The organism is Azospirillum palustre (genome assembly GCF_002573965.1).
Taxonomy (GTDB): domain Bacteria; phylum Pseudomonadota; class Alphaproteobacteria; order Azospirillales; family Azospirillaceae; genus Azospirillum; species Azospirillum palustre.
In genome coordinates this window covers 178,844-235,926 of record NZ_PDKW01000038.1, presented here as the reverse complement: position 1 = coordinate 235,926, position 57,083 = coordinate 178,844, and the positions used below count along the sequence as shown (strand labels likewise).

General features: G+C 67.9%; 47 protein-coding genes, 1 tRNA gene and 1 pseudogene. 29 read left to right on the top strand and 20 right to left on the bottom strand.

Translation table 11 applies throughout. The features are described 5' to 3' along the window. Positions 1-36 precede the first annotated feature (36 nt). The 4 genes from CRT60_RS04850 to CRT60_RS04835 form a co-directional block, all read right to left on the bottom strand. Entirely contained in the window at positions 37-2,667 is a 2,631-nt protein-coding gene (locus tag CRT60_RS04850) for a TIGR02302 family protein (protein ID WP_244592275.1), read from the bottom strand. Between the two features lie 284 nt (positions 2,668-2,951). Beyond that, positions 2,952-3,890, bottom strand: coding sequence for a DMT family transporter (locus CRT60_RS04845; RefSeq protein ID WP_098735318.1), 939 nt, complete (start codon positions 3,888-3,890; stop codon positions 2,952-2,954). 107 nt (positions 3,891-3,997) lie between these two features. Continuing rightward, positions 3,998-4,555 carry a DUF2934 domain-containing protein gene (locus tag CRT60_RS04840; RefSeq protein ID WP_098735317.1) on the bottom strand — a complete coding sequence of 186 codons (558 nt, stop codon included), beginning with the start codon at positions 4,553-4,555 and terminating at the stop codon, positions 3,998-4,000. Between the two features lie 136 nt (positions 4,556-4,691). After that, on the bottom strand, positions 4,692-5,303 hold the full coding sequence (locus CRT60_RS04835) for a hypothetical protein (RefSeq protein WP_244592274.1): 612 nt from the start codon (positions 5,301-5,303) through the stop codon (positions 4,692-4,694). Between the two features lie 169 nt (positions 5,304-5,472). Here CRT60_RS04835 and CRT60_RS04830 point away from each other — a divergent pair, with 169 nt between their 5' ends. From CRT60_RS04830 to CRT60_RS04810, 5 genes are all read left to right on the top strand, one after another. After that, positions 5,473-7,062 (top strand): bifunctional aminoglycoside phosphotransferase/ATP-binding protein, encoded by a 1,590-nt coding sequence (locus tag CRT60_RS04830; RefSeq protein WP_098735316.1) that lies wholly within the window; start codon positions 5,473-5,475, stop codon positions 7,060-7,062. A gap of 177 nt (positions 7,063-7,239) precedes the next feature. Continuing rightward, a complete protein-coding gene (locus tag CRT60_RS04825) occupies positions 7,240-8,106 on the top strand; it encodes a universal stress protein (RefSeq protein WP_098735315.1) in 867 nt (288 codons plus the stop codon). A gap of 152 nt (positions 8,107-8,258) precedes the next feature. Beyond that, positions 8,259-8,519, top strand: a complete 261-nt coding sequence (locus CRT60_RS04820) for a hypothetical protein (protein WP_098735314.1) — start codon at positions 8,259-8,261, stop codon at positions 8,517-8,519. 120 nt (positions 8,520-8,639) lie between these two features. After that, the gene (locus tag CRT60_RS04815) at positions 8,640-9,110 is read left to right on the top strand and encodes a hemerythrin domain-containing protein (RefSeq protein ID WP_098735313.1); all 471 of its coding nucleotides are present in this window, start codon (positions 8,640-8,642) and stop codon (positions 9,108-9,110) included. Positions 9,111-9,334: 224 nt separating this feature from the next. Continuing rightward, a complete protein-coding gene (locus CRT60_RS04810; protein WP_244592273.1) occupies positions 9,335-10,534 on the top strand; it encodes a hypothetical protein in 1,200 nt (399 codons plus the stop codon). A 4-nt stretch (positions 10,535-10,538) separates the two neighbouring features. On the opposite strand, the gene uvrC is transcribed toward CRT60_RS04810, so the two are convergent. The 3 genes from uvrC to CRT60_RS04795 all read right to left on the bottom strand — a co-directional run bounded on the left by uvrC (position 10,539) and on the right by CRT60_RS04795 (position 14,587). Further along, a complete protein-coding gene (gene uvrC / locus CRT60_RS04805; RefSeq protein ID WP_098735311.1) occupies positions 10,539-12,425 on the bottom strand; it encodes an excinuclease ABC subunit UvrC in 1,887 nt (628 codons plus the stop codon). A gap of 136 nt (positions 12,426-12,561) precedes the next feature. Next, a complete protein-coding gene (locus CRT60_RS04800) occupies positions 12,562-13,617 on the bottom strand; it encodes a GMP reductase (protein ID WP_098735310.1) in 1,056 nt (351 codons plus the stop codon). A gap of 154 nt (positions 13,618-13,771) precedes the next feature. Further along, the gene (locus CRT60_RS04795) at positions 13,772-14,587 is read right to left on the bottom strand and encodes a DeoR family transcriptional regulator (protein WP_098735309.1); all 816 of its coding nucleotides are present in this window, start codon (positions 14,585-14,587) and stop codon (positions 13,772-13,774) included. 389 nt (positions 14,588-14,976) lie between these two features. Between CRT60_RS04795 and CRT60_RS04790 the strand changes: the two genes are divergently transcribed. The 9 genes from CRT60_RS04790 (at position 14,977) to glpK (ending at position 26,878) form a co-directional block, all read left to right on the top strand. Further along, positions 14,977-17,154 (top strand): methyl-accepting chemotaxis protein, encoded by a 2,178-nt coding sequence (locus tag CRT60_RS04790; RefSeq protein ID WP_098735308.1) that lies wholly within the window; start codon positions 14,977-14,979, stop codon positions 17,152-17,154. Positions 17,155-17,341: 187 nt separating this feature from the next. Next, positions 17,342-18,928: a glycerol-3-phosphate dehydrogenase gene (glpD, locus tag CRT60_RS04785; protein ID WP_098735307.1), complete on the top strand. Its 1,587-nt coding sequence runs from the start codon at positions 17,342-17,344 to the stop codon at positions 18,926-18,928. After that, positions 18,925-20,028: an ABC transporter ATP-binding protein gene (locus CRT60_RS04780; protein WP_098735306.1), complete on the top strand. Its 1,104-nt coding sequence runs from the start codon at positions 18,925-18,927 to the stop codon at positions 20,026-20,028. Before glpD ends, CRT60_RS04780 begins: the two co-directional genes overlap by 4 nt. A 13-nt stretch (positions 20,029-20,041) precedes the next feature. Then, entirely contained in the window at positions 20,042-21,130 is a 1,089-nt protein-coding gene (locus CRT60_RS04775; RefSeq protein ID WP_098735305.1) for an ABC transporter ATP-binding protein, read from the top strand. Between the two features lie 14 nt (positions 21,131-21,144). Continuing rightward, entirely contained in the window at positions 21,145-22,020 is an 876-nt protein-coding gene (locus CRT60_RS04770) for a carbohydrate ABC transporter permease (RefSeq protein WP_098735304.1), read from the top strand. Continuing rightward, complete coding sequence (locus CRT60_RS04765) at positions 22,017-22,886, top strand: carbohydrate ABC transporter permease (RefSeq protein WP_425290393.1); 870 nt, start codon at positions 22,017-22,019, stop codon at positions 22,884-22,886. The genes CRT60_RS04770 and CRT60_RS04765 overlap by 4 nt, the downstream gene beginning before the upstream one ends. Before the next feature lie 15 nt (positions 22,887-22,901). Further along, positions 22,902-23,180, top strand: coding sequence for a DUF2160 domain-containing protein (locus CRT60_RS04760; RefSeq protein ID WP_244592272.1), 279 nt, complete (start codon positions 22,902-22,904; stop codon positions 23,178-23,180). 145 nt (positions 23,181-23,325) lie between these two features. Then, positions 23,326-25,101, top strand: coding sequence for an ABC transporter substrate-binding protein (locus CRT60_RS04755; protein ID WP_098735303.1), 1,776 nt, complete (start codon positions 23,326-23,328; stop codon positions 25,099-25,101). A gap of 283 nt (positions 25,102-25,384) precedes the next feature. Then, complete coding sequence (gene glpK / locus CRT60_RS04750; RefSeq protein WP_098735302.1) at positions 25,385-26,878, top strand: glycerol kinase GlpK; 1,494 nt, start codon at positions 25,385-25,387, stop codon at positions 26,876-26,878. 192 nt (positions 26,879-27,070) lie between these two features. Here the strand turns inward: glpK and CRT60_RS04745 are convergent, their stop codons facing one another. Beyond that, entirely contained in the window at positions 27,071-28,696 is a 1,626-nt protein-coding gene (locus CRT60_RS04745; RefSeq protein ID WP_098735301.1) for a 3-(methylthio)propionyl-CoA ligase, read from the bottom strand. 4 nt (positions 28,697-28,700) lie between these two features. Next, positions 28,701-29,186 (bottom strand): MerR family transcriptional regulator, encoded by a 486-nt coding sequence (locus CRT60_RS04740; protein ID WP_244592271.1) that lies wholly within the window; start codon positions 29,184-29,186, stop codon positions 28,701-28,703. Between the two features lie 250 nt (positions 29,187-29,436). Between CRT60_RS04740 and CRT60_RS04735 the strand changes: the two genes are divergently transcribed. Next, positions 29,437-31,116, top strand: coding sequence for a glycosyltransferase family 39 protein (locus tag CRT60_RS04735; protein ID WP_098735300.1), 1,680 nt, complete (start codon positions 29,437-29,439; stop codon positions 31,114-31,116). A 7-nt stretch (positions 31,117-31,123) separates the two neighbouring features. Here CRT60_RS04735 and CRT60_RS04730 read toward each other — a convergent pair whose 3' ends face one another. Continuing rightward, positions 31,124-32,518, bottom strand: a complete 1,395-nt coding sequence (locus CRT60_RS04730) for a sigma-54-dependent transcriptional regulator (protein ID WP_098735299.1) — start codon at positions 32,516-32,518, stop codon at positions 31,124-31,126. A 10-nt stretch (positions 32,519-32,528) separates the two neighbouring features. Further along, on the bottom strand, positions 32,529-34,319 hold the full coding sequence (locus CRT60_RS04725) for a sensor histidine kinase (RefSeq protein ID WP_098735298.1): 1,791 nt from the start codon (positions 34,317-34,319) through the stop codon (positions 32,529-32,531). A gap of 302 nt (positions 34,320-34,621) precedes the next feature. On the opposite strand from CRT60_RS04725, the gene CRT60_RS04720 reads away from it, so the two are divergent. Continuing rightward, on the top strand, positions 34,622-35,242 hold the full coding sequence (locus CRT60_RS04720) for a class I SAM-dependent methyltransferase (protein WP_098735297.1): 621 nt from the start codon (positions 34,622-34,624) through the stop codon (positions 35,240-35,242). A gap of 20 nt (positions 35,243-35,262) precedes the next feature. Here CRT60_RS04720 and CRT60_RS04715 read toward each other — a convergent pair whose 3' ends face one another. Then, entirely contained in the window at positions 35,263-36,480 is a 1,218-nt protein-coding gene (locus tag CRT60_RS04715) for an acyltransferase family protein (RefSeq protein ID WP_244592270.1), read from the bottom strand. Positions 36,481-36,659: 179 nt separating this feature from the next. Here CRT60_RS04715 and CRT60_RS04710 point away from each other — a divergent pair, with 179 nt between their 5' ends. Further along, positions 36,660-37,505, top strand: coding sequence for a uroporphyrinogen-III synthase (locus CRT60_RS04710; protein WP_098735295.1), 846 nt, complete (start codon positions 36,660-36,662; stop codon positions 37,503-37,505). 141 nt (positions 37,506-37,646) lie between these two features. Beyond that, entirely contained in the window at positions 37,647-38,807 is a 1,161-nt protein-coding gene (locus tag CRT60_RS04705) for a cytochrome-c peroxidase (RefSeq protein ID WP_098735294.1), read from the top strand. Positions 38,808-38,851: 44 nt separating this feature from the next. Here CRT60_RS04705 and CRT60_RS36395 read toward each other — a convergent pair whose 3' ends face one another. The 4 genes from CRT60_RS36395 to CRT60_RS04690 form a co-directional block, all read right to left on the bottom strand. Then, entirely contained in the window at positions 38,852-39,022 is a 171-nt protein-coding gene (locus tag CRT60_RS36395; protein ID WP_167421620.1) for a hypothetical protein, read from the bottom strand. A gap of 185 nt (positions 39,023-39,207) precedes the next feature. Next, positions 39,208-39,765 carry a hypothetical protein gene (locus CRT60_RS04700; protein WP_098735293.1) on the bottom strand — a complete coding sequence of 186 codons (558 nt, stop codon included), beginning with the start codon at positions 39,763-39,765 and terminating at the stop codon, positions 39,208-39,210. 212 nt (positions 39,766-39,977) lie between these two features. After that, positions 39,978-41,453, bottom strand: a complete 1,476-nt coding sequence (ccoG, locus tag CRT60_RS04695) for a cytochrome c oxidase accessory protein CcoG (protein WP_244592269.1) — start codon at positions 41,451-41,453, stop codon at positions 39,978-39,980. Positions 41,454-41,694: 241 nt separating this feature from the next. Beyond that, positions 41,695-42,123 (bottom strand): YqaA family protein, encoded by a 429-nt coding sequence (locus CRT60_RS04690; protein ID WP_423319551.1) that lies wholly within the window; start codon positions 42,121-42,123, stop codon positions 41,695-41,697. 279 nt (positions 42,124-42,402) lie between these two features. On the opposite strand from CRT60_RS04690, the gene CRT60_RS04685 reads away from it, so the two are divergent. Continuing rightward, a complete protein-coding gene (locus CRT60_RS04685; protein WP_098735291.1) occupies positions 42,403-44,274 on the top strand; it encodes a PAS-domain containing protein in 1,872 nt (623 codons plus the stop codon). 8 nt (positions 44,275-44,282) lie between these two features. Here CRT60_RS04685 and CRT60_RS04680 read toward each other — a convergent pair whose 3' ends face one another. Further along, entirely contained in the window at positions 44,283-45,197 is a 915-nt protein-coding gene (locus CRT60_RS04680) for a LysR substrate-binding domain-containing protein (protein WP_098735290.1), read from the bottom strand. Between the two features lie 109 nt (positions 45,198-45,306). On the opposite strand from CRT60_RS04680, the gene CRT60_RS04675 reads away from it, so the two are divergent. The 3 genes from CRT60_RS04675 to CRT60_RS04665 are packed head-to-tail and all read left to right on the top strand — an operon-like array spanning position 45,307 to position 46,702. Beyond that, positions 45,307-45,708: a tautomerase family protein gene (locus tag CRT60_RS04675; protein ID WP_098735289.1), complete on the top strand. Its 402-nt coding sequence runs from the start codon at positions 45,307-45,309 to the stop codon at positions 45,706-45,708. Then, positions 45,705-46,139: a cupin domain-containing protein gene (locus tag CRT60_RS04670; RefSeq protein WP_098735288.1), complete on the top strand. Its 435-nt coding sequence runs from the start codon at positions 45,705-45,707 to the stop codon at positions 46,137-46,139. The genes CRT60_RS04675 and CRT60_RS04670 overlap by 4 nt, the downstream gene beginning before the upstream one ends. After that, positions 46,136-46,702 (top strand): DUF4865 family protein, encoded by a 567-nt coding sequence (locus CRT60_RS04665; RefSeq protein WP_098735287.1) that lies wholly within the window; start codon positions 46,136-46,138, stop codon positions 46,700-46,702. Before CRT60_RS04670 ends, CRT60_RS04665 begins: the two co-directional genes overlap by 4 nt. Before the next feature lie 101 nt (positions 46,703-46,803). Here CRT60_RS04665 and CRT60_RS04660 read toward each other — a convergent pair. Together CRT60_RS04660 and CRT60_RS04655 are read right to left on the bottom strand one after the other, a co-directional pair. After that, positions 46,804-46,889 (bottom strand) — tRNA-Tyr (locus CRT60_RS04660). A gap of 170 nt (positions 46,890-47,059) precedes the next feature. Next, positions 47,060-47,920, bottom strand: a complete 861-nt coding sequence (locus CRT60_RS04655) for a hypothetical protein (RefSeq protein ID WP_098735286.1) — start codon at positions 47,918-47,920, stop codon at positions 47,060-47,062. A 495-nt stretch (positions 47,921-48,415) separates the two neighbouring features. On the opposite strand from CRT60_RS04655, the gene CRT60_RS04650 reads away from it, so the two are divergent. From CRT60_RS04650 to CRT60_RS04630, 5 genes are all read left to right on the top strand, one after another. Then, positions 48,416-50,032, top strand: coding sequence for a DegQ family serine endoprotease (locus CRT60_RS04650; protein WP_098735285.1), 1,617 nt, complete (start codon positions 48,416-48,418; stop codon positions 50,030-50,032). A gap of 114 nt (positions 50,033-50,146) precedes the next feature. Continuing rightward, positions 50,147-50,908 carry a glycosyltransferase family 2 protein gene (locus tag CRT60_RS04645; RefSeq protein ID WP_098735284.1) on the top strand — a complete coding sequence of 254 codons (762 nt, stop codon included), beginning with the start codon at positions 50,147-50,149 and terminating at the stop codon, positions 50,906-50,908. Between the two features lie 55 nt (positions 50,909-50,963). After that, a complete protein-coding gene (locus CRT60_RS04640) occupies positions 50,964-51,299 on the top strand; it encodes a lipid-A-disaccharide synthase N-terminal domain-containing protein (protein ID WP_098735283.1) in 336 nt (111 codons plus the stop codon). Beyond that, on the top strand, positions 51,296-53,017 hold the full coding sequence (locus CRT60_RS04635; RefSeq protein WP_098735282.1) for an ArnT family glycosyltransferase: 1,722 nt from the start codon (positions 51,296-51,298) through the stop codon (positions 53,015-53,017). The genes CRT60_RS04640 and CRT60_RS04635 overlap by 4 nt, the downstream gene beginning before the upstream one ends. 158 nt (positions 53,018-53,175) lie before the next feature. Beyond that, entirely contained in the window at positions 53,176-53,574 is a 399-nt protein-coding gene (locus tag CRT60_RS04630) for a hypothetical protein (RefSeq protein ID WP_098735281.1), read from the top strand. 10 nt (positions 53,575-53,584) lie between these two features. On the opposite strand, the gene CRT60_RS04625 is transcribed toward CRT60_RS04630, so the two are convergent. Beyond that, the gene (locus tag CRT60_RS04625; RefSeq protein WP_098735280.1) at positions 53,585-54,586 is read right to left on the bottom strand and encodes an ROK family protein; all 1,002 of its coding nucleotides are present in this window, start codon (positions 54,584-54,586) and stop codon (positions 53,585-53,587) included. A 265-nt stretch (positions 54,587-54,851) separates the two neighbouring features. Here CRT60_RS04625 and CRT60_RS04620 point away from each other — a divergent pair, with 265 nt between their 5' ends. Both CRT60_RS04620 and CRT60_RS04615 read left to right on the top strand, forming a co-directional pair. Then, positions 54,852-55,616, top strand: a complete 765-nt coding sequence (locus tag CRT60_RS04620) for a hypothetical protein (RefSeq protein ID WP_244592268.1) — start codon at positions 54,852-54,854, stop codon at positions 55,614-55,616. A 396-nt stretch (positions 55,617-56,012) separates the two neighbouring features. Continuing rightward, positions 56,013-56,995 (top strand): annotated as a pseudogene (locus tag CRT60_RS04615) (ABC transporter permease subunit). Positions 56,996-57,083: the final 88 nt, after the last annotated feature.

The window sequence follows — 57,083 nt, the reverse complement described above, 5'->3', positions numbered from 1 at the left end:
CGAATGGCTGAAAGCTGAACCGCTGAAAGCGGCCCGTCAGAACTGCTTCAGCAGCCGGTCGATGTAGTTGCGTTCCTCCTGCGGGCGGCCGTACTGGCCTGAGCGGCGGCGCAGTTCGTCGAGGATTTCACGGGCGCGCTGGAGTTCCGACTGCTCCGGGATCTTCACGTCGTTGGAATCCTGCATGCCGTAGCCCGACGGGCGGCGTCCGAGCGGGTCGCGGCCCCGGCCCTGGCGGGGCATCTGGCCCTGCTGGCCCATCATCGCCGCCCCGCCCTGGCCCATCATCTGCTGGGCCATCTGTTCCGCCATGCCCTGCATGCCCTGCTGAAGCTGTTCCATCGCCTCCGTCTGCGACGGAACCGCAGCACCGGGGGCGCCCTGCTGCAAGGCCTGGGCGGCGTCGCGCATGGCGCGCTCGGCGCGGCCCAGCGGTTGCGGGATCTCGCCGCCCTGCTGTTCGCCCATGCGCCGCATCAGCTCGCCCAGCTGGCGCCGCAGCGCTTCCTGCTGCTCGGCCTGCTTCTGCATGGTCGGGCTTCCCGAATTTTGCTGCTGCTGGCCCTGCTGGTTCCGGCGCTGGTTGGGCTGGCGGCCGCGGGGCTGGTCGCCCTGCTGGTCCATCGACTCCTGCGACTGGCGGAAGCTCTGGTCGAGGAGCTGCTGCTGCTGTTGGGCCAGCTTCTGCAACTGCTGCATCATTTCCCAGCTCTGGTTCTGCTGCTGCTGGCCGTTCTGCTGGTTCATCTGGGCCATGGCGCCGGAGCGCATGTTTTCCAGCATCTGTTGAAGCTGGGACAGCATCTGCCGGGCGGCGTCGCGCGACCCCGTCTGCGCCATCTCGCGCATGCGGTCGAGCATCTGCTGGAGGTCGCTGCGGTCGGTCATCCTGTCCGCCATCTCCGGCGGGACCATCGGAATCTGCTCGCCGCGCTGCATGGCTTCCAGCATCCGCTGTTCCATGGCGTCCATGAACTTGTCGAGCGCCGCCTGCAACTCGTCCATCAGGCGGTTCAGCTCCTCGTCGGAGGCGTTCTTGTCGAGAGCCTCGGACAGCCGCTTTTCGGCGTCGCGCAGGTCCTTCTCGGCCAGCGACAGGCCGCCGTCCTCGATGCGCAGCGCGGTTTCCCACAGAAGCTGCTGGAGGGCGGGGACGGCCTCCGCGCTCTGGTCCAGCATCAGCCGGGCCAGTGCGGTGCGCAGGGACAGGAAGGCGACGATGTCGTTGCCGTAGCTGTCGGGCTGGGCGGAGATCTCCGCCAGCGCGCGGGCGACCTGGACGCGCGACTCCTGCGGGCTGCGGGTCAGGATCTTGCGCTGGTTGACGATGGCGCGGGCGACGGGGTGGTTGAAGGTGCGTTCCGGCAGGATGATCGCCGCATCCTCCGAACGGCCGGTCTGGCCGGCGCCGTCGGTCGCGGTCAGCCGCACCGTCACCGGCATGCCGGCCCAGGGATGGGCGGTCAGATCCTGGAAGGCGGTGCCGCGCGCGTCCTTCGGGCGCACGCCGGGGAGCGACAGCGGGAATTCGAGCACCTGCTCGGTTCCGGCCTTGTCCGGCCTGGGCGCGGCATCCGGCTTCGCCGCGCCGGGGGCCGGGGCGGGCGGCGTCTCCGGGGCGAGACGGATTTGCGCCTTCACCTCGGTCAGGCCGTAATCGTCGCGGGCGGCATAGTCCAGCTTCAACGCGCCGCGTTCGCCGGCGGCGGGCGGGCTGGCGTGGGCGATGATCGGCGCGCGGTCGGGGACCACCTGGATCGGCCAGGAGCCCAGCGTCCGCCCGCCCTGGGTGACGGCGATGCGGGTGCCGCCGGTCACCGGCTTCTGCACCTGGAAATTGCTGGAGTCCACCGCCTCGAACGGGCCGGTCTGGTCGCCGGCCTCCAGGCTGGGGGTGCCGCTGCCGCCGGTGACGCGGGCCAGCACCAGGCTGCCCTGCGGGATATGGACCGGCTGGTCCGCGGCAGGGGTGCCGGCAGGATGATTGGCGGCGGTCTGCTGGGCTGCCAGCTGGCCTCCTGGCTGGCCGGCGGGCTTCGCGGCGGAGCCGGATTTCAGGAAGACCGGCGGCAGGCCGGTATAGTCGGGCGGGTTGATCCAGAGGTCCAGCGTCGCCGTCGCGGTGGCGGTGCCGCCGGAGAATTGCGGGGTCAGCGCGGCGACGATCCGCGGGCGCCAGTCGCCCCAGGCGGCGGCTCCGGCAACCACCAGCGTCAGGATCACCAGGGCGCGCAGGGCATAGCGGTCGTGCGACGGCACCTCGGTTCCCGGCCACGCCACGCGCAGGCCGCGCATGGCGGCGCGCGTGCGCTCCTGATGCAGGCGCCACAGCGCCTGTGCGGTCGGGTCGTTGCCGGCGGGGCGGTCGCGCAGGGTGTGCAGGGGACGATGCGAAAGGCCGCTGTCCCGCTCCAGCCGGCGGCGGGCCTCATCCTCGACCGGGGCGCGGAAACGCCGGATTCCGACGGTGAGCGACCATAGGAAGGCGGCGGCCAGCACCAGCAGGGCCAGACCATGCAGCCAGCCCGGCAGCAGGATCGGCAGGTTGAGCAGGGCAAGCGCCAGGAAGGCGCCCAGCACCGACAGCGGCGCCCACAAGGCCGGCCCCAGCCGTTCCCACAGCAGCGCCGCGCGCGCCTGGGCAAGGCGGAACCGGGGTTCTGTCACGCCGTCCGCCGGGTCCGCGGTCCGCTCGGATCCGGACCGCTCAACCCCGGGCTCGCCGCGCCGCTCGTTCTGCTTCATGCCGCCCCCTTCGCGCCGTAAGGCAGCCGGTCCGGCGGGTCGACTGCCGCGGACCGGTGATGCTTCTCGCGAACCAATCATATAGGCGCCGCCGACGGCTTTTGCCCGCCGGTTCGCTCACCTCAAATCGATGGTACAGCCCATCATCGCGGGATGGCGAAACTATGACGCGCGGCGGTCGGCCGAAATTTCGGGGGACCGAAAGCTCAGTCGCCGTCGCCGGCCGGCAGCGGCTTGGTCACGGTGGTCTGGCGCCGGGTTTCGCGGTGCAGGATGTAGAGGCCGCTCGCCATCACCACGGCAGCCCCGGCGGCCATGGTCGCGGTCGGCACCTCGCCCCACATGAACCAGCCGAAGATGACCGCCAGCAGCAGCGAGGTGTAGTTCAGCGGCGCCACCACGGCCGCCGGGGCCAGCGAATAGGCGCGGGTCAGCATCAGCTGGCCGCAGCCGCCGAACAGGCCGGTCACCAGCAGCAGAAGCCAGTCCATCGGGTCCGGCGTGACCCAGGAGAAGGGCAGCGACAGCCCGAGCAGGACGGTGGTCAGCAGAGTGAAGTAGAAGACGATGGTGTCCGGCCGCTCCGTCCGGCTCAGCTGGCGGATGGCGATCATCGCCAGCGCGTTGGTCAGCGCGCCGCACAGCGCGATGATGGCGCCCAGGTTCAGCACGTCGCCGCTCGGCCGCACGATGATCAGCACGCCGGCGAAGCCGACCAGAACCGCGCTCCAGCGATGGATGCCGACCTTCTCGCTCAGCAGCGGCACCGACAGGGCGGTGAGGAACAGCGGGGCTGCGAAGTTCAGCGCGATGGCGTCGCCCAGCGGCAGCAGGTGGAAGGACCAGAACATGGCGACCATGGTGGTCAGCCCGATCAGCGACCGCCCCATATGGCCCCAGGGATAGCGGGTGCGCAGCGTGGTGGCGAATCCGATGCCGAGATGGATCGACAGGCAGACCGGGATCAGCGCGAACAGGCTGCGGAAGAACATGACTTCTGTCACCGGGAAGCGGTCCATCAGGAGCTTCGCCAGGACATTCATCAGCGAGAAGAACAGCACCGACATCAGCATCGCGGCGATGCCGCGGGGTGTGTTGTCGACGCGCTTGTGTGTGGGTGGGGTGGATTGAGGCGGGGCTGTCACGATGCGCCGAGCCTACCAAGCGCTGCCGCCCGCGTCACGGTGTCGCGACGCGGGCGGTCATGCCGGTGGGGAATGGCGGTGTTGCGTAAACCCGCTTCAGTTGTCCGTCAGGACTGGGCCTTGAACAGGCCGGAGACTTCCGCCTCGGCGCGCAGCCAGTGCTCCTGCTCGCGGCCTTCGGGACGGCCGTCCTCTTCCCAGATCTGATAGGCGCGTTCCTGGATCATGCGGTTGCGGTGGCCGCTCAGCAGCCCCTCGGCGATGTTCATGTTCAGGCGGGCGAGCGAGACCAGCTTGGCCGTCTCGATGGCGCCCTGGGTCGCCAGCATGGTGGTGGACACGACATACTGCGCCAGATTGCGCAGGTTGGCCTTCACCTCCGGCTCCACCGGGCAGTCGCTGTTCAGCAGGACCGTCTTGATGGCGATCCACAGCTTCAGGTTCTGGTCCAGCGTGACGCTCACCTTGTCCGGCGAGTCCGACTCCAGGAGGGCGCCGGCCGCCTGCAGCAGGACGATGCTGTCCTGTTCCACCGACGCGAAGTTGGTGCGCAGGATGGTGTCGGCCCAGCTTTCCACCGGAGCCTCGAACACCGGCGCCGCGGCGGCAGCGGCAGGAGCGGTTGCGGGAGCGGCGGAAGAGGCGGTCTTGCGCTTGGTGGCCATGGTGGGTTCCCCAGGGAGCGTTCGGTCCGCGTCCACTTGAGCCAACCATGTTTAAAATGCGGTTAAGACGCTACCGTTGCGCGCGTTTTCATCGCACCGGACGCCGCGGCACGATGTCCCGGCCTTTTTCGGGCGGTCACGGGCCGCCGAAAGGCAGGCGGTAGTAAAAGCCGAAGACGTTGTTGGTGCCGGCCGCCGGATCGCCCGCCGCGGCGTCATTGACGATGCGGCTGTAGCCCAGGCTGAAGCGCGACTTGTTGTCGAACTCATAGCCCAATTCCAGCTGCGAGCGGAATTCGGTGGTGGGCGCGCCTTCGCGCCGGGCGGTGGGCAGGGTGCCGGCGCCGACGCTGGGGGTGAAGACGAAGGAGCCGAGTGGTACATCGACCAGCACGCCGCCGCTCAGGCCCCCTGAAAGGCCGCCGGAAAGATTGGTCACTGCGCTGCGCGGGGTCAGGCTGCTGCCGGAGGCCGGTCCGATCCAGGGCTGGATGTTGACATAGGGTTCGATCTGCGGGAGCAGCGAAGATCCGATCCTCACCTTGCTGTTCAGGACGGTGAGGTTGCTTTCCGGCGGTGGTTGCAGGCTGTAGGCGAGGCCGCCCAGCGCCCAGTTGCCGAACCGGCCGTCGGCGTCGATCGACTCCGCCCGCGCAACTCCGCCGCCTGTCAGGGCGAACCCGAGCAGACTGGCGGCCAGGACGGCCGGCAGGCGGTTCCTCTGGTGGCTGCTGCGCAGGCGTTTCACGGGCACCCCCTCCCCATGGCCAACTTCACGGCAAATCGGGTCGGACCATGAGGTCCGGCCACTATAACGAAGGGGCGTGGCAACTGACCCATGGTGTATCGGCACTACCCCTAGGATGTCGTCATCGCCATCTGCGTTTCAACCATGAAAGCAGGAGCGGGGCAGGATCATGGTCTGTTATTCTATCGTCATGACCGCGCATCCTGCCGAACCGTCTGCCGGCCGGTGTTCCGCCGCCGGGCAGCAAGAGGAGGCGATCGCCTTTCTCGGCGATCCGCACACCCATGGCGGGCTGGCGGTCGAGCGGATCGACACCCATGCGGCATCGGTGTTCCTGGCGGGGGACCGGGCGCTGAAGCTGAAGCGCGCGGTGCGCTATCCTTATCTCGATTACTCGACGGTCGGGAAGCGCCACGCCGCCTGCGTCGAGGAACTGGCGATCAACCGCCGCACCGCGCCGACGCTCTACCGCGGCGTGATCGCCATCCGCCGCGGGGAGGATGGCCGGCTGCGGCTGGACGAGAGCGGGGGGGCAGGCGAAGCCGTCGACTGGCTGGTGGCGATGGCGCGCTTCCCGGACGAGGCGCTGTTCGACCGCATGGCGGAGCGGCAGGCGCTGACCCCCGCCCTGATGCGCCGTCTGGCCGAGCGGATCGCCGCCTTCCACCGCGAGGCCGCTCCCCGGCCGGATGGCGGCGGGGTGGAGGCGATGCGGGAGGTGGCCGACGGCAATGCCGCGGATCTGCGGGCCGCTCCGGAGCTGTTCCCCGCAGCGGTGGTGGAGCGGCTGGCGGAGCGCACCGGCGATGCGCTCGACCGGCTGGCACCGGTGCTGGAGGGGCGGCGGCGGGCAGGATTCGTCCGCCATGGGCATGGCGACCTGCATCTGCGCAACATCGTCCTGCTGGACGGCGAGCCGACCCTGTTCGACGCCATCGAGTTCGACGAGGCGCTGGCGGTGGCCGACGTCTTCTACGATCTCGCCTTCCTGTTGATGGACCTGGATCACCGCGGACTGCGGCCGTTGGGCAATGCCGTGCTGAACCGCTATCTGGAAGAGACGGGCGATTACGCCGGGCTGGCGGCGCTGCCGCTGTTCCTGTCGCTGCGGGCGGCGGTGCGGGCCAAGGTGTCGGCCGCGGCATTGCGGCTGGAGGGGGCGGCGGACGAGGCTTTGGCCGGGGAGGCGCGGCGCTATCTGGAGCAGGCGCTTGCCGTGCTCGACCCGGTGCCGGCGCGGCTGGTCGCGGTCGGCGGGCTGTCCGGCAGCGGCAAGACGCGGCTGGCCCAGGAGATCGCGCCGGAGCTGGGACCGCCGCCCGGTGCGGTGGTCCTGCGCAGCGACGTGCTGCGCAAGCGGCTGTGCGGGGTAGCCGATGCGGACCGGCTGCCGGCCGAGGGGTATGGACCGGCGATGACGGAGCGGGTCTATGGCGAGCTTTACCGGCGGGCCGCGGCGGTGCTGGCCGCCGGTCAGGCCGTGGTGGTCGATGCGGTCAGCGCCCGGCCCGACGAGCGCAACCGGATCGCGGCGGTCGCGGCCGGGGCCGGGGTCCGCTTCGACGGCATCTGGCTGGAGGCACCGCTGTCGGAGCGGGTGGAGCGTGTGACCAATCGTCGCAACGATGCCTCCGACGCCACCGCCGAGGTGGTGGAACGGCAGGAATCCTACGATCTGGGGACCATCGGTTGGGCGCGCCTGGATTCTGGCAGGGTTGCGTCGGATGTGCTGGACGACGCCCGTGCAAGCTTGGCCTAATTCCAGGTGAGACAACGCGTTAAGGGCCATATCCTAAAGGTCGGCGGCCTCCGCCCCGGGCCGCGGACCGCAGCGACGACGGGGCAAATGACGGCAAGGGTAAGAATCGCCCGCCACACCGGCGGGTGGGCTGCCGCCGTCCGGGAAGGGCCGCTCGAACCGGTCCGGGAGGAGTCCATGACCTACAAGACCATCCTTGTGCCGCTGTGCGGCAGTGACAACGATCCGGTCGCCCTGAAGGGCGCGGTGGCGGTGGCGCGGGACTTCGACGCCCACCTCGTCGGCCTGTTCGTCCGCCTCGACCCGCGCGATGCGGTGCCGATGCTGGGCGAAGGCATGTCCGGCGCCATGGTGGACGAGATCATGCGCGCGGCGGAGACGGAGTCGAACAACCATCGCGCCGCCGCCCGCCGCCATTTCGACACCGCGGTCGCCGAGGCCGGGTTCGAGATCCGCGACGTCCCCGGCGGGGTCGAGGCGCCGTCCGCCTCCTGGCGCGAGGTGATCGGCCGGATCGAGGACGTCGTGCCGGCGGAAGGCCGCCTGTCCGACCTGATCGTCTGCGCCCACACCTCCATCGAAGCCGACACGCAGGGCTACACCACCATGGAAACGGCGCTGCTGGGCTCCGCCCGGCCGGTGCTGCTGGTGCCGAAAAACCTGCCGGCGGAGATCGGCCACACCGTCGCCGTCGCCTGGAACGGCAAGACGGAGGCGACGCGCGCCGTCGCCGCGGCTCTGCCCTTCCTGCGCAGCGCCGACCGCACCCATGTGCTGACCGCCGAAACTTCGGTTACCGAGGGCGCGACAGGACGTCGCATTGCCCAATATCTCGCTTGGCAAGGGGTTAACCCGGAGTTAACTGTATTGCATCCGGGATCGGAACCCGTTGGGGAGACGGTCACCAAGAAAGCCGTGGAGCTGGGCGCCGACCTGCTTGTGATGGGCGGCTATGGCCACAGCCGGATGCGGGAAATGATCCTGGGCGGTGTCACGCGCTACGTGCTGAACCACGCCGGGCTGCCGGTTCTGATGGCTCACTGATTTTTGCCGGTCTTCGGCCGCGCGGTTTCCCCGCCGCCTTCAGTTGGCGGGGGTCCGTGCGGCTCCGGCATTTGCAGGGATGCCGTTTCAAGCAGGACCGTTTTCCGACCCTGCCAGCAGGGCAGTCCGGCCGTTCCTGGGAGGAACGCGCCATGTTGACGATCAAGGACTGCATCGCGCTGAGCGATCTCACCGAAGCCGAGATCGACGCGATTGCCGAACACGAACATGTTCCGGAAATGGTCGCCGTGGAGATGGGGCATTGCCTTGCCCATTGCCCCGGCGGGGCCGACCGCATCGCCCACATCATCGCCGATGACATCGCGGAGGCCTGCGCCCACGGACAGGTTACCCATGCGGTGGATCTGATGAACACCCTGCGTGAATTCGTGGAAACGCACCCGCGCGGGTAAAGGTGTAAGGCCATGCCGAAAGGGACGCGGCCGGGAACAGTCCGGCCGCGACGGGGTTCTATTGGAAACCGTTCACCATGCTTTCAGAACGATTGCCCTCAATTGCCAAGGACCCCGACGATGGCCAGCAAGACCACCGGTACCCAGGCCGACATCTTCGCCCGCATCAAGACCGACCACGACACCATCCGCAGCCTTCTGGACAAGGCCGAGAAGGCCAATGGCAGCGGCCGCGCCGTGTTCGAGGACCTGCAGCGCGAGCTGTGGGCCCATTCGAAGGTGGAGGAGGGCGTCTTCTACGCCTCTCTGAAGAAGGTGAAGGAAGCGAAGTCGGAAACCGTCGAGGGGCTGAACGAGCATCACCTCATCAACGGCCTGCTTGACGAGCTGAACGCGATGAAGACCACCGACAGCGGCTGGAAGGAGAAGCTCCAGGTGCTGGGCGAACTGGTCCGCCACCACCTGGACGAGGAGGAGGAGGAACTGTTCGAGGAGGCCAAGGAGGCTCTCGACGACGGCCGCGCCGCCGAACTGGGCAGCGCCTATGCCGAGCGCAAGACGCACATCATGGCCGGTCTGGCGCCGCTGTAAGAGGATCTCCCTCTCCCGGAGCGGGAGAGGGCCTGCATAGTCCCGTTCGGTTGCCGTCGGCCTGCAAAGGGGCCATATCAGGGGCCTCTTTGAATTGGCCGGCGGTATCGATGTCCAGGCGTGCAAGCTCCAACTGTGCAAGCATCGGGCGGGTGTTTTCCCGGCGAGGGATGCGGTTCGGCCATGCCGCGCTGGCGGCGCTCGCCCTTGGACTATCCGCCCTGATGACTCCCGCAGCCGCAGCACCGGCTCAGCCGGCGAAGGAACTGGCGCAGAAGACCTGCGGCACGCTGGCCGCGCGCGTCGACGAGGTGTCTGGGCGCGGGCCGCTGTTCCTGCGCAGCTACGACAATTCCTATGCGCCCGGTCCGACCTCGGAGCCGGCGCTGTCCAATGCCGCCTTCACCTACGACAATGCGCTGGCGATCATGGCGCTGACCGCCTGCGGCCAGCGCGACAAGGCGTTGCGCATCGGCGAGGCGCTGCTCGACGCCGTGTCGCTCGACCGTGCCGGCTGGAAGGGGCGGCTGCGCAACACCTATCGGGCGGGCGCGCAGAAACAGCGGCCGATCCCGCCCAACGGCTGGTGGGATGCCGTCGGCAACCATTGGGGCGAGGACACCTATCAGGTCGGCACCGCCACCGGGAATGTTGCCTGGGCCGGGTTGGCCCTGCTGACGTTGGCCGACGCCACCGGCGAAAAGCGCTTCCGCGACGGTGCCGCCGAACTGGCGCGCTGGGTTGTGGAGCATACCCGCGACCCGCGGGGGCCCGGCGGCTTCAACGGCGGCGTCCAGGGCTTCGACGACGCGCCGCAGCCGCTGACCTGGAAATCGACGGAGCACAACACCGATCTGGTCGCGCTGTTCGCCTGGCTCGGCAAGAATCCGGGCGACGATTTCGCCGGACCGGAGCGTGAGGCGCGCGCCTTCCTCGACACGCTGTGGACGGCGGGCGGCGACCATTTCCCCATCGGCACGGCGCCGGACGGGGTGACGATCAGCACCTCGACCTCCGGCCTCGATGCGCAGCTCTGGCCGCTGCTGCTGCCGAAGGCGCCGGAAGCGTGGCGGGCGGCACTCGCCTATGCGGAGCGCGCCCATGGCGCCGATGGCGGGTTCGACTTCAACGACGACCGCGACGGCATGTGGGTTGAGGGCACGGCGCAGGCGGCGCTCGCCTACCGCAGCGTCGGCCGCCGCGGCGATGCCGACCGGCTGTTTGCTGAGATTTTGAAGGAAGTCAGCCCCGGCGGCTATCTCTACGCCACCCGGCCGCAGGTGCTGTCCACCGGGCTCGCCATCGGGCCGGACAGCAAGACCGACGACTTCCTCTATTACCGCCGGCCCCATCTGGGCGCCACCGCCTGGGCGGCGCTGGCGGCGCTGGGCTGGAACCCCTTCACGGGGAAGAGCGTGCCGTAACCGCCTATCCGTGGAAATGCTCGTAGAGCTTCCGCGCAATCGCCTCGCTGATGCCGGGGGCGGCCTCCAGATCCTTCAGTCCGGCGGATGCGACGGCGGTGGCGCTGCCGAAATGATGCAGCAGCGCCTTCTTGCGGGCCGGGCCGATGCCGGGGATGCCGTCGATGCGGCTGTGCGAGATCGCCTTCATGCGGCGGGCGCGGTGGCTGTCGATGGCGGTGCGGTGGGCTTCGTCGCGCAGCCTTTGCAGGAAATGCAGCACCGGATCGTTGGGCTCCAGCGTCAGCGGCGGCTGGCCGGGGCGGAAGAAGCGCTCGCGCCCGGCGTTGCGGTCCGGCCCCTTGGCGATGGCGACCAGCGGGATGTCGGTGATCTGGAGCATCGCCAGCTCGTCCTTCACCGCGTTCAACTGGCCGAGCCCGCCGTCGATCAGGACGAGGTCGGGCCACTGGGCAGAATCGGGCCCGGAATCGCGGCCAGCATCGCTGCTGCGGTGGAAGCGGCGGGTGAAGGTCTCGCGCAGCATGGCGTAATCGTTGCCGGCGGCGTCGGGATCGCGGATGTAGAAACGGCGGTAGGCATTGCGCTGGAACCCCTCCGGCCCGGCCACCACCATGGCGCCGACCGGGAAGGAACCCTGGATGTGCGAGGTGTCGTAGATCTCGACCCGGCGCGGCGCGTCGGGCAGGCCGAAGACGCGCGCCACCCCCTCCAGCAGCGTCGCCTGGGTGGAGCGCTCGGCCAGCCGGCGGCCCAGCGCGTCGCGGGCGTTGGTCTGCGCGTGTTCGACCGCGCGGCGCTTCGGTCCGCGTTTCGGGCATTCGACGGCGACGTGGTGCCCGGCGGACAGGCTCAGCGCTTCCTCCAGCAGCTCCGCTGACTCGACCGGGTCGCTCAGCAGCAGCAGGCCCGGCGGCGGGGTGTCGGCATAGAGCTGGGCGGCGAAGGCGGCCAGGATGTCGCCGGCCTCCTCCTCGGCATCCACGCGCGGGAAGAAGGCGCGGGTGCCCTGGTTGCGCCCGCCGCGGAAGAAGAAGGCCTGGACGCAGGCCGCACCGCCGTCCCGGTGCAGGGCCAGCACGTCGGCATCGCCCAGCGTGTCCTCCAGATTGATGTCCTGGCGGCTTTGCAGCGCGGTCAGGGCGCGGATGCGGTCGCGCCAGCGGGCGGCGTCCTCGTATTCCAGCCGGTCGGAACTGTCGAGCATGTGGCGGGCGAATTCCGCCTGCACCTCCGCACTGCGGCCGGACAGCACGTCGCGCACGCCCTGGACCTGGGCGGCATAGTCCTCTTCATCGACGCGGCCGACGCAGGGAGCGGAGCAGCGCTTGATCTGGTGTTGCAGGCAGGGCCGGGTGCGCGAGGCGAACACCCCGTCGTCGCAGGTGCGCAGCAGGAAGGCGCGTTGCAGGGCGGCGATGGTCATGCCGACCAGATGCGGCGAGGCATAGGGGCCGAACAGGTCGGACTCGCGGCGGTTGCCCTTTCCCGATGTGCCGCGCCGCTCGGCGCTGCCGCGGTGATGCATCAGGCGGGGGAAATCATGCCCTTTACCGATGACGATGTAGGAGAAGGAGCGGTCGTCCTTCACCAGGATGTTGAAGGGCGGCAGCAGGCTGCGGATCAGGTTCGCTTCCAGCAGGAGCGCCTCTGCCTCGGTGTGGGTGGTGACGAACTCCATGGAGCGGGTCAGCGACACCATCCGCCGGGTGCGGTTGGGCAGCCCGTCGGTCCGGGTGTAGCTGGCCACCCGCCGCTTCAGGTTCTTCGCCTTGCCGACATAAAGGACCGACCCGTCGGCCGCCAGCATCCGATAGACGCCGGGCGTGTCCGGAAGGGTCGGCAACTGGGCGCGGATCACGTCCGCTCCGCTGCCGGGCACCCCGTCCATAAGCTCTCTCGTTCCCGCAAAGATCCGATTCGCCGCTTACCCAAGCAGTAGAACGGAACGGGACCAAGAGACAAGAATCGGATGACGCAATTCCGACGGGGTGCCGCAGGACCCTGCCATGCGGTCGGGAGGCCGGTCAGCCGCCGAAGACGGTGTTCAGCTGGGCGCCGACGCGGACGAAGGTGGTGCGTTTCGGCACTTCCTTCAGCCGGGTGGCGCCGATGTAGGTCATCATGCTGCGCACGCCGCCCATGATCTCCTGCATCGTGTTCTCCACCGGGCCGCGATAGGGGACATCCACCGTCTTGCCTTCCGACGCACGGTAGGAGGCGACGCCGCCGGAATATTTGTGCATCGCGGTGTCGGACGACATGCCGTAGAAGGTCATGGCGACCGGCACCCGGTTGCCATCGCGGTCCTCGTAGCGGATTTCGCCCTCGCACTCGTCATGGCCGGCCAGCATGCCGCCCAGCATGACGAAATCGGCCCCGGCGCCGTAAGCCTTGGAGATGTCGCCCGGAACGGTGCAGCCGCCGTCGCCGCAGACCTGCCCCTTCAGCCCGTGGGCGGCGTCGGCGCATTCGATGATGGCCGACAGCTGGGGATAGCCGACGCCGGTCATCTTGCGGGTGGTGCAGACCGAACCCGGCCCGATGCCGACCTTGACGATGTCGGCGCCGGCCAGCAGCAACGCCTCGGTCATGTCGCCGGTGACGACGTTGCCGGCCATGATGACGGCGTCCGGATTCTCCTGGCGCAGGCGGGCGATCACCTCGACGAAGCGCTCGGTGTAGCCGTTGGCGACGTCCAGGCAGATCTTCCCCACCGGCGCCTTGGTCTTCACCGCCAGGAACTTGTCGTGGTCGGCCTCGGCGATGCCCATCGAATAGAAGACGTTGGACAGGGTGGCCGATTCAGCCTCGGCCCGGAAGAAGTCGGCCAGCTCGTCCGCCTTGTAGTGCTTGTGCAGGGCGGTCATCGCGCCGAAGCGAGACAGCGCGCGGGCCATGCCCATGCTGCCGGTGACGTCCATGTTGGCGGCGATCAGCGGGAAGCCTGTCCAGTCGCGCTGGGTGTGCAGGAAGGTGAAGGTCCGGTTGACATCCACGTCGTTGCGGCTCTGCAGCGTGCTGCGTTTCGGCCGGATCAGCACATCCTTGAAGTCGAGCTTGAGGTCGCTTTCGATGATCACCGCACACCTACTCATCTCTGTTGGGTGGGCCAACCGCTTTTCATCGGGCCCAACATCACAGAGTGGAGGCGATGACGCGGTTCGGCAAGCGGCGTCGGGGCCGCGGCAGGGGTGCCGCGTTTGAAGCTGTTTCGCTGGAACGAGGGGTATCCGCCTACTCCTCCGCCTCCTCCCCGTCGCCGTTGGCCGCGTCGCTGCCGTCGGCGACATGCACCTGGCAGTCGGCGTTGCCCAGCACCTCCATCAGCTCGGCCGGCGGCAGGCGGTCGGTGAACAGCGCGTCGAGCACGCTGACGTCGGCCATGCGGATCATGGCGTTGCGGCCGAACTTGGTGTGGTCGGTAACCAGGAAGACCCGGCGCGAGCTTTCGATGATGGCGCGGGCGACGCGGACTTCCTGCTCGTCGTAGTCCAGCAGGTCGCCTTCGCTGTCGATGCCGCTGATGCCGATGATGCCGATGTCCACCTTGTAGCGGCGGATGAACTCCACCGTCGCCTCGCCGATGATGCCGCCGTCGCGCTCGCGCACGAGGCCGCCGGCGATGGACAGGGCGAAGTTCGTGTTCTTGTGCAGGATGGTGGCGACGTTCAGGTTGTTGGTCAGCACCCGCAGCCGCTTGTGGCCGAGCAGGGCCTGGGCCACCGCCTCGGTCGTCGTGCCGATGTTGAGGAACAGCGAGGCGTCCTCCGGCACATGGCGGGCGACCAGTTCGGCGATGCGGCGCTTTTCCTCCGCCATCAGGGTCTGGCGGGTGGAATAGGCGATGTTCTCCACGCTGGACGGCACGGTGACGCCGCCGCGGAAGCGCCGGACGGCCGACTGGCCGGCCAGATGCTCGATGTCGCGGCGGATGGTCTGCGGTGTGACGTCGAAATGTTCGGCCAACCACTGGATCTGCACCATGCCCTTGGCATGGACCAGGGCCACGATTTCCTGCTGGCGGCGTTCGGCGTCCAGGCGCGCATCCATCGGTGGGCTGTCTCCGGTCTCGAAAGGGTCGTGAGTGAATCAGATGCGCGCGATGGGTCAAAGCGAAAAGCGCCGGCCCCGTCGGCGTTCATTCCGGCTTGGTTCCCAACCTCATTCCAGGCGGGCCGGGCCTGGTCCGGCACCCGGCAAGACCTACGTCCCCGTACGGTTGATATGTACGCCCGATATTGTTCGTAGCACAAGCATGTTTCTTTACGAAAATGAACGCGCATGCTATGAGAGGATCCACGCGGTTCCGATGTCTGCCCGATGGCGTCAGCCCGATCAGGGTTTGCCGCGACTGACGGCTGTCGCCGCCATCCTTCAAACTTGTCGCGACGCTCAACGGTCCGGCCTGCCGACATAAAGATAACGTATAGGAGAGGGATATGACGCAACTGACGCCAGCCGGGGGGCGGCGAAGTGTTCGGCTCGGCATTCAGGGGCGGCTGTTTCTGGCCTTCGGCGGGGTGGCGATGCTCGCCGCCTTCGCCAGCGTGATGGCATGGTGGTCGCTGACCGAGACCGGGCGCTCGATGGGCGAGATCGGCCGCAGCAGCGTGCCGGCCATCGTCCGCTCGCTCACTCTGGCGAAGGACAGCACCGCGATCGCCGCCGACGCGCCTGCGGTGGCGGCCTCGCGCGATGCGGCGGAACTGACGGAGCGGATGGACGGCCTGACCAAACGGCTGGCGGGCCTGCGCGACCGCATCGGGGCGATGCGGAGCCAAGCCGGCGGAGGAGCCGGCGGCATGGCCGCGGATGCGGACGCGGTCGCCAGGCTGCTGGAGCGCATGGGGGCTGCACTCGACACGCTGGGCAAGCGCACCGCCGAACGGCTGGCGCTGGAGGAGAAGCTCAACACGCTGGTCGCCGACGCGGTGATGGCGCACGAGGATTTCACCGATCTGGTGGCACCGCTGCTGGAGGTGTCGACCCTGTCGGTCAACAATGTGGTGGGCGATCTGGCCGCCGCGCAGGCGGTCGAAACCGCAACCGGGCTGGGCCGCCGGCTGGCGCAGGAGGAACTGCCGGTCATCACCCAGCTGATGAGCGTGCAGGCCAACGGCAACCTCGCCTTCGGCATGATCGCCGCCGCCTCCAGCGTGCCGCATGGGGCGACGCTGAACAACATCCGGTCGAAGTACAATTGGGCGCTGCTGCGCGTCGACAACGCCATCGCCGCCTTGCCGAAGGACAGCCCGGACCGGCCGTCGCTGGTGAAGGCGCGCGACGGGCTCGCCGCTTTCGGCGGCGGTGCCGGCAGCGTCTTCCGCCTGCGCGACGAGCAGGCGCGTATCACCGCCGACATCGAAAGCGCACTGACCGAGACGGTGCGGCTGACCACCGACCTGAACGGCACCATCGATGCCGTGGTCGCGCACCAGCAGGAGCGCACCGATGCCGATGTGACGCGGACCGAAACGGCGATTTCCGGTGCGGTCGCGGTCCAGGGCGGCGCTGCGGCGGTCGTGGTGCTGTCGAGCCTGCTGATCGCCTGGTTCTATGTCCGCAACCGGCTGACGCGGCGGCTGATGCGGGTGATCGACGCCATGCGCGCCGTGGCCGGCGGCGATCTGGCCGCCGACGCCGCGGTGGGTGGGCGCGACGAGATCGCCGAGATGGCGGGGATCGTCGGCGTCTTCCGCGACAAGAGCGCCGAGATCGCCCGCTTGCAGGAGGAGCAGGATGCGATGAAGCAGGCGGCCGACGCCGAGCGGTCGCGCACCATCCAGTCCATCGCCGCGAGCATCGAGGCCAGCGTGAAGGAGGCGTCACGCCACATCGGCACCGCATCGGCCGACATGCGCGAGGCGTCGGAGGGGATGTCCGCCACCGCCGAGCAGACCTGCCGCCGCATGACCGACGTGCGGTCGGCGGTCGCCGACACCGCGACCAACGTGCAGACGGTGGCCGCCACCGCCAGCCAGCTTTCCGCCTCCATCGGCGAGATCACGCGGCGGGTCGGCGATTCCAGCCAGATCGCCCGCAGTGCGGTGGCGGAGGCGCGCAGCACCAACGACCTGATGGTGGAACTCGCTGCCGCCGCGCAGAAGATCGGCGACGTGGTCGGCATGATCAACGCCATCGCCGGGCAGACCAACCTGCTGGCCCTGAACGCCACCATCGAGGCGGCGCGCGCTGGCGATGCGGGCAAGGGCTTCGCCGTGGTGGCGGAGGAGGTGCGCAGCCTCGCCGGCCAGACCGCCAAGGCGACGGAGGAGATCGCCCAGCAGGTTCAGGCGGTGCGCACGACGGCACAGGGAGCGGTGTCGGCCATCGACGACATCGGCCGCACCATCAGCCGCATCGACGAGATCACCGCCATGGTCGCCGCCGCGGTGGAGGAGCAGTCCGCCGCCACCGACGAGATCGCGCGCAGCATCAACCACGCCTCCGACGCGGTGCAGAGCATCGCCGACACGGTGGTGTCGGTGGACGATGCGGTGAACCGCACCGGCAGCGCCGCCGCCCAGGTGGTGGACGCCACCCGCGCGCTTTCGCAACGGTCCGAAAGCCTGAGCGAGGATATCGACCGCCTGCTGGGCCGCATCCGCGCGGCGTGAGCCGGTGGCGGGGAGGGGAGCCGGATCAGCCTTATTTCCGATAGGAAAGAAGCTCGATCCGGCGTAGCCTCAAAAACATGATCCGTTGAACAAACATTTTCCTTTTCAAACGCGAACGAACATTCTATGTTCCGAAACGAAAGCGGCTGGGTTCCATAAGGGACCGCCGCGGTACGGAGAGGAACCCATGGCAAACGAGTCCGCGGTTACCGACCTTCTGATCGTCGGCGGCGGCGTGAACGGGGCGGGCATCGCCCGCGACGCGGTCGGGCGCGGGATGTCGGTGGTGCTGTGCGAACAGGGCGACCTTGCGGGCGCCACCTCGTCGGCCAGCACCAAGCTGATTCACGGCGGCCTGCGCTATCTCGAATATTACGAATTCCGTCTGGTGCGCGAAGCGCTGCAGGAGCGCGAGGTGCTGCTGCGCGCCGCCCCGCACATCATCTGGCCGCTGCGCTTCGTCCTGCCGCACGACAGCAGCATGCGCCCGGCCTGGATGGTCCGCATCGGCCTGTTCCTTTACGATCATCTGGGCAAGCGCAAGCTGCTGCCGGGCTCGCACGGCGTCGACCTGACCAGTGCGCCGGCCGGCAAGCCGCTGGCGGGCGGCTTCACCAAGGCGTTCGAATATTCGGACTGCTGGGTCGAGGACAGCCGGCTGGTCGTGCTGAACGCGATGGACGCGCGGGCCCGCGGTGCCGAAATCCTGACCCGCACCCGCTGCGAGAAGGCCGAACGCAAGGGTGGCCTGTGGGAAGCGACGCTGGTCGACACCCACACCGGCGCCACCCGCACCGTCCGCGCCCGCGCGCTGGTCAATGCCGCCGGCCCCTGGGTGCGCGAGATGATCGCCAAGCGCACCGGCGTCACCGTCGACAAGTCGGTCCGTCTGGTCAAGGGCAGCCACATCGTCGTTCCGAAGATGTACGAGGGCGACCATGCCTACATCTTCCAGAATGACGACCGCCGCATCGTCTTCGCCATCCCCTACGAGCGCGACTTCACCCTGATCGGCACCACCGACCTCGATTATTCGGGCGATCCCGGCGCGGTGGCGATCTCCCCTGAGGAAATCGCCTACATGTGCCGGGCGGTGTCGCGCTACTTCGCCAAGCCGGTGCGCGAAAGCGACGTGGTGTGGACCTACAGCGGCGTCCGGCCGCTGTTCGACGACGCCAGCGGCAACGCCTCGGCCGTCACCCGCGACTATGTGCTGGAGATGGACGAGCCGGCCGGCGACGCGCCGATGCTGTCGATCTTCGGCGGCAAGATCACCACCTTCCGCCGGCTGGCGGAGGAGGCGACGGAAAAGCTGGGCAAGGCGCTGGGCAAGGGCGGCATCACCTGGACCGCCGACGTGGCGCTTCCCGGCGGCGACATCGCCAACGCCGATTTCGCCGGCTTCCTGGCGGGCCTGAAGCGCAGCCGGCCCTGGCTGCCCGATGCGCTGGCCCTGCGGCTGGCGCGCGCCTACGGCACGCGGGTGGAACGGCTGCTGGGCGACGCCAAGGGGCTGGACGATCTGGGCATCGATTTCGGGGGCGGCGTCCATGAGGCCGAACTCGACTATGCCGCGCGGGAGGAGTTCGCCATGACCGGCGACGACTTCCTGTGGCGGCGCTCCAAACTTGGGCTGCACCTGGACGCAAATGTCCGGGAGGCCATCGGCGGCTGGTTCGACAGGCGCCGCGAAGCAACGGCCAACAGGGGTACGGGCGGCGATACCGCCGGTCTGTTGGTTGAAAAGGGGCGGTCGATGGGAGGAATGCGGTGACACTCACACTGGAAGGCGTGGCGAAGCGTGTCGGCGCCGAGCAGCATCTCCATCCCCTGTCGCTGGAGCTGCAACCCGGCAGCTTCAATGTCCTGCTGGGGCGGACGTTGGCCGGCAAGACGACGCTGATGCGGCTGATGGCCGGGCTGGATGCGCCCAGCGCCGGGCGGGTGCTGGAAAACGGCAAGGACGTGACCGGCACGTCGGTGCGCCATCGCGACGTGGCGATGGTCTATCAGCAGTTCATCAATTATCCGGCGATGACGGTCTTCGAGAACATCGCCTCGCCGCTGCGCCGCCAGGGCAAGGACAAGGGGGAGATCGACGCCAAGGTGCGGCGCACCGCCGCCATGCTGCGGATCACCCCCTATCTCGACCGTCTGCCGGCCGAGCTGTCGGGCGGCCAGCAGCAGCGCTGCGCCATTGCGCGGGCCCTGGTGAAGGGCGCCGGCCTGCTTCTGCTCGACGAGCCGCTGGTCAACCTCGACTACAAGCTGCGCGAGGAGCTGCGCGCCGAACTGCGCGAGATTTTTGCCGACGGCAAGACCACCGTTGTCTACGCCACCACCGAACCGCAGGAGGCGCTGATCCTCGGCGGCAACGTGACGGTGCTGCATGAGGGGCGGATGTTGCAGGCCGGGGCGACCGGTGACGTGTTCCACACGCCGGCCTCGCTGGAATGCGCGCAGGTGTTCAGCGACCCGCCGATGAATGTGGTGGACGCGATCCTGACCAACGACCGCGTGGCCCTGTCGGACGGCACCAGCCTGCCGTTGTCGGCCCACGACCGCAACCTGCCGGCCGGTCCCTGCAAGGTCGGCATCCGCGCCAACCACCTGACGGTGCTGCGGCGGAGCGAGCGGCTGGTGCCGGTCAAGGGCAAGGTCGCCCTGTCGGAGATCAGCGGGTCGGAGACCTTCGTCCATCTGCGCCACGGCGACACCACGCTGATCGCGCGCGAGGAGGGGGTGCACAGCCACCCGATCGGCAGCGACATCCAGGTCTATGCCGATCCCGACCGCATCTTCGTCTTCTCCTCCGTGGGCAAGCTGGTGGCGGCACCCAACTGGCGGCGCGGCGCGCTGCGCAACATCGCTTAAGGGGGCGGGAGCGATGGCGACCATCCAATTCGACAATCTCGGCCACTCCTATCACCCGCACCCCAGCAAGCCTGAGGACTACGCGCTCCGTCGCCTGTCGCAGGAGTGGGAGGACGGCAAGGCCTATGCGCTGCTGGGGCCGTCCGGCTGCGGCAAGTCCACGCTGCTGAACATCATCTCCGGCCTGCTGGTGCCCAGCGAGGGGCGGGTGCTGTTCGACGGGCTGGACGTGACCCGCTGCACGCCGGAAGAGCGCAACATCGCCCAGGTGTTCCAGTTCCCGGTCATCTACGACACCATGACGGTGTACGAGAACCTCGCCTTCCCGCTCCGCAACCGCAAGGTTCCGGCGGCGGACGTTGACCGCCGCGTGCGGCAGGTGGCCGAGGCGCTGGACCTGACCGCCGACCTGAAGAAGCGCGCCCAGCGGCTGACGCCGGACGCCAAGCAGAAGATCTCGATGGGCCGCGGTCTGGTGCGGTCGGACGTGGCGGCCATCCTGTTCGACGAGCCGCTGACCGTCATCGACCCGCACACCAAGTGGATCCTGCGCCGCAAGCTGCGCCAGATCCATGAGGAATACCGCCTGACCATGATCTACGTGACCCACGACCAGGTGGAGGCGCTGACCTTCGCCGACAAGGTCGCGGTGATGTACGAGGGCGCCATGGTCCAGCTCGGCACCCCGCAGGAGCTGTTCGAGAACCCCGAGCACACCTTCGTTGGCTATTTCATCGGCAGCCCCGGCATCAACCTGATGCCCTGCACGCTCGGCAACGACCATGCGCTGGTCGACGGCATCGCCATCCCGCTGCCCGACCGCGCCGTGTCGTCGGCCGGTGGCCGGGTGGGCGGCAAGTTCGAGCTGGGCATCCGGCCGGAATTCCTGGAGCTGACCCGCAGCGGCACTGCCGGCGCGATCCCGGTGCAGGTCACCGGCGTCGACGATCTCGGCACCTCCAAGCTGGCGACGGTGCGGTTGAACAATCACACCTTGAAGGTTCGGCTGAGCGAGGAACAGGAGATCCCGGCCCTCGATGCCGCCATCCGTTTCCCCACCCGGTGGACCAAGCTCTACCGCGACAGCCATCTGATCGGTTGAGGAGGCACGAAGCCATGGATAAGGTCCAGGACAACCGGGCTTGGTTCCTGATCATCCCGGTCTTTCTGATCGTCGCCTTCAGTGCGGTGATCCCGCTGATGACGGTGGTCAACTACTCGGTGCAGGAGATCTTCGGCCCCGGCCAGACCTTCTTCGTCGGCACCGAATGGTTCGAGGCGGTGCTGAAGGACGAGCGGCTGCACGATGCGCTGGTCCGCCAGATCGTCTATTCGCTGGCGGTGCTGGCCATCGAGATCCCCTTGGGCATCCTGATCGCTCTCGGCATGCCCGGCGGTCGCAGCGCTAAGACGTCGTTGACGCTGGTGCTGCTGGCCCTGCCTCTGCTGATCCCGTTCAATGTGGTCGGCACCATCTGGCAGATCTTCGGCCGCGGCGACATCGGTCTGCTGGGCGCGACCTTCCGCGCCATCGGCATCGACTACAACTACACCAACAATTCGGCCCATGCCTGGGTGACGGTGCTGGTGATGGACGTCTGGCACTGGACCAGCCTGGTGGCGCTGCTGTGCTACGCCGGCCTCCAGTCGATCCCGCCGGCCTTCTATCAGGCGGCCAAGATCGACGGCGCGTCGAAATGGGCGGTGTTCCGCTACATCCAGCTGCCGAAGATGCGCGGCGTCCTGATCATCGCGGTGCTGCTGCGCTTCATGGACAGCTTCATGATCTACACCGAGCCGTTCGTGCTGACCGGCGGCGGTCCCGGCAACTCCACCACCTTCCTCAGCCAGTATCTGACGCAGATGGCGGTGGGTCAGTTCGACATCGGCAAGGCCGCGGCCTTCTCCATCGTCTATTTCCTGATCGTGCTGCTGTTCAGCTTCATCTTCTACACCATCATCACCCGCACCGGCGAGGGAGAGAAGAAATGAGCAAGGCTGCGGTTCTCGCTCCCGGTTCGCTGGCGATGCCGGCCAACATCCGCCGCTCCTCCGCGCGGGTGTCCAAAAGGACGATCATTCTCGTCTGCTACATCGTCTTCCTCATGCTGCCCATCTACTGGATGGTCAACATGTCCTTCAAGACGAACGAGGAGATCCTGTCGGGCCTGACGCTGTACCCGCACAACCCGACGCTGCGCAATTACGCCATCATCTTCACCGATCCCAGCTGGTACAGCGGCTACATCAACTCGATCTATTATGTGACGCTGAACACCATCATCTCGCTGACGGTGGCGCTGCCGGCGGCCTACGCCTTCTCGCGCTACCGCTTCATCGGCGACAAGCACGTCTTCTTCTGGCTGCTGACCAACAAGATGGCACCGCCGGCCGTGTTCCTGCTGCCCTTCTTCCAGCTTTACCAGACGGTCGGGCTGTTCGACACGCACATCGCCGTCGCCCTGGCCCACTGCCTGTTCAACGTGCCGCTGGCGGTCTGGATCCTGGAAGGCTTCATGTCGGGCGTGCCGCGCGAGATCGACGAGATGGCCTACATCGACGGCTACAGCTTCCCGCGCTTCTTCGGCACGGTGTTCCTGCCGATGATCCGGGCCGGCGTCGGCGTCACCGCCTTCTTCTGCTTCATGTTCAGCTGGGTCGAGCTTCTGCTGGCCCGCACGCTGACCTCGGTCGATGCCAAGCCGATCGCCGCCACCATGACCCGCACCGTCAGCGCGTCGGGCATGGACTGGGGCCTGCTGGCCGCCGCCGGCGTGCTGACCATCCTGCCGGGCGCGCTCGTGATCTGGTTCGTCCGCAACTACATCGCCAAGGGCTTCGCCCTGGGCCGGGTCTGAGGGAGGCTCCGCGTCATGGATATGGACTGGATGGCGTGGACCACGCCGACCGCGATCTTCTTCCTGTGCATCGCCCTGATGCTGGCCGGCATGACGGTCTGGGAGGTGGTGTCGCCGACGGTGGAGGCCAAGGGCTTCCTGCCGATGCGCACCACCCGCGGCGACCGCCTGTTCATCGGCCTGCTCGGCAGCGCCTTCATCCATCTGGGCTGGCTCGCCGCGACCGACGCGTCGCTGTGGGGCGCCTCCGCGGTCGCGCTGGTGTGGATCGCGCTGGTCATCCGCTTCGGGTGATCCGCTTCGGCTGTGGAGAAGCCAAGGTTTCAAGGAATCCCTTCCCCCGCGGGGCTGCGGGGAAGACGGGAAGAGCGGTGGTTTCCGCTGGTAAGAGCAATACGAAACGTCAACCCGACACCAAGTCGATCAAGTGGGAGGAAGCATGCTTCAGCAACAGACTTCGCGTCGTTCTCTGCGGCGCCGCCTGACCGGGGCCGTGATGGCCGGTGGCATCGGCGTTCTGCTGGCGATGGCCTCGGCCGGCCCGTCCGCCGCCATGACGCCGGACCAGGAAGCCGTCGCCAAGCGCATCATCGAGGAACTCCAGCCTTCCACGCTGTCCAAGGACGAGCAGATGAAGGAGCTGGAGTGGTTCGTGAAGGCTGCCGAGCCGTACAAGGGGATGGAGATCAACGTCGTCTCCGAAACGCTGACGACGCACGAGTTCGAATCGAAGACGCTGGCCAAGCTGTTCAGCGAGCTGACCGGGATCAAGCTGAAGCACGACCTGATCCAGGAAGGCGACGTCATCGAGAAGCTGCAGACGCAGATGCAGTCGGGCCGCAACGTCTATGACGCCTACGTCAACGACAGCGACCTGATCGGCACCCATGTCCGCTACGGCCAAGCCATCGCGCTGTCCGACTTCATGGGTGGCGAAGGCAAGGACGTCACCCTGCCGACGCTGGACGTGAAGGACTTCATCGGCACCAGCTTCACCACCGGCCCGGACGGCAAGCTCTACCAGCTGCCCGACCAGCAGTTCGCCAACCTCTACTGGTTCCGCGCCGACTGGTTCGCCCGTCCCGACCTGAAGGAGAAGTTCAAGGCCAAGTACGGCTACGACCTGGGCGTCCCGCTCGACTGGTCGGCCTACGAGGACATCGCCGAATTCTTCACCAACGACGTGAAAGAAATCGATGGCGTCCGCGTCTTCGGCCACATGGATTACGGCAAGAAGGACCCGTCGCTCGGCTGGCGCTTCACCGACGCCTGGCTGTCGATGGCCGGCGCCGGCGACAAGGGCCTGCCGAACGGCAAGCCGGTGGACGAGTGGGGCATCCGCGTCGAGGGCTGCCGCCCGGCCGGCGCCTCGGTCGCCCGCGGCGGCGACACCAACGGCCCGGCCGCCGTCTATTCGCTGGTCAAGTACATCGACTGGCTGAAGAAGTACGCGCCGCCGGAAGCCGCCGGCATGACCTTCTCCGAAGCCGGCCCGGTGCCTGCCCAGGGCAACGTCGCCCAGCAGATCTTCTGGTACACCGCCTTCACCGCCGACATGACCAAGCCGGGCCTGCCGGTGGTCAACGCCGACGGCACGCCCAAGTGGCGCATGGCCCCCTCGCCGCACGGTCCGTACTGGGAGCAGGGCATGAAGCTCGGCTACCAGGACGTGGGGTCGTGGACGCTGCTGAAGTCCACCCCGGCCGAGCGCCGCAAGGCCGCGTGGCTCTACGCCCAGTTCACCGTGTCGAAGACCGCGTCGCTGAAGAAGACGCTGGTCGGCCTGACGCCGATCCGCGAAAGCGACATCAAGTCCGACGCGATGACCCAGGTGGCGCCGAAGCTGGGCGGTCTGGTCGAGTTCTACCGCAGCCCGGCCCGCGTCGCCTGGACCCCGACCGGCACCAACGTGCCGGACTATCCGAAGCTGGCCCCGCTGTGGTGGCAGAACATCGCCGAAGCCGTGACGGGTGAGCGCACCCCGCAGCAGGCGATGGACAATCTGGCCGAGCAGATGGAGCAGGTGCTGGCCCGCATGGAGCGCGCCAACATCGGTGGCGAGTGCGCGCCGAAGCTGAACCCGAAGAAGGACGCCAAGGAGTGGTTCGCCGCTCCCGGCGCCCCGAAGGCCAAGCTCGACAACGAGAAGCCCAAGGGCCAGACCATCGCCTATGACGACCTGCTGAAGGCGTGGAAGGAAGGCCGCGCCCAGTAACGGGCTGGCAGAACTGTTCTCCTCCTGGCACTTCGTCCTGGTTGGGCCAGGGGTAAACTGTGGGGCGGCGGCATGCTGCCGCCCCATTCTTCTTATTCTGAAGGTTCCCTCTCCCGTCCCGGGAGAGGGAAGGGGCCCAAGCAAAGCTTGGGAAGGGTGAGGGGTAATCCAAGGATCAGATCCATGTTCGGATTGCCCCTCACCCTCCCGCCTTTGGCGGGTCCCTCCCTCTCCCGGGGCGGGAGAGGGTATGAAGTCCAAGAATTCACGAGGGAACGCTTCCATGAGTAAGGCCGGCCACATCCTCGCCATCGATCAGGGCACCACCTCGTCGCGGGCGATCCTGTTCGACGGCCGGGGGACGCCGCTGGCCGAAGCGCGGCGCGAGTTCCCCCAGCATTACCCCGGCGACGGCTGGGTCGAGCATGATCCCGCCGACATCCTGCGCGACGTCCGCACCGTGGCGCGCGAAGCGGTGGAGAAGTCCGGGGTCGATGCGTCCGCCATCGCCGCCATCGGCATCACCAACCAGCGCGAAACCGCCGTGGTGTGGGACCGCGCGACCGGCGAGCCGATCCACCGTGCCATCGTCTGGCAGGACCGCCGCACCGCCGCGCTCTGCCACGATCTGGTGGCGGCGGGCAATGCCGAGCTGGTGCGCTCCAAGACTGGCCTGCTGATCGACGCCTATTTCTCCGCCACCAAGATCGCCTGGATCCTCGACCATGTGCCGGGGGCCCGCGCGCGGGCCGAGCGGGGCGAGCTGTGCTTCGGCACCATCGACAGTTTCCTGATCTACCACCTGACCGGACGGCAGGTGCATGCGACCGACGCGACCAACGCCTCTCGCACCATGCTGTTCGACATCCATGTCCAGGACTGGGACGACGAGTTGCTGGCGCTGTTCCGGGTGCCGCGCGCCATGCTGCCGCGGGTGCTCGACAGCTCCGACGATTTCGGCGCCACCGAGCCGGAGCTGCTCGGCCGGCCGATCCCCATCGCGGGTGTTGCCGGCGACCAGCAGGCGGCGGCCTTCGGGCAGGCCTGCCTGACGCCGGGCATGGCGAAATCGACCTACGGCACCGGCTGCTTCGCGCTGATCAACACCGGGGAGACGCCGGTGGTGTCGAAGAACCGGCTGCTGACCACCGTCGCCTACCGGCTGAACGGCAAGACGTCGTATGCGCAGGAAGGCTCGATCTTCGTCGCCGGCGCCGCGATCAAGTGGCTGCGCGACGGCATCGGCATCATCACCCATGCCAGCCAGACCGACGACATGGCGACCCGCGTGCCCGACAGCCACGGCGTCTATTTCGTCCCGGCCTTCGTTGGCTTGGGCGCGCCGCACTGGGATTCGGCCGCCCGCGCCGCGATCTTCGGCATGACGCTGGACGTCGGCCCGGCCCACATCGCCCGCGCGGCGCTGGAGGCGGTTGCCTTCCAGACCCGCGACCTGATGGAGGCGATGGCCGGTGACTGGGGCGGCACCATCAACGCGCTGCGCATCGACGGCGGCATGGCCGCCAACGACTGGCTCTGCCAGTTCCTGGCCGACCTGCTGAACATGCCGGTCGAGCGCCCGAAGGTGATCGAGACCACGGCGCTCGGCGCCGCCTGCCTCGCCGCGCTGAAGGTCGGCGTGTTCGACGGGCTGGAGTCGGTGTCCGACGCCTGGCGCAGCGAGCGCCGCTTCGAACCGCGCATGGAGCAGGGCAAGCGCGACCGCCTCTATGGCGGCTGGCGCGATGCCGTGGCGCGGGTGCGGTCGGAGCGCTGACGGCTTCGGTGGCGGGAATTTGCAGAGTTTCTGGCGCAGACGGGCAAGTGACCCCGATCCGCTGCCGGTAATCTGACCTTGGTTGCGCGCTCCTCCCTCGGGTGCGTCGTCCTCGCCGGTTCAGCGGGGACACTGGGCCGGACGGTCGATACCGTCCGGCCCGTTTTCTTTTCCGGCCCGATTCTTCTCCGCTCACACCCCGTCGCGGTCGGTCAGCATGTGGCGGATCTCGCTCTTCAGCAGCTTGCCGGTGGCGGTGTGGGGCAGGCTGTCGACGAAGCGGACATCGTCGGGGATGCACCATTTCGCCACCTTGCCGTCGAAGACCGCCAGCAGCTCCTCGCGCGTCACGGCGGAGTCCGGCTTGCGGACGACGACCAGCATCGGGCGCTCGCCCCATTTTTCGTCGGGCACGGCGACGGCGGCGGCCTCCTGCACGCCGGGATGGCCGACGGCGATGTTCTCCAGGTCGATGGAGCTGATCCACTCGCCGCCCGACTTGATGACGTCCTTGGTGCGGTCGACGATCTGGACGAAGCCATCGGCGTCCATCGTCACCACGTCGCCGGTCTCGAACCAGCCCGGCACCGTCTGGTGGGCCGGGCTTTCCGTCACGCCGAAATAGCCGGAGCAGACGGTCGGGCCGCGCACCAGCAGCCGGCCGAAGCTGGTGCCGTCGCGCGCGACATCGTTGCCGGAGCCGTCGACGACGCGGAACTGCACGCCGCAGATCGGCCGCCCCTGCTTGGAGGCCAGCGCCAGGGCGGCGTCGGCATCCTGTCCGCGATGCTTGCCCTTCGGCGTGTTGGCGAGGCCGAGCGGGCTGGTTTCCGTCATGCCCCAGGCATGCAGAACCTCCACCCCCATCTCCTGGAAGCGCTGGATCATCACCGGCGGGCAGGCGGAGCCGCCGATGGCGATGCGGCGCATGGTGGTGAGATTCTTCTTGTTGGCGTCCAGCCAGTTCAGCAGCGCCAGCCAGACGGTCGGCACGCCGGCGCTGTTGGTGACCTTCTCGGCCTCGAACAGTTCATAGAGGCTGGCGCCGTCCAGCTTGCCGCCGGGGAAGACCAGCTTGGCGCCGACCATCGGCGCGGCATAGGGCACGCCCCAGGCATTGACGTGGAACATCGGCACCACCGGCAGCACCACGTCCGACGCCGACAGGCCGAACACGTCCGGCAGGCAGGCGGCGATGGCATGCAGGTAGGAGGAGCGGTGGCTGTAAAGCACGCCCTTCGGGTTGCCGGTGGTGCCGGAGGTGTAGCACATGCTGCAGGCGGTGTTCTCGTCCAGCTCCGGCCAGTCGAAGCCGTCCGGCTGGTCGGCCAGCAGATCCTCGTAGCACAGCAGGTTGGGCAGGCTGGAGGTCGGCATGTTGGCGCGGTCGGTCATCACGACGATGCCCTTCAGCCCGGTCAGCTCGTGGGCGATGCCCTCCAGCAGCGGCAGGAAGGTCAGGTCGGTGAACAGCAGCCGGTCTTCGGCGTGGTTGACGATGTAGGCGATCTGTTCCGGGAACAGCCGCGGGTTGATGGTGTGGCAGACCATGCCCGAGCCGCCGATGCCGTAATAGCATTCCAGATGGCGGTAGCCGTTCCAGGCCAGGGTGCCGATGCGGTCGCCCGGCTTCATCCCCAGCGCGGCCAGCGCGTTCGCCAGCTTCTGGGCGCGGACCCAGGCATCGGCATAGGTGTAGCGGTGGATCGGCCCCTCGGTGGTGCGCGACACGATCTCGGTGTCGGCATGGTAGAGCGCTGCGTGACGCAGGATCGACGTCACCAGCAGGGGGCCATTCATCATCATTCCGCGCAGCATCGTTTCACTCCCGGTTAGGTCGCTTCTGGTTTTGAGCAGTCTGCTCTTTGGTCGTGTGGTGGGGGGTCGTGTGGTGGGGGGCGTCTGGTGGTGGGGCATCGTCATGCGTGCAGGTGGAGAGCCGCCGTTCGGCGTCGGCCTCCATCGCCTTCAGCTCAAGGATCACCTCGTTGATCTCGGAGCGCATCCGCTCAAGCTCGACGAGGCGGGCGCGGATTTTGCGCAGCCCGTCGCGGTATTGTCCGGCGCTGGGCCGGCCGGAGCGGTAGTGGGCGAGATATTCGGCGATCTGTTCCAGCGAGAAGCCGACCCGGCGGAACTTCAGGATCATCATCAGCCGCGCGCGGTCGCGGTAGGTGAACACCCGCCGCCCCCCGGCCCGTTGCGGTGTCAGCAGTCCCTTTTCCTCGTAATAGCGCAGCGCCTGCGGCGTGAGATCGAACTCCGCCGCCAGCTCCGTCACGCCATATACCCGATCCCGTTCGGCCATGAACAATCCCCTGTACCGACGATTTCGCCACGGGTGCCGGGGGGAAGTCAACGTCAATGAGCTAAAGCAGGCTTTATGCTGCGGCTATCCGTTCTTTCGCTTGCCGCGACCTTTGGGCTGCGGACGGCCCGGTGCGACTGTGGCAGAGATTTCACATGACAAGCCGCGACGGCCGGTGCTTCCTGCGCTCGGCTTTGGGGATGTGCGGCAGCGACGTCGGGGGAGTGGGGTGAGGGGAAGGACCAGCTTTTTGCGCCGTCCGATCGGCGAGCCGTGGGACCTTGCCGCGGCGGTGGGGCTGCTGGCCCTGCTGGTGCTGGTCGCCGTCACCTTCCGGCAGTACGGCATCTCCAACGACGAGGAGGTGCAGCATGTCTATGGCGCCAAGCTGATCGACTTGTACCGCAGCGGCTTCGGCGACGATTCGGCCTTCACCTACAAGAATCTCTATCTCTATGGCGGGCTGTTCGACATGGCGGCGGTGGCGCTGGCGCCGCTCCTGCCCTTTGACCCGTACGAGACCCGGCATCTGCTCTGTGCCCTGATCGGGGTGGCGGGGGTCGCGGTGGTGTGGAGCGTCGGCCGCCGGCTGGCCGGACCGCGCGCGGGGTTCCTCTCCGGGACGCTGCTGGCGCTGTGCGGCCCCTGGTATGGCGGGCTGTTCAACCACACCAAGGACGTGCCCTTCGCCGTGCTGATGATGGCGGGGGTGGCGCTGCTGGTCCGGCTGGCCGGGCAGATGCCGCGGCCGCGCCTGCCCACGGTGCTGGGATTCGGCGTCGTCGTCGGGCTGGCGCTGGGCATCCGGGTCGGGGCGCTGCTGCTGCTTGGCTATGCGGCGGCGATGCTGGCGGGGTGGCTGCTGCTGGGCGGCATTTCCGTCGCCCGGCTGCGCGGGACCGGGCGGGGAGCGCTGCGCCTGCTGCCGGCGCTGCCGGTCGCCTACGCGCTGATGGCGGTCTTCTGGCCCTGGGCGGTGCTGGAGCCGCTGAACCCCTTGCGGGCGTTGGCCGATTTTTCGCACTTCCATTACCCGATCCGCACCCTGCTGGGCGGCACCGAGTATTGGATGTACGAGGTGCCGCGCAGCTATCTGGTCTGGTATCTCGGGATCAAGCTGCCGCTGGTGATGCTGGGCGGTGCCGCGCTGGGATTGCTCGTCCTGCCGGCGGCGATACGTCGGGACCGGCTGGCCGGCGGGGAGGGCATCGCCCGCGCAGTCGGCTGCGGGCTGGTGGCGCTGGCGGCGCTGTTTCCGGTGGTCTGGTTCACCGTCACCCATGCGCCCGGCTATACGGCGATCCGCCATTTCCTGTTCGTGCTGCCGCCGCTGGCCGTGCTGGGCGGCATCGGGCTCGACCGGCTGCTCGGCTGGGCCGGCGCCTGGAGGTTCGGCGTGTCCCAGCGAACCGGGCGGGGACTGTCGGCCGCCGTGCTGGCCGGGCTTGCGCTGGCGCTGGTCCTGGGGCGCGAGGCGGCGGTGCTGGAGTCGCTGCACCCCAACGAATATGTCTATTTCAACGAGCTGGTCGGCGGCGTCGCCGGCGCGGTGCGCAAATACGATGTCGATTACTGGGCCAACAGCCTGCCCGAAGCGGTCGAGGATCTGTCGGAGGTCATCGCTGCGGAGGAGGCGCGTACCCACCGCCACCGCAGCTACAGCGTCGCCGTCTGCGCCGAACCGCTGGCCTTCGAGAAGCTGGCGCCGGCCAACCTGCATTGGGTCACCGACTGGACCCGCGCCGACTTCTTCATCGCGCCGACGCAGGAGGATTGCGACACGCTGATGGCCGGCCCGACGGTGGCGGAGGTCGAGCGTGACGGTGCGCTGCTGGCGGTGGTGAAGGATCTGCGCAAGCCGGAGGAGCCGGCGACGACCGTCGAAATGGCCCGCCTGCGCACCGGCCGCCAGCAGCGCCACTGGTGGTGACGAACAGTCAAACCCGCGGCAGGAAGCGCATGCGGTCCAGGCCGTGGCGGGCCATTTTTTCGTTCAGGGTGCGCCGGGGGATGTCCAGCAGGTCTATCACCGCCTTGATGTCGCCCTTGCAGCGCTCCAGCGCCTGTTCGATCGCCCGTTTTTCGAAGGCATCGACCTGATCGGCCAGGGCGCGCGGCGGTACCGCCGTTTCTCCCCCGGCCCCAATCCCAAGGGCGCGGCGGCGCAGCAGGCCGGCAACGCCGCTGCGCCCGACCGACAGGACATGGCGTTCGGCCAGATTGCGAAGCTCCCGCACATTGCCGGGCCAGTCGTGGGCCAGCAGGGCGTCGAGGTCGGCCGGCTCCAGCGGACGCGGTTCGCGGTTATGGCGGGTGGCGAACTCGGCGGTGAAATAGTCGAACAGCAGCGGAATATCCTCCGCCCGCGCCCGCAGTGGCGGGATGTGCAGCTCCGCCACGTTCAGCCGGTAATAGAGGTCGGCGCGGAATCTGCCCTCCTCGCTGAGGTCGAGCAGGTCGATCTTGGTCGCCGCGACCAGCCGCAGGTCGACCGCGACCTGCTTGTTGGAGCCCAGCCTTTCTATGGTGCGTTCCTGGAGCGCGCGCAGCAGCTTGACCTGGATGGCGAGCGGCATGCTCTCGATCTCGTCGAGGAACAGGGTGCCGCCGCTGGAATGCTCCAGCTTGCCGGCGCGGCGCTGGGTGGCGCCGGTGAAGGCGCCGGGCTCGTGCCCGAACAGCTCGCTTTCCGCCATGCTGTCGGGGATGGCGCCGCAATTGACGGCGACGAAGGCGCCCTTTTGTCCACGCGAGCCGAAATCATGCAGGCAGCGGGCGACCAGCTCCTTCCCCGTTCCGGTCTCGCCATGGATCAGCACGCTGGCGCTGGTGGCGGCGAGGTCGATCAGGTCGCGCCGCAGCTCGGAGATGGCGGGAGAGGTGCCGATCAGCCGCGCCTCGATCCCGCCGCCGGCCATGCGGCGGCGCAGGCCGCGGTTCTCCAGCACCAGACGGCGCTTCTCCGCCGCGCGGCGGAGGACGGCGACCAGATGGTCGGGCTCGAAGGGCTTCTCGATGAAATCGTAGGCGCCGCGCCGCATCGCCTCCACCGCCAGGGCCACGTCGCCATGGCCGGTCACCAGGATCACCGGCAGGTCGGCGTCGCGCTCCAGCGCCCGCTCCAGCACCGCCATGCCGTCCATCCGCGGCATCCGCACGTCGGTGACCAGCACGCCGGGGAAATCGGGCGCCAGCAGGTCCAGTGCCGGCTGCGGCGTCTCGAAGCCCTGTGCCGCGAAGCCGGCCAGTTGCAGCCATTGCGTCACCGACACGCGCATCGCCAGCTCGTCGTCGATGAAAAGCACAGGGGTGGCAAGCGGATCGATCTTCATCTTCTGGCCCTCACTGTGCCTCCGGCAACTGGACGACGAAGCAGGCGCCGCCCTCGGGATTGTTCTCCGCCCGCAGTGTGCCGCCGAAGTCCCGCACGATGCCATAGGACAGCGACAGGCCGAGGCCAAGCCCCTGCCCGACCTCCTTGGTGGTGAAGAAGGGATCGAACAGCTGGAACTGGTGCGCCTCGGCGATCCCGGTGCCGGTGTCGCGGATGCGGATCTCCCAGCCCTCGGCGTTGCGGGTGGCGGTCAGGGTCAGGCGCCGGTCCCCGCTGCCCTCCATGGCGTCGGCGGCGTTGCGCAGCAGGTTGACGAAGACCTGCTCCAGCCGCACCGCATCGCCACGCACGCGGGCGTCGGGCGGGATCGACCGGTCCACCTGCACCTCCTCCTCGCGCAGGCGGGAGGCGAGCAGGGCCAGCGCGCGGTCCATGGCGCGGGCGACCGGAACGGCCTCCACCCGTGCCGGCCCCTTGCGGGCGAACTCCTTCAAATGGCCGGACAGCAGAGCCATCCGCTCCGCCAGATCGCCGATCATGGCGAGGTTGTCGCGGACCATCGCCGTTTCCCCCCGCTCGGCCAGCAGCCGGGTGGAGGCGACGAAGGTGCGGATGGCGGCCAGCGGCTGGTTGATCTCGTGGGCCAGCGCCGCCGACATCTGGCCGAGGGCCGCCAGCTTGCCGGCCTGCACCAGCTCCTCCTGCGCGTCGCGCAGGATGCGGTTGGCGGTCAGCAACTCGGCCGTGCGCTCCTCCACCCGGCGTTCCAGCGTCACCCGCGCCTCACGCTGGAGCCGCAGGGTCTGCCGCCGCTGCCAGCCCAGCGCCGTTGCCGCGGCCAGCAGCAGGATGCCCATGGCGGTCAGGATGGCCGCACCGGTGGCCTCCGCCTTCACCGGCTCCAGGTCGGACAGGAAGCGGATGGTCCAGCCGAACTCCGGCAGCGCAAGCTCCTGCATCAGGAAAGCGCGGCGGGATGCCTCCGGACCTGAGATGGGAAGGCTGACCAGCCGGGCGCCGTTTTCCATCAGCGGGCCGTCATGCAGGCCGAGCGGGGGCAGGTCGCTGCGGTCGTACTGGCGGGTCTGGGCCAGCCTGTCCGTCACCGCGCCGGGCAGCGGGCGCAAGGCGCGGTATTTCCATTCGGCATGGCTGGACAGGAAGACGATGCCGTTCTCGTCGGTCACCAGCACCCGCTCGCCGCCGGCCGCCCAGTCGCGCTGCACCGGTTCCAGATCGATCTTGACCACGGCGACGCCGGTCAGCGTCTCGCCCTGACGCACCGCGTGCGACAGGAAATAGCCGGGCAGGCCGGTGGTGACGCCGATGCCGAAGTAACGGCCGCTGCCGGTCTCCACCGCCTGACGGAAATAGGGGCGGAAGTCATAGGTATGGCCGATGAAGCTTTGCGCCGGATCGGCCCAGTTGCTGGCCGCCAGCGCCAAGCCGGAGCGGTCCACCACATAGAGCGCTGCCGATCCGGCCGCCGCGTTCGCCGTCTCCAGCCGGCGGTTCACGGCGTCGCGCCGCAGGTCCGAAGGCGCGTCCAGCAGGTCGAGCACCTCATGGTCGCGGGCGAGCAGGAAGGGCAGATAGTCGTAACGGCCGACCGCGTTGCGGATGCTGCTGGCATAGAGGCCGAGACGCAGGTCGCCGTTGAGGGTCAGCGCCGCCCGCGCTTCCGCCTCCGCCCAGCGATAGGCGCCCCAGCAGGCCAGCGCCGTCACCGCGGCCAGCGCCGCGACGAGGATCGCCATCCTGCGGCGGCGCAGCGGACGGGGGGAAACGGTGTCGGCCATGCCTGTCTATGGAGCGGCCGGGGCGATGCTGTCCAGCGCCTTTTCCGACGGAACGGCGGAGGGGTAAAGCAGCGCCGGATTTTGAATGAACGTTCAATCAAGAAAACAATCTTATGAAATGCCGGCGAATCATTTTAGTGATTATGTCAAATGAACAGCCGCCAGATGCGTGACATTGGCCGGGTTTTGTTGTTTGCGTCACTTTCATGGTGCACGAAAGCCGGCTATGGTGTGCCGCCGACGGCTTGGGCTTGACCTTGCCGCAACTGCCGGCAACGGGATCGAAACGGGGGGACAGGATCATGGACGCCGAATCCATTCGCGCCGCTTATCGCCGCTACGCCGGCTTCTACGACCGCGTGTTCGGGGTGCTTCTCGCATCGGGCCGGCATGCGGCGGTGGAGTGGCTGAACCGCCGCGGCGGCCTGCGCATTCTGGAGGTCGGCGTCGGCACCGGCCTGTCGCTGTCCGACTACCGCAATGACAACCGCGTCGTCGGCATCGACCTGTCCACCGACATGCTGAAGGTGGCGCAGGACCGGGTGGAGCGCGAGAAGCTCGACCATGTCGAAGGGCTGCTGGAGATGGATGCCGGCAAGCTGGCCTTCGCCGACGGCAGCTTCGACGTGGTGGTCGCCATGTATGTGATGACCGTCGTCCCCGACCCCCAGGGCACGATGGCGGAGTTGGAGCGCGTCTGCAAACCCGGCGGCGACATCGTGATCGTCAACCACTTCGCCGCCCCCGAAGCCGGTGTCCGCCGCGCGGTGGAGGGGTGGCTGTCGCCCCTGTCGAAGAAGCTCGGCTGGCGGCCGGACTTCACGCTGGATGCGATGATGAACGGCTCGCGGCTGGCGGTTGAGAGCATCCGCACCCTGCCGCCCTTCGGGCTGTTCAGCCTGCTGCACTGCCGGCGGGGCTAGAGTGAGATAGCCGGGATCCGTCAGGCCGGTACGCGCTCGGCACGGTCATTCCGACGCAGGGCGCGGCCCCGCCGGCCTGCCATGATCGCCGGCCGCTCGATCGCCAGATGGACGAGGCTGGCGACCGCCACGACGAGGATGCCTGTCCCCGCCAGCGCCAGCGCGTACAGCCCCGCGTCTTCCCCGACAAGGGAACGCACGGGAGCGTTGGCGGTGATCGCTGTCCAGATCACGATCCCGTGCAGCAGATAGACGCCGTAGCTGATTTCCCCCAGCCACAGAACCGGCTGACAGGTCAGGGCGCCGCGGAAACTCTGACCGGCGGCGACGGCGACGAAGAACAGGCCGAGCCCCAGCACGGGGAGCGGCGCATAGGCGGTGTCGAAGCCTGTCACAGCCGCCGACAAGCCGGCGAGCGCCACCGCCAGACCGCGGCCCGACCGCGCGAACCGGACAAGTCCGGGCCGGCGGATCGCATGGGCGGCGGCGATGCCGCCCAGGAAGCACTCCAGCACCGCAAGGCTGAAATTGCGGAAGTAGAGCAGAAGGATCAGCGTCGCCGCGACCGAGACGAGAGCCGGCCGCAGCCGGCGGGCCGGCGTGACCAGGACGGCGAGTGCGGGCAGCGCCGCGTAGAACAGCAGCTCGTAGGGCAGGGACCAGGTGGCATAGGCGACGATCTGCCCGGTGTTCTCCAGGCCGTTGATCGGCGGAGCCTTGAAGGTCGCCCAGCCAACCAAGCGGCGCAGCAGGTCGAGCGGACTGGTCCTCAATTCGAAGCCCGTCGAAGCCAGCGCCAGCACCGCGACCAGCAGCACGGCGACCGCATAGACCGGATAGACGCGGTAAATGCGGGACGACACGAAGCCTGGCCAATCCATCTCCGGTCCGGCCTTCAGCAGCTTGTCCCAGAACAGGAAGGCGGTGACCATGAAGAACAGCGCCACGCTGCTCTGTCCCAGTTGGGTGTAGAGCCGCGAGGGCGGCAGCGTCCAAAGGCCGGTGTGGAGATATTGCCAGGTGATGATGCCGTGATGGATGAACACGGCATAGGCCAGCAGCCCGCGCATCCCGTCGATGGCGGCGTAGCGGCCATCATTCCTGCTGTCTGCGCCGGCCTGCGGGCGAAGCGGACGGGGAACGAGGCGCAGAATCGCCCAGGACGCGCAGATCGCCACCGCGAAGAGGAAAACCGCCAGGAGCGGGGAGAAGGCCATAGCGTCGTTCCGGATCGTCATGCGCAGCCATCGTGGGGCCGCGTGATGGGGAGATGCCTGCGGATCGCTTGTCAAGGCCGTTCGCCTCAAGACCGTTCGCTGGTCTCCGGTTGGGGGCAACCGCTCCATCCCGCGTGACCGCGCCCGCCGGCTGCTGTTAGTCTCGGCCTCACCACACAGGCGATCACGGGAGCGGAACCATGGCCGGACAGAGCGGCGATCTGGCGGGAAAGCGGATTCTGGTGCCGGAAAGCCGGGACCTCGACCTGTTCGCCGGCATGATGGAACAGCATGGGGCCGAGACGATCCGCTGCCCGATGGTGAAAATCCTCGATCTCGACGACCCGGCGCCGGCACGGGCATGGCTGGAGCGGCTGCTGACCGAGGGGTACGACGACATCGTCCTGCTGACCGGCGAGGGGCTACGGCGGCTGATGACCGTCGCCCGCGTCATGGAGCGCGAGGCCGACGTGGTCGCCGCCATCGGCCGCGCGCGGGTCTTCGTCCGTGGCCCGAAGCCGGTGAAGGCGCTCCGCGAGATCGGCTGCACGCCCTACAAGTCCGCCCCGGCCCCGACCACCGACGGCGTCATCGCCATGCTGGGGGAGGAGGAGCTGACCGGCCGCCGCGTCGGTATCCAGCTCTATCCCGACAACCCTAACGAACCGCTGCTGGAGGCGGTCCGGGCGCGCGGCGGCCAGCCGATGGCGGTCACCCCGTACCGCTACGCCAACGATTCGGAGACCGGCGCCGTCCAGGCGGCGATCCGAGACATGGCGGAGGGGCGCATCGACTTCGTCGCCTTCACCGCCTCCCCCCAGGTGCGGCGCCTGCATGAGGTGGCGGAGGCCTGCGGCCTTGGCGACGCCTTCCGCCAGGGCTTCGCCAGGACGCGCATCGCCGCCGTCGGTCCTGTGGTGGCCGAGGCGGTGGAGGCGGCCGGCGGAACCGTCGCGGTTTCCCCGGACTCGACCTTCCACATGAAGCCGCTGGTCAACGCCATCCGCCGGCTGCTGACCGAGGGGGAAGGAAACGGGCCGGCCTGATCGGGCCAGAGCTTTTGCCGGTCAGCGACCTTTCGCCCCACCCCTCTTCCGCGCAGGTTAATTGATAACAATTCTCACTCTCGTTTAACCTTTGACGCTCAGTGTCGGCCTCAGTCAGCGGCCGTTGCCAGGAGCGTCACCATGTCCACCCTCCCTGTTTTCTTGCCCCGTGCGTTGGCGCTGGCGTTCCTGTCGGCCGGTGTCGCGGGGGGCGGGGCAGCGTTTGCTGCCGACCTTTCAAGCAAGGAGAGGCTGGGAGAGGCGCTGTTCTCGGACACCGCCCTGTCGGCCAACCGCACCCAGTCTTGCGCCGACTGCCACAATCCGGATTTCGGCTTTGCCGATCCCCGCACCGGCGGGGCGGGCGGGGCGGCGTCGGTCGGCGACAACGGCAAATCGGTGGGCGACCGCAACGCGCCGACGGCGAGCTATGCCGCCTTCACGCCGTCCTTCCACATCAAGGCCGACGGCAAGGCGGTCGGCGGGCAGTTCTGGGACGGCCGCGCCGCCACCCTGAAGGATCAGGCCGGCGGTCCGCCGTTGAACCCGGCGGAGATGGGGCTGGCGTCCAAGGAGCAGGCACGCACCCGGCTGGCGGAGAATCCCGGCTATGCCCGTGCCTTCGTGGCGCTTTACGGCGCCGGCGTGCTGGACGATGCGGAGCGCGCCTATGACGCGATGAGCGACAGCATCGCCGCCTTCGAGAAGACCGACCGCTTCGCGCCCTTCGATTCGAAATACGACCGCTCCCTGCGCGGCGAGTACAAGATGACGGCGGAGGAGGATCTGGGAATGACCCTGTTCTTCTCCACCCAGTTCACCAACTGCAACCAGTGCCACAAGCTGAAGCCGATGCCGGCAGCCGCGGGCGAGACCTTCACCAATTACGAACACCACAACATCGGCGTGCCGGCCAATCCCGCCCTGCGCGAGGCGACGGCCAAGCCGGGTTTCGCCGACCGCGGGCTGCACGACAATCCGGCAGCGGCCAAGCCCGCCTACGAAGGTAAATTCAAGACACCGACCCTGCGCAACGTCGCGGTGACCGGCCCCTACATGCACAACGGGGTGTTCAAGGATCTGGAAACGGTGGTCCGCTTCTACGACCACTACAACAACCGGACGGAAAAGGCAGCTATCAACCCGGAGACGGGCAAGCCGTGGGCGCCGCCGGAGGTGGCGGCGAACCTGTCGTCAAAGGAATTGGAATCGGCGCCCGCCCTGGATACCCGCCGCGTCAAGGCGCTGGTCGCCTTCATGAAGACGCTGACCGACGCGCGGTACGAGCATCTGCTGAAATAGCGCAGTCAGCGACTGGGGCCGGGAATGGGGCCGGACGGCGGTCCTCAATGACCGATGTCGATGCGGAAGAGTTCCAGGTCCAGCAGCTCCATCGACATCCGGGGGCGCCCGGTGGCCTTGCGGGAGGCCAGCCTGCGGGCCAGCGGCTGGCTGAGCAAAGCGGCGCGGGCGCGGTCGAACAGGGAGGTGCAGCGGTGGGACAGTCTGGCGTTCATGGCTGGTCGGACTCTTTCGCAAAGGGTTTAAGTCGGCGGCGGCATGGCTCCTGTGAGCAGTTGCGATAAGAATGTCCCGGCACTGTGACAGTTTCTATCGCCCGAAGGTCTAACCCCTACGCCTTTGGGCAGGGAATCGGTCCCTTGTCGCCGCGATCTTCGACCAAAGACGGAGGGAAAGGGCGTCACATCACCACGCCGACCAGCCGGCGCAGGGCGTCGCGCGCCTCGCTGTCCAGAACGGGAACGCCGTTGCGGGCCTCCAGCATGAAGGCGCCGGGATCGGACAAGGTGCGCATGGCGAATCCGGCGACCGTCGGCGGTTCGCTGCTGAGCGGCTGCTGGTCGTAGACGGGGGTGAAGCTGCAGCCGGCGAGCAGCGCACGGATCATCAGCGACTCGTCGGACGTTGCGCCGGCCGCCGGCGTGTTGATGCCGAACAGCAGACGTTCCGCCTCCGCCTCCGTCACCATCCCGCGATCCAGCAGGATGTCGACCATGGCCGAGCTGGTCATCACCGGCGACGCGCGCCCCTTCCAGCAGAAGCGGCCGTCGTCCCAGCCGACATCCAGGCTGCGGAAGATCATGTAGGGTTCGCTGCTGCCGGGGGCGCCGGCCACGATGTAATTCACCCGGACAAGCCCGTTCCATGCCCCGGCCGGCGCAACGATGCAGGACAGCCCGTTGCGGGTCAGGCGCAGGTAGGTGTCGTTGATGCCCGATGGTTCGAAATCAAAAAGCATGGGGTCTTCACCTCGCTGCCACCTGTCACCAAGCTGCCGGGCGGCACGGTGTCGCCGTGGCCCAGCCTGCGTTCGCTTGAGTCAGGTGAGTGGCTCGGGTGCCCGCGCAAACTGTCCATGCGGGCGTCCCCCCTTTGCGCACAAAAGCGAAAGGCGGTAGGCCGTTCCGACGGCCACCGCCTTTCGCGCTCATGCCAAGGTGCTGGCGACCGTCAGTTGGCGGGGCCGAGGAAGACGCTGTCGCGGCTGTTCTTCTCGGCGGTGCCGGTGTCGGACAGCTGGAAGGTCAGGGGAAGGGAGGTGGCGGCGAGCGCCGCGCGCGGGGCCGTCACATAGACGCGGTAGGTGGCGACGCTGTCCGGCTCCGCCGAGATGGTGGCGGTGTGGGCGGCGGACTCATCCTCCGCCTCGCCGATCACCTTGATGTCGGCATTGGGCAGGCCGGCGACGCTGAGGGTGTAGGAGCGGTTCTGCCGGGTCTTGTTGGCGACCTTGAAGGTGTAGGCGTTGCGGATCGACCCGTCGGACAGCGTCACGAACAGCGGGGCGCGGTCGCGCAGAACGGTGATGTTCAGGCTGGGGCGGAGCGCGAAGCTCCAGGCCATCGCACCGCCGATGACCAGCATCATCAGGGCATAGACGATGACGCGCGGACGGGCGAGGCGCCACTGGTAGCTTTTGCCGGAAGCCCGCGTATCCTGGGCGGCCAGCGAATCGAAGGCGATCAGGCGGGTGGGCAGGCCCTGCTGGATCATGATGCTGTCGCAGGCGTCGACGCACAGGCCGCAGTTGATGCAGTCCGACTGCTCGCCGGTGCGGACGTCGATGCCCATCGGGCAGACCTGCACGCACTGGCCGCAGTCGATGCAGTCGCCGAAGCCCTGGGCGCGGCGCTCGTCCCAGCTCTGCGACTTGCGTTTCGGGCCGCGGTTGTCGCCGCGGTCGACCTGATAGGTGACGACCAGCGAATGTTCGTCCAGCATCGCGCTCTGGATGCGCGGCCACGGGCACATGTACATGCACATCTGCTCGCGCGTCCAGCCGGCCATCACATAGGTCATGCCGACGAAGATGCCGAAGAACGACGTCGCCTCGTAGCTGGCCTGGAAGGTGGCCAGATCGTGCAGCAGGGCGGGGGCGTCGGTGAAATAGGCGAGGAAACCGAAGCCGGTGACGAGGCTCAGCGCGATCCAGCCGGCATGCTTGCCGGCCTTGCGCAGGATCTTGCGCATCGTCCAGGGCTGCCTCTCCATGCGGATGCGCTCCGCCCGGTCGCCTTCGAAGACGCGCTCGATCCACACGAACAGGTCGGTCCACACCGTGTGCGGGCAGGCGAAGCCGCACCAGACACGCCCGGCCAGCGCGGTCGCCAGGAACAGGCCCAGCGCCGAGACGATCAGGATGCCGGTGAGGTAGTAAATCTCCTGCGGCCAGATCTCGATCCAGAACAGGAAGAAGCGCGGCGTGGTCAGGTCGAACAGCACCGCCTGGGCCGGCGCATCGGGACCGCGCTCCCAGCGGATCCAGGGGGCGATGAAGAACAGTGCCAGAAGAACGGAGAAGGTGACGGTCTTCAGGCGGCGATAGAGGCCCTTGACCGCCTTCGGATGAATCGTCTTATGGTTTTCGTACAGCGGAACCTTGGCGGGTTGGGCCGAGCCCTGCTGAACGATGCTTCCGTCTGGCATGTCGATGCGCCTGATTTCCGGTTCCACGTTGGCGCGGAGCATAGTCGACCGCCGATGCGGCGCGTTTGACCTCTGTCAAACAACGTCGATATTCCGAAAAGCCCCTTCAGGTCCGAGGCTTTTCACCGGTTCGAGGGATCCGCGTTTCGGGGTCCGTTAATACTGTGCCGGCGGGTCCGTTCACAAGCTCATTGTTGTCGGCTTTCAGCGGTATTACACACAATACTGCTACTATACTGTGCTATATTGCAACAATCAGCACAACGTACCGTCCCAGCTTGCCGACGGTCACCAGCAGCAGGAACAGGCGCAGGTCGACGCGCAGGATGCCGGCGACGAGCGTCAGCGGATCGCCGATCACCGGCACCCAGGCCAGCAGCAGCGACCAGACGCCGAAACGCTGGTACCATCCGGTCGCCCGTTCGACCAGCGGGCGGGAAACCGGGAACCAGCGGCGGTCCTGAAAATGCATCAGATAGCGGCCAAGCGCCCAGTTGATCGTGGAGCCGGCGACATTTCCGACGGTCGCCACCAGAATCAGCAGGCCGTCGTGATAGTTGCCGGATGCATGCAGCCCGGCGAGCAGAAGCTCGGACTGAGCGGGAAAAATCGTCGCGGCCACCAGCGCCACCAGGAACAGGCTGCCATAGGCCGCGACATCCCCCATCATGCAAATCCTTTTCCCGTCAACGGCTTGACTGCCGTACCCCACGACAGGCGCTGGATTAGGCTTCGTGGCCGCGTAAAATCAAGAGGCCTGTCCGCCGGATTTCCTGGGAATCGTCCCGTAATGGCGCTTGCCCGGCAACTTCAGAGATATAAGAATGCGTAAGACAAATCTTTTTGCGTGTCTGAATTTCTGAGTATTCCCGTAATCAATCCTATTTGAAGTAGGGTCTTCGCGCGACTTCGGTGGCTGGCGGACTGAGCGGAGGGAGTAGGCACGGGCATGGGGGAAACCGGGTTCGCCCGTTTCGACGCCGACGAACGTCTGGTGTGGGCCAATGCCGCCTTCGCGGCCCGGTTCGCCGTGGCCGGCGACGCGACGCTGGACGGTCTGCTCGGCAGCCTGCTGGGCGGCGCGATTGCCGACCTGCGCCGCGGCCGGCCGATGATTTCGGGGCTTCCCGACGGCAGCGCCGTCACATTGGCGCTGGGAAGCGGCGGAGCGGGCGAATGGCTGCTGACGGCGGTCGAGGCGGCCGTTGCCGGCATCCCGGCGGAGCGTGGACCGTGGGCGAAGACCAGTTCGGTGCTCGACTGCCTCAGCCAGGGGGTGATGGCCTTCGACCGCGACCTCCGGCTGGTCGCCTGGAACCGGCGTGTGCTGGAACTGCTCTACATCGACCCCGGATTTCCGCGCTACGCCCAGCCTTACGAGGCGGTGGTCCGCCACATCGCGGAGCAGGGCGGCTACGGCCGCGGCAATGTCGACGATCTGGTGGCGCAGCGGCTGCACCATATCCGCAAGGCGCCCTGGCCCTTCTACAACGAGCGTGTCCGGCCCGACGGCGTCATCATCGAGACGGTGACCCTGCCGCTGCCCGACGGTGGATTCGTCACCACCTACACCGACATCACCCGCCGCAAGCAGGCGGAGCGGGAGTTGGCCTCCAGCCGGGACCTGCTGGAACAGGCGATCCGGGCGGCGCGCGAGGGCATCTCGCAATGGGACCTGCACGGCGGGGAGGTGTGGTTTTCCCCGCAATGGTGGGGCCTGCTGGGATATTCCGAAGCGGAAATGGACAATAGCCGCCGCCGCTGGGAGGAGCTGCTCCATCCGCAGGACCGCGACGCCGCGCTGGAGATGGTGGAGGAACTGGCGACCGGCCGCCGGTCGGAGAGCCGCCAGCTTCAGCGTTTCCGCCACCGGTCCGGCCAGACGATCTTCCTGGAAACCCGCGTGCTCGCCGTGGCGGGGAATGACGGCAGGATCGTCCGCATCGTCGGCGCCCACACCGACGTCACCGAAAGCGTCCATGCGGCCGAGGCGGTGCGCGCCGCCAGGGATGAGGCCGAGCGGGCCTTGCAGGATTTGAAGGAGGCGCAGGTCCAGCTGATCCAGGCGGAGAAGATGGCGGCGCTGGGATCGCTGGTGGCCGGCGTGACGCACGAGATCAACACACCGGTCGGCATTGCCCTGACCGGCGCCTCGCTGTTGGCGGAGAAGACCCGTGCCTTGCGGCATCTCTTCGAAGCCGGCAGTCTGCGGCGCGGCGATTTCGCGGATTACATCGACATCGCCGACGAGGCGACGCAGTTGATGCTGCTGAACATCGAGCGCGCCACCCGCCTGATCCAGAGCTTCAAGCAGATCGCCGTGGATCAGGCCAGCGAGGAACGCCGCGTCTTCGAACTGAACCAGTACATCCACGAGATTCTGCGCAGCCTGGGCATGCGCATCCGCCGCAGCGGGCATTCGGTCGAGGTGCGCTGTCCGGATGGCCTGACGCTCGACAGCTACCCCGGCGCTTTCGGCCAGATCCTGACCAATTTCGTCATCAACTCGCTCCTGCACGGCTATGAGCCCGGCGTGCGTGGCCGGCTGACCGTGACGGTCACGGCGACCGGCGGAGAGGTGGAACTGGTCTATTCCGACGACGGGCGCGGCATTCCGGCCGACCTGCACGGCAAAATCTTCGAGCCCTTCTTCACCACCAGCCGCGACCGCGGCGGCAGCGGGCTGGGCTTGAACATCGTCTACACGCTGGTCACACGCACCCTGCGCGGCCGGCTGCGGCTGGAGAGCGAGCCGGGGGCGGGCACCGCCTTCACGCTGCGCTTCCCGCGGGTGACGCCGGCCGATCCGCTGCCGCTGTGAGGCCGGCTTCAGTTGGTGTCGGATGTTTCCGGCATCCAGCCGGCCGGCAGTGTTTCGCGCAGCGCCTGCCGGATGATGGTGGCGAGATGGTCGCCGATCGGGTTCGGCCCCTTGTCGGACCGCAAGAGACGGAGGCCGAGCGACGGAAGCTGCGGCAAGCCGCAGGCGACGGGATCGAGCACGCGCACCGCGGCCGGCCGGCCCACCGGCGTCCTCAGGGCGATGCCGAGCCCCGCCGCCGTCGCCGCCCAGAGGCCGCCCAGGCTCGGGCTGACGAAGGCGATGCGCCAGGCGATTCCCTGCCGGTCGAGATGGTCACAGGCGATGGTGCGCAGCAGGCATGGCGCCTCCAATGCGGCGAGCGGCAGCGGCTCGTTCCCGTCGGCCCGCCAAAGCGGTGCCTCCTCCGCCGCGGTCAGCCAGCACAGCGGCAATGACGCGATCCGCTCGGTGGCCGATGCGCTGCCGTCGTCCCATGCCAGAGCCAGATCGAGATGGCCGGAGGCGATCTTCTCGGACAGCTCGCTGTTGCGGGCGATGCGCCCCTCGATCCGGACCTTTGGGTGGGCGCGGGCAAAGCGGCCGAGAACCTGCGGCAGCACGGTCTCGCCGAAATCCTCCTGGATTCCCAGACGGACCCAGCCCTCCAGCCCCGCGCCGCGAACGGCGCTCATCGCCTCGTCATTCAGGTTCAACAGACGCCGGGCATAGGAGAGCAGTACCTCGCCGCCATCGGTGAGCGTCAGCCCGCGACCCGATTTGCGCACCAGCGCCGTCCCGGCCTGCTCCTCCAGCTTCTTGAGCTGGGCGCTGACCGCCGATGTCGACCGCCCGAGCCTGTCAGCGGCCTGGGCGAAGGATCCGGCGTCGATGCCGGCGACGAAACTGCGCAGCGCATCCATGTCGAGGTTGGTCAGGCGCATTATGAAAATCCCGTAAAACAGGACGATTCATTCAGAATAATCTGATTATCGGGATGATCATCTCCATCCATACTGGGGCTGTCAATCGCTCAAACAGGAGCGGCATGCCATGCCCTTCACACGGATTTCTTTGCTCGCGGGCAAATCACCGGCCTATCTTGCGGCCCTTTCCGACAGTCTGGACCGTGCGCTGGTCGACTGCTTCGAGGTTCCGGAGAATGACCGCTTCGTGGCCATTCATCAGCACCAGCCGCATGAATTGGTCTTCGACCGGACCTATCGCGGCGGCCCGCGCTCGGACGATTTCATCGTCTTTCACATCACCACGGGAAAACTGCGGTCGCCCGAAACCAAGGCTCGTTTTTACCAGCGGCTGGTCGAGACTCTTGCGGCGTCGCCCGGCGTGCGGCCGGAAGACGTGATGATCGTGATCGCGGATTCGACCTTCGAGGATTGGTCTTTCGCATCCGGCGTGTCGGCCGGACTGCCGGCGCAGGAGGCCCGGCCATGACCGGCTACTTTGAAATGCAGATGTCCTGTCCGCCAGCCATGACCGTCCGACGTGCCGGCGACGGTATCGTTGCCGCGCCCGAGGGGATCGCCAACGGCTCCTTCCTCGTCCAGATGCTGCTGTCGAGCCGGACGGAGGGCGAGATGACGGCGATGCGCGCCTTCATCCCGCCGGGCGTCGCGACCCATTGGCACAGCCATCCGTCCGGACAGCTTCTTTTCGCGCTCGACGGTGTCGGCCTCGTGCAGCGCGAGGGCGGCGAGCCGGTCGAGGTCCGCGCCGGGGACGCGGTCTGGTTCGCACCCGGCGAACGCCACTGGCATGGCGCGGCACCGTCCAGCCCATTCAGCTATGTCAGCGTCCAGCCGGTGCGGGACGGCACCGCCGTTCACTGGATGGAAGCCGTCGAGCAAGGGGAGCTTTCCCGATGATCGCCATGCAATACAGCTTCGTGCTGCCCGCCGATTACGACATGGCGATCATCGACCGCCGCATTCGTGAGAAGGGGCCGCTGCTCGACGGCTTTCCACGGCTGCGTTTCAAAGCCTATCTCGCGGCAAGAAAGCAGGATGCCGGCTTTGTCAGTGCGGAAAACCTCTATGCGCCGTTCTATTTGTGGGATGAGCCGGAAGGGATCGACAGTTTTCTTTCCAGTCCGGGTTTTGCGGCACTGACACGCGATTTCGGCTGGCCGTCGGTGCAGACTTGGCTGGTTTGGCATGCGGAACTGACGAAGACTTTGAAAGCCGCGACTTACGCGACCCGCGACATCGCTGCGATAGCCGCCCATTCGGATTTGGCGTCACAGCGGGACAATGCCATCGCGGAGGCAAAGTCGGCGATTGACGCCGGCGCCTTGGCCGCCATTGCCGCGTTCGATCCGACGGGATGGAAGATGACGAAAGTCACGCTCTGGGCCGGGCTGCCGCCGGTGGTGACGGAGACGATGCAACTGTACACCGTCGGGCATGTCTCGCTGCCGAACGAACAATAAAGCGGCGCATCGACGGCGCAGGATCGCTGTAACCAGGGGAGAGTTTGCAGCACATCAGCCGTCCGGAACGGCGGCCCTGCGAAGCATTGATTTCGCAGGGATGGTGGAAGGGGCTGGATTCGAACCAGCGTACGCTAACGCGGGCAGATTTACAGTCTGCTGCCTTTAACCACTCGGCCACCCTTCCATCGGGGCGCTGAGGAGTAGCCTTTCGATAGGGGGGCCGTCAAGACCCTTTTGCACGAAAAACGCAAGCGGAGGCGCGGCAACGAAAGCGGCAAGAAAAAGCCTCCGCCCCACGGGGGGACGGAGGCTTTTCAAAGGGGCTTTTTCAAACCCGCTTTTTCAAAAGTCCGCTCAGTTCGGGCGGCGCGAGGCCCGATGCGCGGGGATCGGGATCGGGCGGATCGCCTGTTCCTCGCGGCGGCTGGCCGACATGTCGATTTCCACGCGGGCCAGGGCCTTGCGCAGTTCATGCACAGTGTCGGACAGGGACTGGATCGTCGCCTCGCTCGGCTGCTGACGCCAGCCGCGATAGGCGGAGATGCAGGCCTTGGCGGTGTCGCGCAGGCGGCCTTCGATCGCATCCACCGGCGGGGTCGGCTGGCCGGGAGCCCGCGGGGCCTCCGGCGCGGCGGCCACCGGTGCGGCCGGAGCCGGCGTGGCGGCAGGGGCCGCCGGAGCGGCTTCCGGACGGTTCAGGCGCAGCGTTTCCGTCGGCGCCGGAGCGGGCGCCGGGGCCGCTGCCGGTGCTTCGGCCGGGGCCGGTTCGGCAGCCGGTTCCGGCCGGGAGGCGCGGGTCAGCGTGGTCCGACCGGTGCGGCCGGCGGCGCGGCGCGGTTCGGCCGGGGCCTCGGCAGCCGGTGCCGGGGCGGGTTCGGCGGGAGCGGCCACCGGCGTTTCGGCCGGCGTCTCCGGGGCAGCCGCCGTCACCGGAGCGGCGGCTTCGCCAGCCGTGTCCGCGTCGGCGGACGTGCCGGCGTCGGCGGTCTGCGCATCGTCCTGCGCATCACCGGAGACGGCATCGCCCTGGCCGCTCGCGGCCTCCGCCTTCTTGATGATGTAGGAGATCGCACTGGGGGTGCATTCGAATTCGCGTGCGATGGCCGAAAGGGTTGCACCGCTGCGGTAGCGATCAAGAATTTGGGGCCACGCCGACTGCGGAATGCGCCCACGCTTCTTGGGAGACTCCGGTTCGCTCCCGGTTTCTGAGTTCATTATATCGCTCGGTTGCCAAAGTGAATTTTCAGTCATTCGTCAGCATGTCCACCCGAACCGCACGCTTCGGACGCGGGACCACGCGGGCGCGTGCGTCAGCAGCATCGAGGCTTCACGCTGGCGGGCGATGTTTTCGGTATGGATGACTATCGGAAACTCTTCTCAAAAATGCCAGCATAACTTTGCACGGAATTGTGATTTTGTATCCGTTGTCCCAACTGGGCACGATGCTTGGTGGAAGGCCTGCGGTTTTAAAAACTGCGGACAACCGGAAACCCAGGGTGGAACGAATCCGTCGCCGGCATCTCCCGGTCGCCGGATTATTGAAAAATGCGATGGACCCCTGACGGGGGGTTCCGTGTTTGCAGTTTCAGAACAAACCCGACCGGGGCCTGCCATTCAATAGCTTCTGGGGTTTCTGGCCCAGGGTCTTTTGAAGAACCGTTGGTCGCGACTCTTCGGCGTTTGCCAAACCGTTTTCTGCGGAGACCGTCCATGCCGCATGCGCCCGTGCCGCGTTCGTACCCGATCTTCCGACGCCTTCCGGCCGCGGCGCTGTGCGCGTTGCTGTCCGGCGCGGTGTTTTTGCCGGCGCTGCCGGCCGCAGCCCAGGACGCGCCCGCCGTCGGGGCACAGCCGGGGGCGAGCAGAACATACGCGCCGCCGTCCTTCCGCGACCTTGCCCGCACGCAGATCGACACCGTCGTCAACATCTCCAGCACCCAGGCGCCCCAGCCCTCGGCGGGTGGCGGCCGGCTGCCGGAAGGGATGGACATTCCACCCGGCTCGCCGCTGGAGGAGTTCTTCCGCGAATTCCGCAACCGGCAGAGGGGCGGCCAGGGCAACCGCTCGCCGGAAAGCGGGCCGAACGGCGGTCCGCAAGGTGGCGGTCCGCAAGGTCTGCCGAGCATGGCGCTCGGCTCCGGCTTCATCATCGATCCGTCGGGCCTGATCGTCACCAACAACCATGTCGTTTCCGATGCGGCCGAAATCGCCGTCACCCTGCATGACGGCACCAAGCTGCCGGCCAGGCTGGTGGGGTCGGACGCGCCGACCGATCTCGCCCTGCTGAAGGTCGAGAGCGCCAAGCCGCTGACCGCCGCCCATTGGGGCGACAGCGAAGCGGTGGAGGTCGGCGATTGGGTGGTCGCCATCGGCAACCCCTTCGGCCTCGGCGGCTCGGTGACCGCCGGCATCCTGTCGGCCCGCGCCCGCGACATCCAGCAGGGCCCCTATGACGAGTATCTGCAGACCGACGCCGCCATCAACCGCGGCAATTCCGGCGGTCCGCTCTATGACGCCGGCGGTGCGGTGATCGGCATCAACACCGCGATCTATTCGCCGACCGGCGGATCGGTCGGCATCGGCTTCGCCATCCCGTCCTCGCTGGCCAAGCCGATCATCGACCAGTTGAAGGACGGCGGAAAGGTGCGCCGCGGCTGGCTGGGCGTCCAGGTCCAGCGGGTGACGCCGGACATCGCCGAAAGCCTGGGCGTGGAGGGCTCCGGCGGCGCTTTGGTCACCAGCATCTCGCCCGACAGTCCCGCCGCCTCGGCCGGCCTGCGCCAGGGCGACGTCATCACCGCCTTCAACGGCGATCCCTTGGAGCAGATGCGCCAGCTTCCCCGCCTCGTCGCCTCCACGCAGATCGGCCGCACCGTGCCGATGACCCTGCTGCGCGGCGGCAAGCAGCAGTCGATCCAGGTCACCGTCGGCGAACTGCGCGACGAGCCGCAGCAACTGGCGATGTCGGGATCGAGCGGCGCCCCCCGTTCCGCCCAGCCGGAGGAAAGCAAGTCGGCGCTCGGCCTGAAGTTGGCTCCCTTGACCCCCGGCCTGCGCGAGACCTTCGCCATCGGCGAGGATGTGGACGGCCTGGTGGTCACCGAGGTCGACCGCGACAGCGCGGCCTCGCAGCGCGGGCTCGACCTCGGCGACGTGATCGTGGAGGCCGGGCAGGAACCGGTGGCGACCGCCGCCGATCTGGAAACCCGCATCGCCAAGGCCAAGGAACAGGGGCGCAAGACCCTGCTGATGCTGGTCAGCCGCGCTGGCGACCTGCGCTATGTGCCGCTGCCGCTGGTCCCCGAGACCGGTGGCAAGAAGGGGTAATCCGGCCTCCATATCTGTGTATCGGACGGAAGCGGAGATCTGCCCCGCTTCCGTCTCATCCTTTTCCGCTACCGTTCGCCGCGCCGCGAGAGTAATTTGCCGCCCGTTTGGCGAATGGGATGGCAAACCGTGAGCATTTATCCGGAGAGCGGCCAGCCGGTGCGGCTGTCGGTCGTTGTCCCCGTTTTCAACGAGGCCGAGAACGTGCTGCCCCTGCTCGAAGAGATCGAGCGGGCACTGATTCCGGTCGGCGGTTTCGAGGTCATCTTCGTCGACGACCAGTCCGACGACGATACCCAGGCGCGTCTTGCCCCGGCGGTCGAAGCCGGCCGGCTGCGCGTGCTGCGCCATGTCCAGCGCTCCGGCCAGAGTGCGGCGGTGCGCAGCGGCGTCAAGGCGGCGCGCGGCGAGTTCGTGGTGACGCTCGACGGCGACGGCCAGAACGATCCGGCCGACATTCCGGCGCTGTTCGCCCTGGTGTCGACGGGCGAGGCGGGAGCGCCGGTGCTGGTCGGCGGCTTGCGCAAAAAACGGCAGGACACGCTGTCGAAGCGCTGGGCCTCGAAGATCGCCAATGCGGTGCGCCAGTCCTTCCTGCAGGACGGCTGCACCGACAGCGGCTGCGGGCTGAAGCTGTTCCGTCGCGACGCCTTCCTCGACCTGCCCTTCTTCGGGGCGATGCACCGGTTCCTGCCGGCGCTGTTCCGCGCCCACGGCCACCCGGTGGCCTATGTGCCGGTGAACCATCGCCCGCGCGAACGCGGCGTGTCAAAATACAACAACTGGCGGCGCGGGCTGATCGGCGTGGTCGATCTGCTGGGCGTGTATTGGCTGAAGCGGCGGACGAAGATGTCGCCGGTCTCCGAACGCCTCTGACGTCTTTCAAAGCCGATCGACCTTCACAGCGACCCATTCGGTACAGGATTCAACGATGCTAGAGCGCGCCGCAGCGTGGTTCCAGGGGCAAAGCACCACCGACCTGATCTGGGTCGGCATCGGCTTTTTCGCCCAGCTGATGTTCACCATGCGCTTCATCGTGCAGTGGATCGCCAGTGAAAAGGCGCGCCGCAGCGTGGTGCCGGAGATGTTCTGGTACTTCTCGCTGGGCGGCGGCGTCATGCTGTTCGCCTATGCCTTCTACCGCTTCGACCCGGTCTTCATGCTGGGGCAGGGGATGGGCTTGGTGATCTACGCCCGCAACGTCTATTTCGTCTGGTCGCACAAGAAGTCGCAGGTCACCGGCGACGCGGTGCCGAGCAAGCCGTGACCGCAGCGTCCTCGCCGCAAGGCCATCTGCCGGCCAGCCGTCAGCCTGCCAGCCGCTTGCCGATCTGGGCCTATGCGCTGCTGGCGTTGATCGCGGCGGTGCTGTTCCTGCCGGGCTTCACCGTGCTGCCGCCCTTCGACCGGGACGAGGCGCGCTTCGCCCAGGCATCGTCGCAGATGCTGGACAGCGGCAACTATGTCGACATCCGCTTCCAGGACGAGACGCGCTACAAGAAGCCGGTCGGCATCTACTGGCTGCAGACCGCCGCGACCGCCGCCGCCGATGCGGTGCGCGGGATTCCGGTCGGCACCGACAAGGTCATCTGGACCTACCGCATCCCCTCGTTCCTGGGCGCCATCCTGGCCGTTCTCGCCAGCGCCTGGGCGGCGGCCCGGCTGTTCGGCGGCCCGGCCGGCTTCATCGCCGGGCTGATGATGGCCTCCTGCGTCGTGCTGGGGGTCGAGGCGCGGATGGCCAAGACCGATGCCGTGCTGCTCTCCACCGTGGTGATCGGGCAGGCGGTGCTTGCCCAGCTCTATCTCGGCCGCCGCGGGCCGGTCCCCGCCGGGCGCGCTGCCTGGGTGGCTCCGCTTATCTTCTGGATCGCCGCCGGCATCGGCGTGCTGGTCAAGGGGCCGATGGTCCTGCTGGTATCCGGCAGCACCGCGTTGGTGCTGGCCCTGTGGGACCGGGAGGCCGGGTGGCTGAAGCGGCTGAAGCCGCTGGCCGGGCTCGGCATCGTCGTCGCCATCGCCGCCCCCTGGCTGATCGCCATCGCCATCAAGAGCAAGGGCGCCTTCTTCGCCGAATCCGTAGGCCACGACATGCTGGGCAAGGTGTCGGGCGGGCAGGAGGGCAAGGGGCTGCCGCCCGGCTATTACCTCGGCACCTTCTGGGTGACCTTCGCCCCCTGGTCGCTGCTGGCCCTGCTGGCCGTTCCCTGGGTGTGGGCGCGCCGCCGGCTGGACGCCGTGCGTTTCTGCATCGCCTGGATAATCCCGAGCTGGCTGGTGTTCGAGGCGGTGCCGACCAAGCTCCTGCACTACACCCTGCCGGTCTTCCCGGCCATCGCCGCCATTGCCGCGGCGGCCCTGATCGACGGTTTCGACCGCAGCCGTGAAAAGCCGCGCCGCTGGCTGGTCGCCGCCGCGGTGGCGCTGGGCGTGATCGGTTTCGGCGCCCTGACGCTGGCGGTGGCGGTGATCTCCTGGCTGGTCGATGGCCGGATCGATCCGGTCGGGGTGGCGCTGGTGCCGGCGGTCGGTGGACTCTTCGCGCTCGCCCTGCGCTCGCTTCTGCGCGGGGAGCGGCGGAGCGGGCTTGCCGCCGGGGTCGCTGCCGCGGCGCTGCTCTATGCCGGGACCTATGCCGCCGTGCTGCCGAACATCGACGGCGTCTGGGTCAGCCGTCAGGCCGCCCGCGCGGTGGCGCAGGTCCGGCCCTGCCCGGACAGCGTGGTGGCGATCGCCGGCTATTCGGAGCCGAGTTTGGTCTTCCTGCTCGGCACGCCGACCAGGCTGGTGCACGGGGCCGGGGCCGCCGCGCATCTGACGGCGGACCGCGCCTGCGGGCTGGCCCTGGTGGAGGACCGCGAGGCGCCGGCCTTCCTCGACAGCCTGGGCACCGCCACGCCGCTGCCGCTGGCCGAGCTGTCGGGCTTCAACTACAACACCGGCAAGCGGCTGCACCTGACGCTCTACCGCCTGCCGGCTTCCTGACGGAATAGGCCCGGCGCCGTATCGTAAGGCGGGACCTATGCCCCGCTTGGGCATGCGGCGACCGGGGTGGGTAACGCGCCTCCGCATTGGACGGCGCGGGTGCTTTGCGTTCGACTGCCCCTTCCGATCCGTTTTCCCGGACGAAAGGTATCTGTTCGATGACCCGCGTTGCCTTCTCCGCCGATACCGCCATCCGGACCGCCGTCGCCGCCGCTCTGGCGGTGATGACGCTGTCGCTGCCGGCCCACGCCCAGAAGCAGGAGTATGCGCCCTGGGTGTACGACCAGATGGTCCCGACCGGCCCGCTGCTGCGCAACCTGGATCAGGCCCAGCCGCTGCCCGGCCCGGCGCCGTCCCATTGGGGGGCGATGAAGGCGGGCAAGGACCGGGCCGGCATGGCGCATTACGGAACCGACGTGAAGCGGACCGACAAGCACTATTCCGCCTCGCATTCGCTGACGCCGCCGCCGGTGGATCCCGCCGCCGCCAAGCGCGTGATGGCCGCGCCGCGCAGCGCCGACGCTCCGCCTGTGCCGCGAACCGCGCGCCGGGACTGAGAAAAGCGGCTTACCCGGCTGATGGTTCCGGCGGCATTTCTCCCGGCCGCCACAGCCATGCCGCACCGCGCACGCCACTGGAATCGCCGTGGCGGGCGCGGCGCACCGGCGTGTCCAGCCGGTCGCTGAAGGCCCAGGGCTGCATCGCCGTCGGCAGCCGGTCATACAGCAATTCCGCGTTCGACAGGCCGCCGCCCAGCACGATGACGTCGGGGTCCAGCAGGTTGGCGACCGCCGCCAGACCGCGGGCGAGCCGGCCGACCAACCGGTCCGCCGTCGCCCGGCACCCGGCATCGCCGGCCGACGGGTCGGCGGCGCGGGTCAGGATGGCCGCGGCGTCCAACGTCTCGCCGGTCGCCGCGAAATGGTCGGCCGCGACCGCCGGTCCGGACACGAAATTCTCCAGGCAGCCCTGCTTGCCGCAATAGCAGGCCGGTCCCGGCCGCTCATCGTCGGTCGGCCAGGGCAGTGGGTTGTGGCCCCATTCCCCGGCGATGGCGTTGCGCCCGCCCAGCACCCGGCCGTGAACGACGATGCCAGCGCCGCAGCCGGTGCCAAGGATGGCCGCGAACACCACGCCGCAGCCGGCACCGGCGCCGTCGGTCGCCTCCGACACCGCAAGGCAGTTGGCGTCGTTCTCGATCCGCACCGGCCGGGAGAGCGCCCGGGTCAGGTCGCGCGTGAAGTCGCGCCCGATCAGCCACGTGGAATTGGCGTTCTTCACCAGCCCGGTCGCAGGGGAGATGGCGCCCGGAATGCCCAATCCCACCGTCGCTCTTCCGCCGGCAGGGATTTCCCGTTCCAGCCGGGCCACCAGATCGCGGATGGTCGCGACGGTGCCGTCGTAATCGCCTTTCGGCGTCGGAACTCTATGGCGTGCCAGCTGGTTTCCCTGACGGTCGAGCAGAATCCCTTCGGTCTTGGTGCCGCCCAGATCGATGCCGATGCGGTGCCCGCTCCGGTACTCTGTCGCGCTCCCTGTTCCGGCCGATTGCGATCCGGTGGCTGCCATGCCTTGTCACCTGTCCGACTGTGCTCTGCCAATCCATAGCGTCGCCGGCCCGGTCCCGTCCAGCGACGCACACTCCCTCTCTCCGAAGGGAGAAGCCCCTTCGGTCATCCGGCGTTGCCTGCCCGCCGCGCCGATGGGACAAAACGCAAGCATCGGCCAAATCCCATTGACCCGTCACGGCGTTCGGGTAGAAGGTCGCCGACTGTCGGGCAATGCCGTTTCCCGCCCGAACCCGTCCTGTCGTACCGCGCCACCGGAGCCCCTGATGAGTCGCCAGCGCGCCGCCCTCCGCCATTCCCTCAAAGCCCTGACCGGCGCCGCCGTCCTCGGCGCGCTGCTCGCCCTGCCGGCGTCCGCCGGCGCTGCCGCCAAGGAGCCGGCGAAGCCGCCCGCCGCCAAGGCTGCGCGCCCGGCGAAGTCCAGCGCCCCGGCCACGCCCGCCTGCTACAACCGCGCCGAGCATGCGGCCGAGCAGCTGATGCGCATGCACACCGAGATGATGGTGGTCGGCCTGACCTGCCGCACGGTCATGCCGGACAAGAAGCCGTTCGACCTGTACCAGGATTTCTCGGTCAAGAACCGCGCCCTGCTGTCCAGCTCGGAAGCGTCGCTGATCAGCTTCTACAAGCGCTCGGGCGCCGGCGGCAACGCCACCCGGCAGTTCGACATGTTCCGGACGGAGCTGGCGAACGAGATCAGCCGCCGCGCCGCGACCATCGGCATCCCGCAATATTGCGCCAACTTCGTCGACCGCTCGGTCGCCGCGAAGGACCTGACGGGGGACGACCTGCGGACCCTGACCAGCGACGAGAAGAATGCCGGCCTGATGCATCTGGCCAGCCGTCCGCTCTGCGACGTGAAGGTGGTCAGCAATCCCGACCCCGTCTTCGCCGTCGCCTCGGCCGCGCCCGCTCCGGCAGCATCGAAGACCACGACCGCCAAGGCGAAGCCGGCCAAGGCCGCCGCTCCGGCCAAGCCGAAGCAGAAGGTCGCCGCCGCCCCGACCAAGCAGTCCGTCGCCGTTCGCTGATCTTCCAGCGGTTTGCGTCGTCTTGCAGAACGCCCTGCCGGCAACCGCCGGTGGGGCGTTTCGCGTTTCCGGCCCTTGCCCTTCGCCGCGACGCATGCGGACAACACAAATCTGTCTTGCAAAAATCCGTCAGGCTGGTACTACCGAAAAGGTCAGGAGGGGCACTTGCCGGACGGCCCGGCCGGATCGCAGGAGCCGCCCCCGAACAGGAAAAATCTTGGTCCGTCAGACCAATAGACGGAATTCCGGATGATACGGCATTCCGTTTGGTGACCGGATGGGCTGCACCAGACAGAGTGCACCAGACAGGGGGGCTGCTGTTGCGAGACCGGTGTGCCGAGTGTGCCCGTGCCGCCGCACCCTGCCTTTGCGCCGCGCTGAAGGTGGGATGAGGATATGGAATATTTTCTTCAGCAATTGATCAACGGCTTGTCGCTTGGAGCGATCTACGGCCTGATCGCGATCGGCTACACGATGGTGTACGGCATCATCGGGATGATCAACTTCGCCCATGGCGAGATTTACATGATCGGCTCCTTCGTGGCGCTACGATGGTGTACGGCATCATCGGGATGATCAACTTCGCCCATGGCGAGATTTACATGATCGGCTCCTTCGTGGCGCTGATCACCTTCCTGGCCATCGGCGCGCTCGGCATCACCTGGGTGCCTTTGGCGCTGCTGATCATGCTGCTCGCCTCCATGCTGTTCACCAGCGTCTATGGCTGGACGGTCGAGCGCATCGCCTACCGGCCGCTGCGCTCCTCGCCGCGTTTGGCGCCGCTGATCTCCGCCATCGGCATGTCGATCTTCCTGCAGAACTACATCCAGATCCTCCAGGGCGCCCGCTCCAAGCCGTTGCAGCCCATCCTGCCCGGCAACCTCACCCTGATGGACGGCGCCGTCTCCGTCAGCTACGTCCGCCTCGCCACCATCATCATCACGCTCGTCCTCATGGTCGGCTTCACCATGCTGATCAACCGCACCTCGCTCGGCCGTGCCCAGCGCGCCTGCGAGCAGGACAAGAAGATGGCGGGGCTCCTCGGCGTCAACGTCGACCGCGTCATCTCGCTGACCTTCGTCATGGGCGCCGCACTCGCCGCCGTCGCCGGCATGATGGTGCTGCTGATCTATGGCGTCATCGACTTCTACATCGGCTTCCTGGCGGGCGTGAAAAGCTTCACCGCCGCCGTGCTCGGCGGGGTCGGCTCGCTGCCCGGCGCCATGCTCGGCGGTGTCGTCATCGGCCTGATCGAGGCCTTCTGGTCCGGCTATGTCGGCTCCGAATGGAAGGACGTCGCAACCTTCTCCATCCTCGTCCTCGTCCTGATCTTCCGGCCCACCGGCCTGCTCGGCCGGCCCGAGATCGAGAAGGTGTAAGCGCCATGACCACGCACTCCAACACCCTCTCCGCCGGACGCACCGCCCCGCGCGGCGTCGATTGGGCCGCCACCGTCAAGGACGCCGG

Excerpts from the sequence above, each read along its gene's own strand:
- uvrC (WP_098735311.1), bottom strand. The coding sequence starts at position 12,425 with ATGGACGGGGTGCCCGGCAGCGGAGCGGACGTGATCCGCGCCCAGTTG.
- CRT60_RS04825 (WP_098735315.1), top strand. The coding sequence starts at position 7,240 with ATGACCTACAAGACCATCCTTGTGCCGCTGTGCGGCAGTGACAACGAT.
- CRT60_RS04690 (WP_423319551.1), bottom strand. The coding sequence starts at position 42,123 with ATGATGGGGGATGTCGCGGCCTATGGCAGCCTGTTCCTGGTGGCGCTG.
- CRT60_RS04640 (WP_098735283.1), top strand. The coding sequence starts at position 50,964 with ATGCTAGAGCGCGCCGCAGCGTGGTTCCAGGGGCAAAGCACCACCGAC.
- CRT60_RS04740 (WP_244592271.1), bottom strand. The coding sequence starts at position 29,186 with ATGGCCGAACGGGATCGGGTATATGGCGTGACGGAGCTGGCGGCGGAG.
- CRT60_RS04675 (WP_098735289.1), top strand. The coding sequence starts at position 45,307 with ATGCCCTTCACACGGATTTCTTTGCTCGCGGGCAAATCACCGGCCTAT.
- CRT60_RS04685 (WP_098735291.1), top strand. The coding sequence starts at position 42,403 with ATGGGGGAAACCGGGTTCGCCCGTTTCGACGCCGACGAACGTCTGGTG.
- CRT60_RS04775 (WP_098735305.1), top strand. The coding sequence starts at position 20,042 with ATGGCGACCATCCAATTCGACAATCTCGGCCACTCCTATCACCCGCAC.
- ccoG (WP_244592269.1), bottom strand. The coding sequence starts at position 41,453 with ATGCCAGACGGAAGCATCGTTCAGCAGGGCTCGGCCCAACCCGCCAAG.
- CRT60_RS04840 (WP_098735317.1), bottom strand. The coding sequence starts at position 4,555 with ATGGCCACCAAGCGCAAGACCGCCTCTTCCGCCGCTCCCGCAACCGCT.
- CRT60_RS04765 (WP_425290393.1), top strand. The coding sequence starts at position 22,017 with ATGAGCAAGGCTGCGGTTCTCGCTCCCGGTTCGCTGGCGATGCCGGCC.
- CRT60_RS04655 (WP_098735286.1), bottom strand. The coding sequence starts at position 47,920 with ATGAACTCAGAAACCGGGAGCGAACCGGAGTCTCCCAAGAAGCGTGGG.
- CRT60_RS04770 (WP_098735304.1), top strand. The coding sequence starts at position 21,145 with ATGGATAAGGTCCAGGACAACCGGGCTTGGTTCCTGATCATCCCGGTC.
- CRT60_RS04670 (WP_098735288.1), top strand. The coding sequence starts at position 45,705 with ATGACCGGCTACTTTGAAATGCAGATGTCCTGTCCGCCAGCCATGACC.
- glpD (WP_098735307.1), top strand. The coding sequence starts at position 17,342 with ATGGCAAACGAGTCCGCGGTTACCGACCTTCTGATCGTCGGCGGCGGC.
- CRT60_RS04790 (WP_098735308.1), top strand. The coding sequence starts at position 14,977 with ATGACGCAACTGACGCCAGCCGGGGGGCGGCGAAGTGTTCGGCTCGGC.
- CRT60_RS04725 (WP_098735298.1), bottom strand. The coding sequence starts at position 34,319 with ATGGCCGACACCGTTTCCCCCCGTCCGCTGCGCCGCCGCAGGATGGCG.
- CRT60_RS04705 (WP_098735294.1), top strand. The coding sequence starts at position 37,647 with ATGTCCACCCTCCCTGTTTTCTTGCCCCGTGCGTTGGCGCTGGCGTTC.
- CRT60_RS04795 (WP_098735309.1), bottom strand. The coding sequence starts at position 14,587 with ATGGATGCGCGCCTGGACGCCGAACGCCGCCAGCAGGAAATCGTGGCC.
- CRT60_RS04620 (WP_244592268.1), top strand. The coding sequence starts at position 54,852 with ATGAGTCGCCAGCGCGCCGCCCTCCGCCATTCCCTCAAAGCCCTGACC.
- CRT60_RS04730 (WP_098735299.1), bottom strand. The coding sequence starts at position 32,518 with ATGAAGATCGATCCGCTTGCCACCCCTGTGCTTTTCATCGACGACGAG.
- CRT60_RS04700 (WP_098735293.1), bottom strand. The coding sequence starts at position 39,765 with ATGCTTTTTGATTTCGAACCATCGGGCATCAACGACACCTACCTGCGC.
- CRT60_RS04830 (WP_098735316.1), top strand. The coding sequence starts at position 5,473 with ATGGTCTGTTATTCTATCGTCATGACCGCGCATCCTGCCGAACCGTCT.
- CRT60_RS04720 (WP_098735297.1), top strand. The coding sequence starts at position 34,622 with ATGGACGCCGAATCCATTCGCGCCGCTTATCGCCGCTACGCCGGCTTC.
- CRT60_RS04645 (WP_098735284.1), top strand. The coding sequence starts at position 50,147 with ATGGGATGGCAAACCGTGAGCATTTATCCGGAGAGCGGCCAGCCGGTG.
- CRT60_RS04745 (WP_098735301.1), bottom strand. The coding sequence starts at position 28,696 with ATGCTGCGCGGAATGATGATGAATGGCCCCCTGCTGGTGACGTCGATC.
- CRT60_RS04650 (WP_098735285.1), top strand. The coding sequence starts at position 48,416 with ATGCCGCATGCGCCCGTGCCGCGTTCGTACCCGATCTTCCGACGCCTT.
- CRT60_RS04820 (WP_098735314.1), top strand. The coding sequence starts at position 8,259 with ATGTTGACGATCAAGGACTGCATCGCGCTGAGCGATCTCACCGAAGCC.
- glpK (WP_098735302.1), top strand. The coding sequence starts at position 25,385 with ATGAGTAAGGCCGGCCACATCCTCGCCATCGATCAGGGCACCACCTCG.
- CRT60_RS04630 (WP_098735281.1), top strand. The coding sequence starts at position 53,176 with ATGACCCGCGTTGCCTTCTCCGCCGATACCGCCATCCGGACCGCCGTC.
- CRT60_RS04680 (WP_098735290.1), bottom strand. The coding sequence starts at position 45,197 with ATGCGCCTGACCAACCTCGACATGGATGCGCTGCGCAGTTTCGTCGCC.
- CRT60_RS04710 (WP_098735295.1), top strand. The coding sequence starts at position 36,660 with ATGGCCGGACAGAGCGGCGATCTGGCGGGAAAGCGGATTCTGGTGCCG.
- CRT60_RS04715 (WP_244592270.1), bottom strand. The coding sequence starts at position 36,480 with ATGACGATCCGGAACGACGCTATGGCCTTCTCCCCGCTCCTGGCGGTT.
- CRT60_RS04810 (WP_244592273.1), top strand. The coding sequence starts at position 9,335 with ATGACTCCCGCAGCCGCAGCACCGGCTCAGCCGGCGAAGGAACTGGCG.
- CRT60_RS04755 (WP_098735303.1), top strand. The coding sequence starts at position 23,326 with ATGCTTCAGCAACAGACTTCGCGTCGTTCTCTGCGGCGCCGCCTGACC.
- CRT60_RS04665 (WP_098735287.1), top strand. The coding sequence starts at position 46,136 with ATGATCGCCATGCAATACAGCTTCGTGCTGCCCGCCGATTACGACATG.
- CRT60_RS04625 (WP_098735280.1), bottom strand. The coding sequence starts at position 54,586 with ATGGCAGCCACCGGATCGCAATCGGCCGGAACAGGGAGCGCGACAGAG.
- CRT60_RS04815 (WP_098735313.1), top strand. The coding sequence starts at position 8,640 with ATGGCCAGCAAGACCACCGGTACCCAGGCCGACATCTTCGCCCGCATC.
- CRT60_RS36395 (WP_167421620.1), bottom strand. The coding sequence starts at position 39,022 with ATGAACGCCAGACTGTCCCACCGCTGCACCTCCCTGTTCGACCGCGCC.
- CRT60_RS04760 (WP_244592272.1), top strand. The coding sequence starts at position 22,902 with ATGGATATGGACTGGATGGCGTGGACCACGCCGACCGCGATCTTCTTC.